Genomic DNA, 57671 nt, shown 5'->3' with positions numbered 1-57671 from the left:
CGGGGATACGATTTATATTTTGTATATCAAAATTGATTCTAATGTCTACTCTAGAGACAAAATTATTTTCAAGCAAACAAATAATGTTGTTAATTATTTTTTGGAAAGTCCCCCTTTTTGTTTTTTTTCTAAACCTTCTTGAGTCATGAACTTTTTCTGGACCATCAATGGTAATTTGGACTTTATCAAGATTGTAAGCGTTTAGAAATTTACCCATTTCAAAATTTAAAAATTCACCATTTGTTAAAATACCGACCTCAAGAGTTATGAAATTTTTGTCAGAAATATCTTTAAATTTCGGTAGGATATATTTGATAATCTTTTTATTTAATAATGGTTCTCCCCCATAAAGAACCACTCTTAATTTACTACATATGTTTTGATCAAGATATTTAGAGGTCCATCTAACAATATCGTCAGCTTCTTTTATGGACATGTAATCTTTTTTCTTTTCTCTTCCTTCAAAGCAATAAGGGCAGTCTAATTGGCAATCTGTTGTTGTAGCGAGATAGATAGCAAACACCGTATCTTTCTTTCGATAATTCAAGAATAATTTTTTATATTTTTGCTTTTCGTTTATCGCATAATCTACCAATAAGCCCTTTTCTAAAAGTTTTTTGACAATTAAATCTTGCCTTGTTGGATCCTTAAGATTGAAGAGATGCTCATAATTAATTAATAGCAATGAACTATCTAGTTCGTTTTTTAATTTTTTACTGATTCTTACTACAGAAGCAGTAAGAGTATTTTTTATAATTAAGTAAGCGCCATCATCGATGAAGAAATTAAACATTGACCATTTAATCATGATAACAACCTCAAAAAATAAAAATTGAAGAATTTTAGTACCCGCAACCGTCTTTTCCAACGTTGCCGGTCCTTGTTCCGCAATCTGTTCCTTCGTCGAGGATCTGAAGATCATCATTAGGGATAGAATATTCTGTCATGATACCTCCTTTTCTTTAGTTCTGAATTCAATACGCTCTTTATGGATTTTTGTATTTTGAGCTTGAGACTTCTCAAAATTACTAATTTTTAAAGAACTCATTGAGGATTATTCCCCTCGTCCATTTTTACTATATAATATAATGGATTGTACGTCAATATTTTAAAAATAAGGGAGAAAGTGGTCTTTTTAAATAAAATAGATGAAATTTGTTATAAAAAAAAGACCTTTTGGGTCATTTTAATGGAGTATCATTATGATTACCCCGTTTTTTTAGAGATGAATCATTGTTCGATAGCCATGTTGATAAAATGCTTGTAATCGTTGTTCTTGTTTGCCATCCTTGGCTAATTAGTGCAATGTTAATCATAACCTTTCCTCCAGTAAGACTTTTTTAAAAGATTATTAACTGGTAGTATTATGGTGTTTTAGGGTGATTGTGTCAACATTGACAAATATATATAAATAGTACATAATAATATTGTTCTTTGGCGGAGCCAAAGGATATTACGTTTACGTAATTTGAACCCTTTACATTAAAATATTCAGATTTACAGGAGTGAAAGAAATGTTACTTAAGTACCATACTGAAAAAGAAAGTATCGTTTTTCTGTCGACCACCATTGCTCTGCTCGCGACCCTGATTGGTCCGATCGTTGTTATGGGTTTAAGCATAATAAGCGTCATAATCTCACTGATTGTTACGCTCATTGTGTTCTATTTTTTAAGTATCTTTGTGATGGCACCCAACAATGTTAATTTTACTTTTATAGAGGAAGGAACAGCAAAGCGAATTTATCGAGGAGGAACATTTGTTTCTGCAATATTGGTTTTCTTAGACCATGTTCTTGATAGTAGATTTAAAGTTCGCAATGCAACCGATTGTGAAGACGGTCCAGGATTTTTTCCTAGATATTTCGGAATTCATTTTATCGGTCTATGGCCTTTATACAGAATCCCCTTCCGTAAATTTACATGGACAAGTACGAATGAGGAGGGAGAAGATCTTACAAGAACAGAAGAAATGGACTACATCTTGGTTCGTCCAGATATTTATTCTTCTACTCTTAAAAAAGCAGAAGATAAAGACAATATGCCAATTGCCTGGGGCTTCTCAGTGGTTTTAGAAATCGTAGACATTGCGGCTGCAACTAAGGTTCAAAATCCATTCCAAATTGTGTTTGCAAGAATATGGAGCTATTTAAGGGACGAAACAAGAAGGCAGTCTTACGATGAACTTGTTGCTACGTCTGGGTGTTTTTCAGATAATTCATCAGGTGGCACGAAAATAAAATCAGCTCTCAGTGAAAAAATGATGAGAGACTGGGAAGAAGGAGGAATGCTCGATGATTTAATAAAAACTTGTGGCATTAAATTGAGCAAACTCAATATTAAAAATATGGATCCTGATGAAAATTACAGAAAACTGACCACAAAGAAGATCACTGCAGAAAAAGAAAAAGTTGTGACCGAAATTGGGGCTCGTGCTAGTGCATACAAACTAGCACAAGAAATTACTGGAACTGCAGTGGAAATGACAGCTTCTCAACGAGGAGTAAATACTGGAGAATTAAGAGAAATCAAAGAAAAACAACCAGAAGTTTTCCAGGAAAAATATGGCAAAGATTATGAAAATAATCTTGCTATCGTGGTGACACTCAGGAAAGCTGAGTTGGGACGATATTTCCAGTTTGAAACAAACGCTACTGGGGAGCTTGGTTCACTAGCTTCCATAATAGCTGTAGGTAAAATGATGGCTGACCAAGCAGCTCCTAATAAAAGCAGTGGTTCATCATCAAAAAAAGCGCAGCCGGATAGTGAAAGTAAGAGAAAAAAAGAATTACTTAAAAAGGCGGGAGTCGTTGTCGAAGAAGATGACGATGACTAGCCTTATTTTTTTACTTTAACAATTCATAACCAATACTTTTGGTTGTTTTTTTTGGTTCTATTTTTTGACCGTCCTCTCCTTCTTCTTCATTTTCAATAATTTTTACAGCGATTACTTCGTTCATTATGTCTTCGTTTCCCAATATATCTTCGGATATTTTTTCCGAAATTTCCGGAGATATCACTAATTCTTTTTGTAGCGTCAATGATAAATTATCTTTGTCTATTTTTTTATTTATCAAACCGTCTATTATTTTTTTAATTTTGGCAAAAGGAGTATTTAGGGGGATATCATTAATTATAGAGTTTTTTAATTCGTCGCTGTAAAGAAATTTAATAAAAACTCTCTCTGAATAATCATTCACTCCAGATAATTTGTTTTTTAAAATTTCATCATTTTCTATGATGTCTTTTTCTAATTCATATTTATCTACTAACTCCTCTACAAATGGTAAAATGTTTAACATTTTATACAATTTTTTTATTAAGAAGTGCTTGTATATTTTCTACATTTTTATCATATTCTGCTTTTGCCTCAGCCATCTCTTTCGGAGTAAAAGTTTTTCCAGCAACCTTATTTTGAGATTTTAAAACTAAATCACTCATTTTTTTTGCAAACTCTGCGTTGCCACTTCCCCAAATCATTTCTTTCATTGCTTGTCTTTGTTTTTCAGAGCCTTGATCTGCAATATAATCTATCTGTTTTACATTAAGATTTTTAAATATATCATAATTACCAAGAGCTTTAGCACTAATATCTTTTTGTGCAGTTTTTGCGCTCATTCCTTCGATCTTATTTGTTATATTAATTTTGTTGTCTGTGTTATTAACAAAATTGCTATAGCCATCTTTCAGTATATCGGTTTTTCCTGCAAGTTTAATAGCAGCCATATCTTTAGTTTTTTGACTTCCAAGAGTTTCAATGTCTTTAATGATGGCCTTTAATTCATCGGGTGTTTTTGCACCATCTATATATTCTCCAACATCTTTATTAAGTTCGGTTCTTTTTAATCCTTCTCTAGTTTTAAAGTCATAAGCTCCAGGATGTTTTTTAAGATAATCTTGAGCAGCCTCTTTATCATCTTTAGCGCTTGGAGCCCCAAATGATAATTTATCAAGAGTTCTTCTGCCTTCTTCTCTGTTTTCGAAAGACAAAGGAGTTTTTCCTGTAAGTATTGCTCCTCCAGTACCAGCGATTCCTTCTTTTGCTAGAGTTAGAGATCTTTCAGCAGTATCTTTTACTCCTCCCATTAATCTTCCTGCAATTTTTCCTCCACTCATTGCCCAAGCGCCAGTAGCAATACCTCCGACAAATGAACCAACTTGTCCTCCCGTAGATATAGTGACAAAAAATCCTGCAATAAGAAACAAAAGAGGAATGAAGTATATGAGAAGTCCTCCAATAACATCAGTAATAATATTTCCTGAACTTGTTGGAGCTGGAGTTTTTTGAGCCGTAGTTATCATCATATTTGATAGATATATGAATAATCCAGCAGGTATTCCTATTGTACACCACTGAACAAAGCTTTGTATCCAATCATCCCAATAAAGAATGCTTGGAAAAATATTTCTAATATATTTTGATTGTGGGAAAACTTTTGTTGCAAATGCTATTGGCGAAGCTATCACAAGTATCCACAAGATTACATATCTAGCGGCGAATAAAATAGCATAGAGAACATAAATAAAAAAAGAAATAAGAGAAAATATTAAAAAAATTATTCCTGCAAAAATTAAAGTCATACTTTGACTAGGAATTTTTTTTCTTATATCATCGAAAGACGATAGTACTGAATTAGAAAACGCTGGATTTATTCCACCAGTTATAAATGATTTTGTTACAATATTACAACCATCTATCAAGAATCCACAAAGAACAGGAGTGAAATTTATTAAAAGAGCAATGATTATAAAATTAACTAATGTTTTTTTTGCTTTATTTTCTTCTCTTCCTATTATTATATTAATGGCAATAATAACTAATCCTATTATTAATGCTGCATTGGCAATATTTCTTACTATTCCCCATCCTTCTGCTACGACTGGATTATAAGTAGGGCTTTTTGTGTTAAAATCTGTTATGCCCATTCCTGTAAAATTTCCATCTATAACGTAACCCAATAATGATTGTCCAAGCGTTAGCAGTGCGGTAGATCCAGTATATAAAAGTGTGTATCCAAATTTTGCTATTCCCGAAAATACAAAATCAACCGGATTGTTTATATCTCCTCCTTCTTTTGTTTCTGGTAGAAGATTAACATACTGAAGTCCGGTCAATAAAATTCCAGCAGGGATTGAAGTTGGTCCCATAAACCAAAGATTAGCAATGTTCTCAAATGGGTCGGCCGCTAATATATTTCCTAACGGTAAAATAATTATTAAAAAAATAAATAAAGAACAAGCTATTATTTTTATTTTTTTAAATTTAAACATAATATTAATTTTATTATATATAACTTATGTTTAACTGTAAATACTTTTGAATTAAAAAATGGGCGAATAATTTTTAAAATTAGCCTCCCATTGGTTTCGAATCCTTAGGTAATTTTGGGTGCATGTTTTTTGCTATAGAATAAGCTCCATAACAAGCCCCAACGATTCCTATGGCAGTGGATCCTATTGGAGCAACAAATGGATTCTTTTTTTCTGAGTGATCGTCGAACTCACTTATTCGGTTCAAGTAGTAGTTCATGCCATCTGCTGTGCTTATGTCCCTGTTTCCATTGTCTGAGGAAGACTGTGCAGAGTAGGTTTTCATTAATCCATTCCAGCCAACAATCGTAATTGCGATGCAGATTACGATAAGAATAAATGCGTATATAGTCTTCATTTTTAATTCCTCCAAATATGTATATAATTGTGATGAACTTTGTAGACTCTCCGAGACTACCAAGGTTCTATATATATTATAATGTCTATATGTAATATTGTCAAGCTTGTACGCTTTTAAACGATAAAGTATAATTAAAATGTATGTTTAATATTAAATTTACTCCTGAAACATTTTTCATGCTTCCTTTCGCATTAATGCTTGATTTGATAGGAATCATTTTAATTTTTTTTGGATTAGATGACTTTGGAATAACAGATATAATAGGCATCGCATTTATAAACACATGGCTATTATTGAGAGGGAAAAAAGCTTTACATAAGCAAGGGAAAAAAGGAGCAATAAATGGCATTAAGAATGCCTTTACTGGAAAAACAAGTAAATTTTTTACTGCGTCAATTTTAGAGCTAATTCCCTACTTAGGATGTCTTCCTTTTTGGACATTGTCAGTGTTATATAATTTAGAAGAAGAATAAAATGGAATTTTCAGGATACATAATCTATCTTTTTAATTTTTCTCTAGGCGCAGTAGCCGTTTTAGCTTTTATCGTTATTATTGCCGCTGGAATAAAAATAGTTCAGTCGCGTGGCAATCCTTCTGAAATACAAAGCGCTAAACAAAGAATTATTAATAGTCTTATTGGTTTAACTGTTATTTTAACTTCTTATATTCTTTTAACAACAATTAATCCGGGAATAATAAATGTTGAAAATATTTCTTTAGGTAAAACAGGTATAACAATTCCTATAATTACTCCTACGCCAGAAACAGACAAGCCCAAGAATTATAGTTTTGAAGAAATTCCAATTGGAACATTAACCGAAGCAATTTTAGCTGGCACATCATCAGTAGTAAACTTAGTCCCCTGCTATGAATATGAGCACAAGGCTCTTGATGATAGTGGTAATCTTATTATTGGTAATACAATTGATAGAAATAAAGATGGAAAGATAGATAAAGAAGATGCTCTTTTAGATAAAGACATGTTTTACTGCATTAAACTTTTAGATGATGCTATTAAACAAAAAGTGGAAGTCCATTTAAACACATTAATCGCAGACTTAAATTCTTTACTTAAAGGTAACTGCAGCTGTAAAAGAGCTTATTATGATTTCCTTCCTCCATATACTGTTCCTGGAGAAGTATTTTGGAGTACTGGGGATTGTCCTTCTCCTTCTGGCACATCTTATTGCGAATGTTGTGGAGCTGCTGGACAAGGATGTACAAAAGATCCAAAGAATCCATATAAACTTATAGCCACAGTAAACGGCAGAGAAATTAGGCAGTATGATCATGATACTTGTGGCAATAGACTAGCAATAGAGTGCAAAAGTCAGGAAATTAAAGAATTAATGGGTGGCAGCAAACCAGATGAGATTTGTTACGATGGATCAATCGAGGGTGGACCATTTATAAAAAACAGACAGCCATTTAATCTTTTAACAATTAATGAAGGAATTAAGAGATTAAATTCTTTTAAGGAATACTATGATAAAGAGATTAAAGCATTAGAAGAGGCTGAATTAAAGATGAAAGAACCATATGGTGAAAGAATAACGCTAGCTGAGGTATATAATTATGTACAAACAATGGAAAATGTTTCTGTAACGAAAGAAGCGTTTAAACCTGATCCCAAAGTTGATACTGATATTTCTAGATATTGTAGAGAATCTAATTGTGTAAAATCAGCAACCGATAAAGATGGAAAAAAGGTTTGCCCTGAAAAAGATATAAAGTATGAACTAAACGCAAAAGAAAGAGTTTGTGAGATGGAATCAACCTATAAAGACAAAGCATGCACAAAAGCTACAGGAGCTTCAGAGGCCTTACAATGTAAAGAATATTATTCATACAATGGAGATGGAGCAACTTTCTATTACAGTCCTGAATATAATGCAGACATGAAAGATAAAAATGCGATAACAGACGCTACTGATTATACATGCAATATTGAAACTAAAGACGTAGCCAATGAAATGTATGGAGGATTGATTCGTATCGGAGAAACAGTCGATTATTCTGAAGCTTGGGGGAAAGAAGTATCAAAAAGGATAGAAAAGATAAAAGAAGAAGTTCAAGGAATGTATAATACGGGTATGTCGGTAGCTAGTCTTCCTAATGATTGTAATAGCAGTAATTGTACTAACAGTAGCCCGAATTTAATAAATGTTTGCGAGCATCCTAGTTGTTTTTGTAAAGGAGACTGTTGCCCTCCTACGGTAAGCATCGATGGTTGTAAATATTGCGAGCCGAAAGAAACTACTTGCAAAATTAAAGAACAGGAAGAAATGGATAGAACTGGTAATTCAACTATTTGTTCAAAAAAATCAATAAAGAAATACGGAGGATGTTCTACATGTTGTACCTTAATATGTCCCGCAGTGCTTGTGCCTCAAGATGATTATTGGACTTGTCCTTATCGAAGTTTTTGTATGCTTATGAAAGATTTATATCAAACCAGGGTTGTTGAGAGATCTTGTTTTGAAGAGACAGATAGTACCACTGAAGAATCTTCAAGAGCATTAAAAAGAAGCAAAGTAGGATATGTCCAAAAAATGGAAGAAAGAGAAGCAATGTTGTTTGAATTAGCTCAGGTTGGAGAAATAAAGGATTTAGACGAGAATGGTAAACCGAAGGAGTATGAAAGTGTCGCCACATCAGATCTTATTGGAACTGTTTGTCCTGATTATATGGTTTTTGATCTTAGTAATTTTACTTGTGATGCAACATTAAGTAAGGATCTAAAGTTAAAAAAGAGGTTTGATTTATTTGATATGTTAAAAGACTCAAGGGAAAGATTAACTGGTTGCGTAAAGGGATACAGTCGTCCATACAAAGAAGCTTCCAGTACTGTTAGGGTTATGAGTTGTTACGAAGCATCAAATACTAGTCTGACTATCCTTCCCCTATTCCCTCCCTACTATGAAAAGAAAGAAGGAGATCTTCCATATATTAATTGTTATCCCTATAATAGTGATAACTTGACTGCCAAAGAAAAAGAAAAATGTTTTTATAATATTAATCGTGTGGGAGACGAAACCGACCCAGGGTGTTTAACAATTACTAAAAATTACATGGACAACTATTATTGTTGTCAATAATATTAATACGTATGAAGATTAAAACAATAACAGCAACAGCAGTAATATTTTTATCTTTTTTTGCTATTCCTGTTTTTGCGGCAACGCAATATGGTAACATTACTATTGATGAAAATACTACCGCAGCCCAATTCATTATTTATTTATTTAATTTTGGCATAGCCCTTGGTGCTCTTGCAGCGGTAATTATGATGGTTATGGCTGGGATAGAATGGGTAACCTCAAGTGGAAATCCCAGCAAGATAGAGTCAGCTAAAGGTAAGATTGTTAATACTCTTTTTGGGATTGCCGTTCTTGTTGGTTGTTATTTGATTCTTAAGACGATAAACGATAATTTAACTACCGTTAAAATAGATGATTTATATTGCGATCATGGTATTATTGCAAAAGTTTTAACGTCTGAAGGAAAGGAAAAACAAAAATGTATTGATACTAATCTAACAGATATTGAAAAAAGTGTTGGTGGAAAAGTTCAGAGCGTAACATGGAAGTTTCCTAAAGATTACTTATTTAAAGTGTACACTTATCCAGAAGTTGATTATAAGGGAACACCAACGGAAATTAATTGCTCTCAAGGAACTTGTAATGGAAATATAGCTGGAGCAAAATCAATTTATTTTGTATTAAATAGAGCGGGTATTTATTTATACGATGGCACCAGTTTTAAGCCAGGCGTGAAGAGTTTTCCTCTATTTACATCAACTAGTATTCCTGATCTATCTAAAACATCAATGGAATTTGATAATTATACAAAATCAATAGAAAGAAATATTTTAATGAAAGAGGACGATAGTGGTATTGAAACTATGTATTATGCAGTTGTTTTTCAAGATCCAAACTATGAAGGAAGGTGTGCTTTTATTGGAATGGATGTTCCAGATATGAGCATGAGTATTAATGATGGTAAAAGTTATTCTGACACAATTGGAAATGACACTGTTTCTTCAATAATAGTTGCTGCGGTTAATCCTGATGAAAACGTTATTTCCAAATCGAGAGGAGAAGTCATTCTATACACTAAAGATAATTGTGGAAAATCAGATGCTACAGCGTCAGCAACAGAAATTAAAGCTTGCCATATACCAGTAGATAATGGAGATGTTCAGGGTTTGCAAAATATAAACGATTTATCTGATCAATATGATTGTAAGATAAAACTTGGCAAAGGCAATAGCGCTGGTCCTGATACTATTATGTCTTTTGAAATCACTGGAGATATTGGAATTGTTTTAAGCACCTCAGAAGTTGGACAAGGTAGTTCAGGGACGCTATTAACATCAGGAACACGTTGTAAATATTTTGATCCAACATATTTAAAAGGGTCAAATTGTTTTTCTAAGTTAGAAGGTACAAATATATATACAACCGGAGGAATAAATCCTAAATCTATTATAATTATACCTAAAAGTTAGAATGAAAAAAATAAAAATTACAATTTTATTCCTCTTTTTTGGAATGTTAATCTCCTTCCCTGTTTTTGCGGCAACACAATATCCAACGATTGCCGGAATTGATATTAATGAAAATACTACCGCAGCTCAATTTGTTGTTTACTTTTTTAATTTAGCTATTGCTGCGGGAGCCTTTATTGCTGGAGCAGTTTTATGTATGGCTGGAATTGAATATGTCTCTGCTCGCGGAGAACCAGCAAAATTAGAAAGTGCTAGGAATAAAATAAAAAATACTTTTTTAGGGTTAACAATATTGCTTGCCTCTTTTATGATTTTAAATATCATTAATCCTCAATTAACAAGCATTAAAATTGATCAATTAGAAAAGACCCCTGAAACGAAAGTAGTTATTCCTGAAGCATCAGGAGTCTATCTTTACGACTCTCCTGACTATGTTTCAAGTGAAAATGAAAAACCAGTAAGAGTTACGGAAACAATGGCTAGTTTTAGCAATATTAATTTTAACAATAAAGCGGAATCGATCAGATTTAATAATCCTTCTGGATTTCAATTCGGAGCAGTTCTCTTCGCTGCTTTAAAAAACAGTGACAAGGGTTCAGGTGCAGACCTAAGGGGAGATTGTTCATATACACTTAGTGATATTCCTGATTTGAGTATTGCCAATGATAAGGAAAATAGTCCTCCTATTGGTAAAGATAATCTTGCTTCAATTCTTATCTTTAAAACTAATGGAGACGCAGGTGATATCACAATTTACAATACTATTGATTGTAAATATAGACCAGATAATTACAGTGTTCAGTGCAAAGAAAATAATAAGTGCATTATTAAAGGTGGAAGCGGATTTAAGAATCTTTCAGAAGCTTGTCCGGATTTTGTAGGAGAAATTACGTCAATTCAGTCTGGAGCTAATGTTGGAATATTGCTTAAAGCAGCGGCAGCAAATGGATCTGGAAGATGTCAGTTTATTAAAAAAACCAATGCTGGTTGCATTAATGTCCCACAATATAGTTACGTTTATAAAATGAACGACAAAGAATGTAGTCCTACAGTTACTCCTAAATCTTTTGTAATTTTTTCTTTAGTAAAGTAAATAAAGAATCCCATTGAGGCAAAGAAAGTACTTCTGCCCTTTCCCCTGGCTTCAGGTTATTATCTGCTAGCCATTTTTTTATTATCTCTTTATCTATCTTTAATTGATTATGCAAATTACCAATCAATTGTTTTCGGGGATGAGAAAATCCCGCTTTAATTAATTTAAAGAATTCATCATTTTTATCAATTCCTTTAGGAGTGATACGGATAAAAACACTATCTATCTTAGGAGAAGGATAGAAACAACCTCTAGGGACAGTAAATAGTATTTTAGGGTTAGCATAATATTGAACAGCAATAGATAAGATAGACATGTCTCCTGGCTTAGCACAAATACGCTCCCCTACTTCCTTTTGAATCATCAAAAAGATGTCTTTAGGTGGATTTTTGATTTCTAATAAATTTCTAATTAAAACAGAAGTTAAGTAGTAAGGAATATTGGCAACAATTTTGTAATTTTTAATTTTAACGTTTAATTTGTCGTTAATAAACAATCTAAGGATATCTTCATTAATAATCTTTACGTTTTTAATATTTTCTTCCTTAATTGTTTGATTTAAAGCTATAACCATTTCCTGGTCTTTTTCTATACAAAAAACAGTTTTGGCAATTTTAGCCATTTCGAGGGTTATGGCACCTAGTCCAGGACCTATTTCTAGAACAATATCATTAGGAGAAAGATTAATAGAAGCCATAATCTTCCTAATTTGGTTTTTGTCTTTTAATAAGTTTTGGCCTAGTCCTTTTTTGAGTCTTACGGTGTTCATTAATTAATATATTATTACCTATCTAGTTATTTAACAGATTTGAATAAAATAAATCTATATTGAGCCTGTTTTAAGTAAATCATAATAAGGTAAAAATTTTACATTTGTATTTCCTATTTTTTTATTAGCCCTAAGTGACAAATTAACTATCCATGCTTCTTTAGGGTCATATTTTTCAATAAAACTTATTAATGATTTTTCAATGTCCGGATTTTTAATATCTGAATATTTTACTTCTATTGGAATAATTTCATTACCTTTGTTTATGATAAAGTCAACTTCAGAACCTGACAGTGTTCTCCAAAAATTTATTGTTGCTGCCGTCCCCTCAGTTTTTTCTCTCAAAACATTAAAGATGAAGTTTTGGAAAATTAAGCCAAATTTTTCAGGACTATCTATCTTCCCCATCATATCTATTGAGAAATTCCTTAATCCAAGATCTAGGAAATAAACTAAAGGAGATTTAGTGATTTCTTTTTGTTTATTTAGGAAATAAGGAAAAGATAACTCGACGAGGAAAGTTTTTTCAGCATACCATAAATATTTTTTAAGAGGTTCAAAAGTTAGTCCTACTTGCTTTCCTAGCGTTGAATAATTTAATATTTGTCCAGTTTGACTTGAAAGTATTTTAGTCATTAAAGAAAAAGCTTCTGGCCTATCAATATTTAAAAGGCTCAATAAGTCTTTTTCTATGCAGCTATGGAAAATATCGTCCATTATTTTGTTTTTTTCAGAACGTTCTTTTTCTAGTATAATCTTGGGGTATCCTCCAAAATTAAGATATTCCTCTAAAAACATTTTTGATTTTTTAGGCTCGACATCAAAATATTCGTCAATTCTATCTTCGTATTTGTAGTTAGTTTTGAAATTTATCAATTCTTTTAAATTTATTGGGCGCAAGAGAAACATTCTTTTTCTTCCAGCCAATGATTCGGTTATTTTTTCCTTTAACTCTAAACTTCCCGAACCAGAAACAATAAATTTATATGATAAATTTCTATCATAAATGCCTTTAAGAAATAATCCAGCATTTTCTTTTCTTTGAATTTCATCGATAAAAACGTATCCTTTGTTCCCTATTTCGAATTCTATTTTTTTTATTAAATTTTCCTGCGAATCGAATAGTTTTTTATCTGAATCGTAGTCAAGGTTGAAAAAGACAGTTTTTTCACCTTTTTCCTCTAAATGCTTTATTAATTCCTCCATTATGGTTGTTTTTCCAACTTGACGAGGACCAACAATTAAAGTAATTTCCTTTTTAGAAAGATGATTTTTTATTTCCTCGAATAGACTTCTTTTAATATTCATATGTGTAATTATATGGTTATTATTGAATTATACATCAGATAAATCTTCAAGTCAAGTTTAATAATTATCAGATAAATCTTCAAGTCAAATTGAGAGAGTATTTGTGGAAAACTTCATTGACATATGGGTGGATAGGTCTAAAATATATAACATATAGGTAGAATTATGAATTGTTAACTTTGTAGGATTTTTAATAGAAACCCTGCAGCTCTGATTATTTCTATTCAAAAAAACATTAAGAAAGTTATAGGCAAAATAGGTAAAAAAAGGTTATTTCTAGCCTTTTTTGTGCTTTTTTGCGTATGGGGCAATATATTCCTTAACCAGGATGCAAATACCTCTAAGACGAGCATTTCTAAGCTTCAGAATAACTTTTTAACCCTTGAATCAGCCTTTCAACCTATTACTAATAACTTAATTTTTGAACAAGGGAAAATTCTATCTGCCTTGCCCTCTCCCCTGTTTGTTTCATCAGAGACTTTAGGGTCTTTGTTTGATGAAGAGACGACTAGCAAAGATATTATTAAACATGTAGTAGAAAAAGGAGAAACTCTTTCTTCTATTGCTGAAGAATATAGTATTTCAACAGAAACCATTCTCTTGGCTAACGAATTGGATAGTACCAAAATCCAACCTGGCCAAGAGCTTTTAATTTTACCAGTCAACGGTATTATTCATATGGTAGAGAAAGGAGAAACGATAGATAGAATTGCTAAGACATATGGTGTCCAAAAAGATGATATCATTAGCTACAATGATTTATCTTCTTCTGGAGATGTATATATTGGAGATGTTTTAATTATTCCTAATGGAAAAATGCCAAAACAAACTACTCCGACAACAAATACGACAACTCAGAACTATGCCCAGGTTGTTTTACCTAATTCATATTTTATCGTTCCGACCATTGGAACGGTTACACAAGGAGCTCACTATTCATATAGTTCAAATGGAAAAGCATCATATACAGCTATTGATATTTCTAATGCTATTGGAACCCCAATTGTAGCTGCTGCTGGAGGACAAATACAAATCGCTAAGAATAAATGGCCTTATGGAAACTATATTACAATTCTTCATCCTAATGGAGTTGTGACTTTATATGCTCATTTAAGTTTCTTTGCTAGAGGAATAGAGTCAGGAGTTACTGTTTCTCAAGGTCAAGTTATTGGATATATGGGAAATACTGGTAATGTCGTTAGGGGCATTGGCGGAACAGGATCTCATTTGCATTTTGAAACTAGAGGATCGTCTAACCCACTATTAGCTGTATACGGAAGAGGTAGTAAAATTTCTTACTAAATTAATTAATCCGAATAATAATTCGGTTTTTTGATATAAGAAAAGAAGGGCTATTCCCCTTCTTTTTTACATTCATTACATTTACATTTGCAAGTATTACAGGTTTTAGCTTCAGGTAAAGCAATTAATCGCTCTTCTGGTATTTCGCATTCACAATCTGGGCATCCACAGTTCTCACATTTGCCGTATGTCCCCTGTTCTATTCTTTCTAGAGCTGCATTAACATCTTTTAAGCTTTCTTCTAGAGAGTGTTCAACTGGTAAAAGATTTTCATATTCCTCTACTTCATCAACCTTATCTTCAGGAGTGTCGGTTAATTGAGGATAAGCTGTTTGCCAGTTATCCTTACTTGTTTTACTGGCAAAAGTTCTTAATTGTTCCTCTAAATCTTTCTTCTTTCCTTCTAGGTCGTTCTTTCTTTGAGCTATAAATTCTGGTGTCATATTATATTTAATATTTTAATAATGGCTAAAACTATCAAGAGAAATATTATTACTATTATCGCTCGTACTAATAGCTTAGAATTCCTGGTTTGTTTTTTGGCCATGCTTGTTATTTTATCTTTTCTTCAATACTTAGTAGTTCGTCCTTGATTTGTTTAATCTGGGAAGAAATTTCCTGATATTTTTCTTTGATGATTTTTCTATTTTCTTCAAAGTCTCTTACCTTATCTTCTATTTCCCAACGATCTTTTTCAAGACTTCTTCTTTTCTCTTCAGCAGTTTTTCTTCTCATTTCAATATCTCTCAATATTATTTCATCAGTTGTTTCATTTTGTCTTCTTTCTAGGATTTTAATTTCATCTTCAATTGCTTTTTCTTTTAATCCAATATCTGACAATCCCTTGTCTGATTTATCTCTTTGTTTAGTATTTTCAAACATTTCTTTCTTTATATCTTCAACAGATTTGTTTAACGGTTCTAGTCTTTCTTCTAAATCTTTCTTTGTTTGTCCAAGAATAATTCTATTTTTATCTCTTTTTAAGACTTCTAACTGTAGAAGGGTGTCTTTTTCTTTAGCCATTACTTTCTCAGCATTCAAATCACACTCTCTTATCTGCAACTTTAATGATTTTATCTCGTCTTCTTTATTGTATTTTTCTTGTTCAATATTATTTCTTTCGTCTTCTACCTTCCACCTTTCTTTTTCAATGACTCTTTTTTCTTCAGGTGTATTAGCAATAGCTTCTTTTTCTTCTAAATCTTTCTTTATTTCATCTATCCTGGTTTTCTTTTCAAGAACTAATTCTAATTTCTTTTTGATGTTGCCTATTTCATCTTCAATCTCTTTTTTTCTTTCTTCAAATGGAGCTTTTTCTTTATTAACATCCTTTAAAGCTTCTTCAAGTATAAGGGTTTCTTCAGATATTTTAGCTAGTCTTTCTTCGTCTTCATTAATAATGTTTATCTCTTCTTTTTTTTCTTTTGCTTCTTCTAGTCCTAGTTCTTCGGCACTTGGTATTCTTTCAGCTTCTTCTAGTCCCAGTTCTCTTGCGCTAGGAATTTTTTCTGACATATTTAATTCAAGCTCTTTGATGTCAGGAGTTGGTTCTTCAACTGGCAAAGTTACAGGAATTTCTTCTTGTGGTTTTTCTATTTCGGGTTCTGGCTCTGAAACAGGTTCGGGCTCAGGAATTTGTGGTTCAGGTTCAGGAGGATTCATAAAGGTAACAGGTACCTCTTCGGGTTTTTCTGTATTTTCTTCGGGATAAATTTCTTCTTGTAAAACTTTTTGTTTTATATTATCCTCACTTTTATTTGTTGAAAGGGCTAATTCGTAAGCAAGATCTTCTGCTTTTTTAGTTTCTTCCTCTACAGAAAGAGGACCTTTTTCGGGCGTTGTTTCTGCGTTTTCTGGTTCTAGTAAATTAGGCTCTGAAGGAATTGCTTCTTCTTTTTCTGCAATAAAGCTTTGGTTTATTTCTTCAATTTCATTACCTTTAGGATAAACAGGTATTCCCTCAGCTTCTTTAATGTCCTTTAGCATTGTCCTAATTTTTTCTTTGTCTAAAAAAATTGCCTGCATGTAGGATTTACTGATTTAAAATTAAAAGGCGAACTAACTTTTATAAAATTATTTCCTCGCCTCTTTTAATGATAGATTAATTCTACCCTGTTCGTCAATAGAGATAACTTTTACAGGAACGATGTCTCCAATCTTAACGATATCAGTTACCTTATTTACTCTTTCTTTGGCTAGTTGAGAAATATGAATCATGCCTTCTTGTCCAGGAAGAATTTCAGCGAAGGCGCCGAATTCAAGAATTCTTTTTATTTTTCCTTGATATATATCCCCCACTATAACTTCTTTAGTTAAATTTTTAATCCATTCAATAGCTTTTTGTGCTGAAGCTTCATTTTCTGCTGTGACGAAAACTTCACCGGTTTCTTCAATATCAATTAAAACTCCACATTCATCAATAATTTCATTAATGATTTTTCCTCCAGTTCCAATAACCTCTCCAATTTGGTCTGGTCTAATTTTAATAGTATATATTCTTGGAGCATTAGGAGATAGTTCCTTTCTTGGTTCAGGAATCGTTTCCAACATTTTGGCTAAAATTTGCATTCTGGCCTTTTTAGATTGTTCCAAGGCATTTTTCATTATTTTCACGGTTATTCCCCTAACTTTAATATCCATTTGTAAAGCAGTGATTCCGTTTTTAGTTCCTGTAGCCTTAAAGTCCATGTCTCCATAATGATCTTCTTCTCCTTGAACATCAGTTAAAACAAGATAATTCTTGTCTTCAGTGCTTTTTTGATCGTTCATTTCCATCATTAATCCCATTGCAATTCCTGAAACAGGATTTTTAATTGGAACTCCGCCATCCATTAAAGCTAAACAAGCAGCGCAAGTTGAAGCCATTGATGAAGAACCGTTAGAACACAAAACCTCAGAAACAACTCTGATTGTATAAGGGAAATTTTCAGCATCAGGAATCATTGAACGCAAAGCTTTTTCTCCAAGCATTCCGTGTCCAATTTCTCTTCTTCCTGGTCCCCTTAATGGTCCAGTCTCTCCAACGCATGATGGTGGGAAGTTATAGTGATGCATAAATCTTTTTTTGCCGTTTAATTCCATCTCTTCAAATATCTTTTGATCGCCAGGACCACCCAAGGTTAAGAATGATAGAACTTTTGTTTCTCCACGGCAGAATAATCCAGTTCCATGAACTCTAGGAATGACATTAACGTCGCAGCTTAATTCTCTGATTTGGTCAGAATTTCTTCCGTCAAAACGAATTCCTTTTTCAATTATTTTTTCGTGAACAAGTCTTTCGGTTTCTTTTTCGAAGAAAGAAAATCCACAACGAGTTTTTTCCGCGTCTTCATGTTTTTTCAACAATTCTCCCAATTCTTCTCTAATAATATGAAGATCGTCAATTGAATCTTTTTTTAAGATGTTTTCAATTCTATTTCCTAAAAGTTCTTTAACTTCTTTTTCTATCTCTTCGTCTCTTCCCTTCTCTTCTAGTTTTATTTTTTCTTTTCCTATTTTTTTAGCAATTTCTTCTTCAAAATTAAGAATGTCTTCATGATATTTTTTAGCTAATTCAACAGCTTTCAGAATATCTTCCTCGGGAACTTCTTTCATTCCAGCTTCAATCATATTAATCAAAATTTCTTTTTTTGATTCTGATTTTAAACCTGATAATAATAAATCCATATTGCCAGATTCTCTTTCGGCAAAGGTTGGGAAAGCAACCATTTTACCATCTCTCATCCCTATTCTTACGGGAGCAACTGGTCCATCCCAAGGAATATCTGAAGCCGAAAGTACTATTGAAGCAGCGATTAGTCCTAAGCTGGCCAAATCGCTTTCTTTATCCCAAGAAAGACAAGTAATAATAATTTGTACTTCTCTTTTGAAGTCTGCTGGAAATAATGGTCTTACTGCCCTATCAATTAATCTTGAAGTTAAGATGGATTGTTCACTTGGTCTTCCCTCTCTTTTCATAAACCTTGAACCAAATATTTTTCCTATTGCGTAGAATCTTTCTTCATAAGCTACAGTTAAAGGAAAAAAATCGATTCCCTCGATTTCTTTTTTGCTCATTACGGCAGTGGCCATAAGACAGGTTTCTCCAAATTTTATAAAAACAGAACTATTTGTTCTCTCTGCTAGATTTTTAAATTCTACCTCTAAAAATTTATCGTCAATTTTAAGTTTAAAAGATTCATTCTTCATATTTTAACACCTAGGCTTTTAATCCAATCTTTTTGGTTAATTCCCTGTATGAATCTTCACTTGTTCTTTCGAGGAATTTCAAAAGCTTTCTTCTCTTGGCAACCATTTTTAATAAGCCTCTTTTTGAACTGACATCTTTTTTGTGCTTTTTCAAATGTTCAAGAAGTCTTTGAATTTCTTCTGAAATTAAAGCAACCTGAACTTCAGCAGAGCCAGTGTCGGTTTCATTTATCTTATTGTCACTAACGATTTTTGTTTTTTCTTCTGTTGTTAACATATTTTTATCTTTACTATATATTTTTCTGTGCCCCGTAGAGGGCTCGAACCCCTGACCTTGAAGTTAAGAGCTTCCTGCTCTACCAACTGAGCTAACGGGGCAAACTACTTTTTATCAAAAAATTGAAATACATCACTCCCTGCTTTTGCACCCAATGCAGTTATAAAGCCCGTAACGATTGCCCAAGCACCATAAACAACTATCAATCCAAGAACTATCCAGATTAAAGTTTTTTTAGCTTGTTCAAGCTTTGCTGGATCTCCTGAAGAAGTCATTAGGTTGATTGCCGCAATAACGATTGTAATTACGGCAATAGGAGGAACAATATCAAAGATAACGAAACTAATAACAGTATTTATCATTGCCATAAGATCGCCAAAAGTGCAAGCAGCTTGTCCGTCATTTCCACAACTAACTAATGCTGCTGAAACTGGTGTAAAATTCAAAAACAAAAAAAACAATATTGAAGCAAAGAATGGTCTTTTTAGCTTTGTTTTAAACATGTTCATCGGCTTTGTTATGTGTCTGGAGTATATCCTGTTTTTTAAAAAAAATCAAGGCGGTCTGTGCCCCCGGCAAGATTCGAACTCGCACCACTGGTTCCGAAGACCAGCACTCTATCCGTTGAGCTACGGGGGCTTAGTTTTTCTTTTTAATTTTTAGCCTAATTGGAGGAACTGTGTCTTGATCAAAGATTAGTCGATTTTCTAGCAATTCTTTGTAATTTGGATTATTTTGTAGTTCTTTTATTGGACTTAATCTTTTAATTAAGACTGGAATTAGAGAAATAAACATTAACAATCCAGCCATTTCATACTCCCTAAAGGTGACACAGAAGATAATGGCGGTTAAGAAGGATAAAAGGGTTCCCACCGAGGCTGTCCAGATTATAGTAAAGATTATGCAAGGAATCAAGGCAATAATTAAAACTAAAGGAGAAATAGCGAAGAGAGCTCCAATTAAAGCTGCTAATCCTCTTCCGCCTTTAAAACCAAGAAAGCAAGACCAGTTATGACCGATAACTGCTAATACTCCGCAGAAAACTTGGAATAATAAGGAAAGACCAAAATATTGGGCAAGATAAACAGCTAGAAATCCTTTTAAAACATCAAAAACAAAAGTAAAAATTCCTTGCCATAAGCCAACATTTTTAAAAACATTAGAGCCAGAATTCTTTTTCCATCCTATTTCTAATAGATTTTTTTTAGTTGTAAATTTAGTAATTAGGTACCCAAAAGGAATAGAACCCAATACATAAGCAACAATTAAAATTATAATTTCTTTAAACATTTTTCTTTTTAATTTGTTCTATGACCCTATCCTTATGAGAAATAATAATAAGAATTGTTCCGAACAACACTGGATAGAGTAATGTTGGCGCAGCTATAGAAATCCACCAGACTGCATATATCTCTCCTATCAATCTCCCGACTATTTGATCAGAAATAGATTTTTTAATAAATTTATTATCAATTTTTCCTCCTAAGAAAATTTCAAAAAGCATCATAAAGCAAAGAACAGTGATTAACCAACCAATGAATATCTTCCAATTTAGGAATAATAATACTCCTAGTAATGATGCTGCTCCTCTACCTCCTTTAAAATTAAGAATTATTGGATAGTTATGTCCTAAAATAGAGAAGAATGTTCCTAATGTTATTGCTAGAGTTAGATTTTCAGGAAGGAAGTGCATTGCTAATATAACAGCTAAGACTGATTTGCTAGCATCTAATAAAAATACAATCAGGAAAGAAATTAATCCAATCAATTTCCCCTTTTCATGAGAAACAATTCTTAAGGTGTTCAAGGCTCCAGTATTTTTAGAGCCAAAAGTCCTCATATCTTTATTGAGGAACAATTTAACATAAATTAAAGCAAAAGGAATAGAACCTAAAAGATAAGCAATTAAAGAAATTAAAATGTAATTAATGTTTATCATACTTTGATGTTAATTTTCTATTGAGCAGCACATTACTGTTCCTGGACCAACATGGCAACCAATAACCATGCTTGTTAAGCTTATAAATTCAATATTAATTTGTGGGTATTTATCCTCAATCAAGGTTCTTAATTTTTGAGCTGTTTCAAGGTTGTCAGCATGAGAAATAGCTACTTGGCAAGTTTTATTTTCGGAAAAAGGTTTTTTAGTAACATCTTCAAATTGTCTAAATAAAGCATCAGCCGTATCATTGGCTTTCATTTTTAAATTAGCTGGTTTAATTACTCCGTCTTTCATAGATAAAATAGGTCTCATTCCTATTTTTTGCATTTGAGATAGAATAACAGACATGGCGTGATTTATTCTTCCTCCTGCTTCAAGCCATCTCGGACTTTCAAGCATTGCGAAAAGAAATATTTTAGGAACCATTGTTTCTAATTCTTTAATTATTTCTTCTCCTGATTTTTCTTGTTCTGCCATTTTTGCAGCTTTTATCGCTAAAAGACTTTCACTTAAGTCAGCATTAAGAGAATTGAGAATGAAGATCTTCTTTTGAGTCTCTTCGTCGAACATTTTTTTAGCCTGCACGGCTGAATTATATGTTCCAGAAATTTCTGAACTAATGGTAATAGCAATCACACTTTCAGCATCTTTTAGTCCTTCTTCAAAAGCTTTTTTAAATATTCCCATAGATGGCTGAGATGTTTTAGGGGTTGTTTTTATCCCCTGCTTTTCAGCCTCTCTCATTTTTTCAAAAATATTGTCTCCATTTAATCTTTCTCCATCTGGCCATTCCATAACAAAAGGAACAACAATTAAACCAAATTTTTTAACATCTTCGTCTCTTAATGATGCGCTATCGCCGATAATGATTGATGCTTTTTTCATAATTTTAAGCTTAATGTTTCTAATAGCTTTGTTTATTGATCCCAAGAAAGAACCAATGTCCCTGGACCTACATGTCCTCCAACAGGAAAACAAAGTAGATTAATAAAAGAAATTTCTGTATTTTTTAAACCTAAAACCATAGTTTTAAGTTTTTCTACTTCTTCCATATTATCAGCATGAGTTATGGCTATTTTAATTTTTTTCCCTGCTTCGCGGGCATTTCTGGTGGTCTTCTCAAATACTTCAAAAAGAGCAACAGACAACTCCTTTACATTCCTTTTTATTGTTACAATATTTAATTTCCCATTTTTAAAATTAAAAATAGGTTTAATATCTATTTTTTCTGCTTGATTTATAATAATGTTTCCAATAGTAGGAAATCTTCCTGAAGCTTCAAGCCATCTAGAGTTTTTATACATTGCTACCATATTAACATTAGGTATTTCTTTTGTAAGATTAGAAATAATATCAGGAATATCCATTTTTTCTTTAGCCAAAGAAATTGCTTTGAGCACAATTAATCCTTCACATCCAGTTCCTCTTAAAGAATCAAAAATATGAATCTTATCTTGCAGTTCCTTTTCTAGGAATTTTTTGGCTTGCATGGCTGAGTTGTACGCTCCTGATATTTTTGAAGAAAACGTGATACACAAAATTTCTTCAAATTTTTCAAGTTTTTCTTTAAAAACAGAAAGAAAATCATTAATTGAGGGCTGAGATGTTTTGACTAATAGGTTTTTAATACCTCTTCTTTCCCCTTCTCTTATCTTTTGGTAAATATTGCCTGGTATTTCTGATAGTTCTTGAGGGTCTAGCTTATACCTTACGACGCCAATATTATTTTCATTAACTATTTCTTCTGGAAGATCACAAACCTCATCAGTCACGAAGCCTATTTTTTCTTTTTCAGTATCCATTACTTGTTTAAGCTAAGAGTGCTTATTCTTTGAGAATATTCGTCAGCTGATATTTTTCCACTGGCTAACAAATTATTTAATCCAGCGTAGTATAGTTCTTTAATTTGAGACGTTGGAATGGGTCCGTTAAACAGCCAAGCATTATCTATTGATCCATTGAAAAGATTTGCTGCTGAATTATTAGACATATCACAACCTATTGATATGGGAGCGTATCCTGATCCTCCGTTTGCATTTAGACTAGCTACAGCTCCGTCGGCAGTTTTTGTTACAGCAACAGAAGTTCCATCAATGTATAAAGTTAGTGCTCCACCGCCAACAGTCCAAGAAAAACCAACTAAATGCCAAGTATTATCAAATGCTACATCATTAGTAGAGTAATAATTTTTGGTAGTAGCTTGAGTAGTAGTATCTGCTAATATTACGCGCAATAAATTACCATTAGTTGCTATTTTCCATGCTTCTTTATATGAAGCATTTGAGTCCCAATTAGCAAAAACAGTGTTTCCTGCTTGAGAAGCTCCTTTAACCCAAACCATTGCGGTCATACCATTGGTAAGAATAGAATATTGTCCTGCCGTGTTTGCAGTTAGTATGTAGTCACCTCCATCAAAACTATAGCAAGTATTTTGTGCGCAATCTGTTGTGTTTGATGTCGCCCCGGTTACTGTTCCTGTGATATGATTCCAAGTATCATCACCAGTAGCATCAAGAGACCAATTTCCTTTAACGTTTGACATTAAAGCGCTTCTTAAAGAATTGCTATAAACTTGAGATTTAGCGATTCTTGCCTTAGCAGTAGATCCATTCATTGCAAGCACAATCATTCCGGAAAGAATTCCGATGATTGCAATTACGACCAATAACTCAATTAACGTAAAAGCTTTTCTTTTGATCATATAATTTTTATTATTATATTATTTATTATATATATTATTTCACAATCCAGCCGATAAGTAAACTCTCTGGACAAGCATTAATACTCGTAACTGGATCGGTAACATTAATAAATGATATATCAGTCTTTTTAATAGTCTTCATTTTAGTTTTTAATTCTTCGGCTTGAGGAGAATTATCTCCATGAGTAATAACCATTCTTATTCTCTTCCCTTCTCGTATGTCTTTTCTGGATTCTTTTTCTATTTTACTAAATAATGCAGCAGCAAAATTTTTAGTTCTTAATGTTTCCATAGGAATAATTTTCCCATTTTTCATTTCTCCTAAAGCATATCGAACCTCTTGTTTTTTACTAAACCAGAAAGGCTTTGCTTTTTCTTTATTCCACCAGTCTGATTTTTCGATTATGCAATAAAGCTTAACGTTCTCTATGGTCTTTTCGATTTTTTTTAAGATTTCTTTTATTTTTCTTTGTTCAGCCACCATTTCTATAGCTTCAAGAACAACAATTGATTGTCCAGCACTGATGTTTTTTGAATCAATTACGAAAATATGCTCTCTTTCGTTGAGATTTAACATGTTTCTACCCTTTATAGCTGCTTCATAATTATCTGAAAGTTTGGAAGAAGAAACAATACACAAAACATCATCAAATTTTTGCAGTTGGGTTTTGTATGATTCCATGAAGAATTCAGGAGTGATTGGTTCTATTTTAGGTTGAGAAACTATTCCTTGCTTTTTAGCTTCTTTTATTCTTTGGCAGATATTATCTCCAGGGATACTCTCTCCTTCTGGCCAAGTAATTCTTAGGGGTATAACCTCTATTCCATAATGATTAACGATTTTTGAACTTAATCCTGATCTTTCATCAACAATAATTCCGATAGAAACGTTTTCAACGGACTTTTCTCCAGTTACTTCTTTAGCCATATCTTCAATCCTTAGATTTTCAATAACTCCCAAGCTTTTTATAAGATTTCTAACTTCATATGGATCGTCAGTATGTATGTGAATTTTAGTTCTTTCCCCTATTTGAATAACATCAAGGCAGTTTCCTAAGTGATGCAGTTTTTCTTTAATTTGTTTTTCGGTATAGTCGCCATCATCAAGCAAAGCTACTACTTCATATCGATTTGATAGTATTTGAACAAATCTTCTTGTTCCTACATTTTCTTTTTCAAATGACTTAATAGTAAATGGTTCTGCTTGCTCTTGTAATGTATCTAAGTATGTTTCAAGAATCATTAAAAAACCTAATCCTCCAGCGTCAACTACTCCAGCTTTTTTAAGTAGCTCCATCTTATTAGGAGTATCCAGTAAAGCTTCATTAGCTTTAATTAAGGCGTAATGGAAGATTTTAACAATATCATTTTCCTTGTTAGATTTTTCTTTTACTTCTAAGGCGAAAGCCTTAATAACATCAAGCATTGTTCCCTCTTTAGGGTTTTGAATAGAATCTTTAGCTCTTTCGTATCCTTTTTCTAAAGCTTCTCCTAGTATTATTCCATTAACTGTTGCTTCCTTAGCAATATATGGAAAGAATCCGGCTAAAAAACCAGTATAGATTATTCCCGTATTACCTTGTGCAGCAGTTAAGGCACCATCTAAAACTTTAGCTGATAGTTCTTCAATACTATTGAAGTCTATATTTTCGATACAGTTTTTAATCCCCCTTAATGTGGCGGCTAAATTATTTCCTGTATCTTGATCTGGTACAGGGAAAACATTGATTTTATTGATTTGTTCCTTGTCTCTTTCTATTCTTTCACAAGAAAACAAGATCATCTTCTTTAATTCGTTTTGTGATATTTCTTGCATAATAAAAAAGAATATACTATATAGTAAATTCTTATTTTACTCGATCTTCTATGTCTTCTAATATTCTTTTAGCCATGTCTTTGCCTCCAATTCCAAAAGCTAAGCCTAGAGAAACAACTATTAAGGCAATGGCTCCAATGAAGATGGCTAGAATAAGTGTTTGGACTATCTGTAATTGATACAAAATGGCTAGGATAGCTAAAATCCAAGCTCCTGACGAAATAATATCTCCTAAAAAATTAGAATAGGTTATTTTTTCCTTTTCTAGGCTTCCAACAACTATTTTTTTGCTAAAATCAGCAACAAATACAGTAGATACGAAGATAATCATTGAAATGAATATATTAGGATAATATTCTACTATTCCACTTATTAATTTTTCTGCAGTCTCTAGATTTAAAACTTCCAAAGAAATAATTAAAAACAGTAAGAAGAAATATATCTCAATTATGATTCCAAAAAACTTAGAAAAATTCATTCTTGTGTCGTATCTGTCAAAAAATCCTTCCCAACCTAAAGATTTAAGAATTTGATTCAATCTTAATTTATCGAAAAATTTAATAGAGAAGATTTTGATTCTGCTAGAAATAATCCAACCGAAAATGATGATAATTAATGCCCAAGTAAAGTCTGGTAAACGAGATAATATTTCCTGATAAAATAGAAAAAATGCTTCTTGCATAATTTTTATATACATTATTTAGATAAATTAATTCTATCTTACCATTTAGCTTTATGCAACCCTAAGTTATACCCAATTCTATTAGAAACAATATGTACGAATAATGTCAATAGGAAAAGAGTTAGCCAAAATAATAAAGGAAGTTTTATAATTGGCTGAAGAAAGAGAAAAGCCCCAAAAACATAATTGGTTTGATCGAAAGGTATGAAAGCAGTGCCTGGTCTTAATTTTAATCTCCTCTTGACAAAAGCAAAAAATATGTCACCAAATACTATTCCTATTGACAATAATAGTCCCAATAACCAACTATTTATTAAATGAATATTAAGTCCAATGTTATTATAGATGGATAAATCGTAATAATCATTGATATATACGAGTAATTGAGTTAAAAAAGTACAGGTTATTATTTCGCAAACTAAACCTCTCCATGTTTTGTGACTTCCCAATACTGGCACTCCTTTTATCTCTAATCCCCCATCAATGGGCTTGTTTAAACGATTTAAAATATTAAAAGTATTAGCCAAAGGTGGTATGGCATTAGCAATATACGCTGGAATAAAGAAATATATGCAAGATAGTATATATAGGAAGTTCATCATTTTAATTATATATCAAAAGTTAGTTCCAATCAATCAACCTTTAATGATTCTTTTCTCAGTACCTTCTTTCAATCTCTTAATATTTTCTCTGTGAGCCCAAAATAATATTGGTATATATAGCAATCCAAGAGAAAAATAAGCAATGGAATGAGTAAAAAACCAGAACAATAAAGGAACAAACCAGATAACAATTAAATTAGTTAAACTCATGATTTTTATCAATCTTAAAGCGATAATCCACAATAAAAGGAATATTAATGAATATTTCCATCCTATTATTACGATCATTGAAGCAAAAACACTCGATACAGCTTTTCCTCCCTTAAATTTAAGCCAAAACGGAAAAAGATGTCCAAGCATAGGGGCAATAATTGCCAAACAAACGTACCAATCGTTAGTTAGATATTGTTTTGCAATAATTGCAGGTAAGATAACCTTTAAAACGTCTAATAATCCAACAATGATTGCATATTTAAATCCCAAGACCCTTGAAACATTAGTTGCTCCGATATTACCACTTCCCTGTTTTTGAATGTCAATATTCTTTAATTTAGTAATGATATATCCAAAAGGAATAGAACCGAAAAAATAACCTAAGACGATAAAGACTATCAATAGTATGTTTTGATCCATATATTATTATTAAGCTAATTATAGTCGGGATGCCGGGATTTGAACCCGGATTACAGACTCCCGAAGCCTGCATAATGCCATTATATGACATCCCGATGTGTGTTTCACGTGAAACATTTGTGAGATTTTATTCTGGACATTCTGGACATGATTCTGGACAAACTGTGGACATTCTGGACAAATTGGGGACAATTCTGGACATGATTCTGGACAAACTGTGGACCTGATAAGAATCGGACTTATATTACTACCGTGTGAGGGTAGTGTTCTGCCACTGAACTACAGGTCCCAAGATGTTTCACGTGAAACATTTGAACTTAGAAAGAAGTAAATCTTGTGGACCTGATGAGAATTGAACTCATATCTCTGCAATGCGAATGCAGTATTCTACCGTTGGACTACAGGCCCATACAATGTTTCACGTGAAACATTTGGGATAAGTGTTTCACGTGAAACACTATGCAACCCAGTATTTTTCTTTTGTTTCTTGATCTTCCTTTGTAATCACCTTTTTCTTTTCTTCTTTAGCCTCTTTAGCAAGATTGCTTAGTTCTTCATCATTTAATTTGCCCAAATCCTTTAATCGCTTCTTTAAATATGCTTTTGTGTTATTTTTAGGCTCCTTTAATACATCTTCCAATAATATATCTAATATCATTCCTACTGTAGGTGATGGTTTAATTTTTAGCGTATCCATTACTTCTTGGCCATTAATTTTAAGCATTTTGACAGAAACAGGGTCTTTAGACACTTTTTCTATCATATATTTAAGATGTCTTAACTTATATGGTTCAGCCTTGGGGCAACCAGAACCGATTCGGTCAGCCATTCTTAATTGTAATAGTTCTTCAACGCTCTCTAGGCCAACGTTTTTGATTAATCTTCTGACGGAAGCTTCACCAACTTCATCTACGTTATAGTAAAAGAGGTGATATCTAACTAAATTAGTTATTTTAATGATATCTTTTTTGGAGAATCTTAAACGATCAAGTACTTTTTCAGTTATTTGAGCGCCAATTATTTCATGGTTGTAAAAGGTTGAATTAATTCCTTCACCTCTTTTGGCTCTTGGTTTTCCGATATCGTGCAACAAGGAAGCCATGCGAACATGAAAATTAAAGCCTTTTTTAGCCGAATAATTCAAGCATTCAAGGTTGTGTTTATAGCAATCATAAACATGATGTTTATTTTGACCAACCTCAAAGCCTTCCTCAAGTTCCGGTATTATATAGGTTAATAATCTCTTATTTCTCAATGATTCAATTCCTTGTGCAGCATTTTCGTTATTAATTATTTTAACCAACTCGTCTCTTATCCTTTCTTTGGATATTTTTTGTAATAATGGAGCATTATCTTTAATAGCTTGTTTAGTTTTTTCTTCTATAGTCCATCCTTCGCCTAATGTAGTCTTTAATCTAACTGCTCTCATCATTCTTAAAGCATCTTCAGAAAACCTCTCTTTTGCGGTACCTACAGCACGAATGATTCGATTTTTTAAGTCTTTTTGACCATCGAACAAGTCAATGATTTCAATTTCTGACCTATTTTTGATAGTCATAGCAATAGCATTTACCGTAAAATCTCTTCTTTTCAGATCTTCTTCTATAGTTTTTGACCAGGTAACTTTATCGGGATGCCTATTATCGCTATAAATAGCTTCTTTTCTATAGGTAGTTATTTCAATAATCTCAAAATTATCCTTTTTTTGAAGAAAAGCGACTCCAACCGTACCAAAGTCATTTTCATAGAAGGTTTTGATTTTCAAATCATTGAAAACTTTTTGAATTTCTTCGGGAGTAGCATTAGTGGTGAGATCCCAGTCAGCAGGGGATTTATCTCTTAAAAAATCTCTAGTACAGCCTCCGACAATATAGGCCTCAAAGCCTTGCTTGTGCAGGTTGTCTAGGCAAAAGAAAACTTTTTCAGGAATTATACTTAAATCCTTTTTCATGAGTATATAATATCTTAATTTATTTAACTTGACAACTGCATTTCTTTTGCTAGAATGTAATTAAGAAAAGGTAGTTTTTTGATTGATCGGATTGTTCCGATCTTTTTAATAAATAATTAAGAAAAAAATAATAAACAAAAAAGAATATGGATTTTCAATCATTTTTATCAGCCATATCCCAGATTGCAGATGAGAAGGGCTTGTCACAAGAAAGAGTTTTAGAAACAGTTGAACATGCTTTAGCTTCAGCCTATAAAAAAGAATACGGCAAAAAAGGTCAAGTTATTAAAGCCAAGATTAATTCTAAAGGAGGAAAGATTGAGTTTTGGAGAGTCAGGAATGTTGTTGACGAAACAATGGTATATATTCCTGAAAAAATTGAAGTTGAAGGTGAAGAACCAACTGAACAAGAAGAAATATCAGTTAAAATTAAAGATAGTTATCGACCAACCGAAGCGGAATTAAATACTGAAGAATCAGAAAAAGAAGGTGAAGAACCAGAGAGAAGAGTAAGGTATAATGCCGAGAAGCACATTTTAATAGAAGAAGCTAAAGATATAGATTCAAAATTAAAAGCTGGAGATGAATTAGTTATTCCCTTAGAAACAAAAGAAGATTTTGGAAGAATTGCTGCTCAAACTGCTAAACAGGTTGTTTTGCAGAAGATAAGAGAGGCAGAAAAAGAAGTCGTTTTAGCTGAATACAAATCAAAAGAAGGGGAGATTGTTTCAGGAATTGCTCAAAGAATTGAAGGAATCAATGTCTACTTTGATATTGGTAAATCATTAGGAGTATTACCCAAAGAAGAACAAATCAGAGGTGAATTTTACAAGGAAGGACAAAGATTAAAGCTATATGTTCTACGTGTCGATACTACCCCTAAAGGACCGATTATTTTATTATCTAGAAGTTATCCAAAACTAATTTCTAAGTTATTTGAATTAGAAGTTCCTGAAATATCAGGTGGTCAAATTGAGATTAAATCAATTGCTAGAGAGCCCGGTTCAAGAACTAAGATTGCAGTACTATCTAATGCGGATGGAGTTGATCCGATTGGAGCCATGGTCGGACAAAGGGGAGTAAGAGTGGCAGCGGTAATGTCTGAATTAGGCGGGGAAAAGATTGATATCATTGAATACGACGAAGAACCAACGAAGTTTATCGCCAATGCTTTATCTCCTGCAAAAATCATTAATGTTATTGCTGAAACTAAAAACGTTGCTACCGTTGTTGTACCTAAAGATCAATTATCTTTAGCTATTGGAAAAGATGGACAAAATGTTAGATTAGCTGCCAAATTAACGGGCTGGAAAATCGACGTTAAAAGTGAAGATCAAATTAACGAAAAGAACGAAGAGGAAGAAGAATTAGATATTGACGAAGAAGAATCAACAGCTGAATAATTTTTTTTAAAAAAATGAAATACGAAATTAAAGAAATATCAACAATAAAGAGAATGATTGAGGTTGAAGTAACTTCCGAAGAGTTTGAAAATTACTATACTCAAGCCCTATCAGAAATATCAAAAGGAGTTGAACTTCCTGGTTTTAGAAAAGGAAAAGTTCCTGAAAAAATAGTTGAAGAAAAGGTAAGTCAAGAAGGTGTTCTTAGCGAAGCCTCTGAAGCAGCGGTTAGAGACAATTGGATTAAGATAGTCAAAGAATCAAAAGTAGAAGCAGTGTCGCAACCGAAAGTAGAAATTGTTAAAGTTGCCAGAGGAAACCCCTTTGTTTTTACTGCTGAATTTGAAATACTTCCAGAAATAAAATTGCCTGATTTAAAAAGTATTAAGGTAGAAAAAAAAGAAATAAAAATTGAAGAGAAAGAAATTGAAGATACTCTTAATTGGCTTAGACAATCAAGAGCTAAGACAACTAAGAAAGATGGAGCAGCTGAAAACAATGACTTGGTTGAATTTTCTTTTTCTTGTTTAAATATTGAAAATGATCCTGAGAAAAAAGATAGAATTGTGATTGGAAAAGGTCATTATATCTCTGGAATGGAAGAAGCTTTATTAGGAATGAAAGAAGGAGAACACAAAGATTTTGAAACAGAAAATCCTCAAGATAAAAAAGAAAAATTAGAGATATGCGTTAAGGTTGATTCGGTAAATAAAATGGAGTTACCAGAAATCAATGACGAATGGGTTAAAACTCTAGGTAAATTTACAGATGTTAATTCTTTAAAAGAAGATATTAGAAAAGGAATAATCGAAGAGAAAGAAATTGCCCAAAAACAACAAAGAAGGGAAGAGGCAGTTAAAAAGATTTTAGAAAAAACAAAGTTTGAAGTTCCTCAAGTATTAGTCGAAAGAGAAGTCGGATTTATGATGGACAATATTAAATCAAGAGTTAATTCTGAATTGCAAATCAGCTTAGAAGAATATTTAAAACAAATAAAGAAAACTGAAGAAGAATTAAAAAAAGATTTTGAAAAAATAGCTGAAGAAAGAGTAAAAGGATTCTTGGTCTTGCATCAAATAAGCAAAGATGAGAAAATGGAGATAGGAGAGGAGGAGATAAATCAGAAAATAGAAGAGCTACTTAGTCAATACCCAGACAAAGAAATGGCCAGGAAGAATATGAACATGGAACAAGCAAAAATGTATATAGAAGATGAATTAAAAAGAGAAAGAATATTTAAATTATTTGACTGTTAAAAATATGTTAATACCAACAGTTATAGAAAAAACACAAGCCGGAGAAAGAGCCTATGATATCTATTCAAGACTTTTAAAAGAAAGAATCATTTTTTTGGCTGGAGTAATTGATGATCACGTAGCTAATATTATTGTAGCTCAGCTTTTACACTTGGCATCAAAAGATCCAGACAAAGATATTCAATTATATATTAATAGTCCTGGAGGCTCAGTAACAGCTGGTTTAGCGATTTACGATACAATACAATATATTAAACCAGATGTTTCTACGGTTTCTATTGGAATGTCAGCTTCAATGGGAGCTTTAATTCTTGCTGCTGGAGCAAAAGGAAAGAGATATGCTTTACCTAATTCAGAAATTCTTCTTCATCAAGTAATGGGAGGAGCAAAAGGACAAGCCTCAGAAATAGAAATTACCGCTAAACAGATTTTAAGAATAAAGGAGCAGATGAATAAAATACTAGCGAAACATACAGGGCAATCTTTATCAAAAATTGCTCAAGATACTGATCGAGATTTCTACCTTTCGGCCGAAGAAGCGAAAGCATATGGAGTAGTTGATGAAGTCATCGTTCCCAAGAAATAAAATTTATTGACATTTTGTTTTGATATTGAGATAATAGGAACATAAGATAATATCGAAACACTCGGCATGTCCTCAATAATTAAAACCAAAAAATTTATTGCATTTATTTCAATCATTTTGTTTTCAATTATTGGGGCATTTTTGTTTTTACATAAATCAGAAATTTTTTCTGATCTTATTCCTGTTTCAGCGGCGGGAGAAAGTTGGTTATCTGGTTATGGATATAGAAAAACAGTGACCGTAAATAGTGCTTCAGCACTAAGTAATTATCAGATTAAATTAACTGTTCCATATGTTACTTCAAAAATGAATACTGATTTTAGTGATTTAAGATTTACATCGTCAGATGGAGCAACCGAGCTTTCTTATTGGATCGAATCGTATACTGCCTCAACTCCAGCAATAGTTTGGGTGAAAGTTCCTTCTATTAGTAGTGGCGATAATACAATATATATATATTACGGAAAAAATTCTGCAACTACCGCTTCTAATGGAGACGATACCTTTGATTTTTTTGATGATTTTAATAACGAATTTATAAATAGATCTAAATGGATAAATACTAGTTATGGTTATATAAATACTTGTCCTTCTCTGGTCTATGGATCTTCAGTAACTTGCACAGCATCAAATATAGGATCAGATGTTATTTATAAATTTACTATACCTGGAACAACTGGTAGTAATACCTCTGAAACAAGTTATTGGGCTTTTCCTTATGGTGTGACTGCCGTTAATTATCTTGTTGTCGGTGGTGGAGGAGGTGGTGGGGATGATCGTGGTGGTGGAGGAGGAGCTGGAGGAGTATTATCTGGCACTGATAATTTACCAGCATCAGGCTCTGCTGTTACGATAACTGTCGGCCGTGGTGGTTGGTCAGACGCTAATGGAGGAGGTTCAACATTTAATGATGTTTCGGTTACGGGTGGTGGTGGAGGTGGTTATTTTGGGGTTGATGGCAACAATGGTGGATCTGGTGGTGGTTCAGGGACAGGGTGGGGGACTAGTTCATACGTACATTATGGTGGAACTGGAATTGCTGGGCAAGGATATGCTGGAGGTAATTCATATTATGGTATATTGGCTCGTCGAAATACTGGAGGAGGAGGAGGAGCTGGAGGAGCTGGCATAGGCTTATCATCAAGGCCTGATGGTGGAGCCGGAATTACTAGTTCTATTACAGGTTCTAGTGTTACTTATGCTGGAGGCGGTGGAGGAGGGGATCAAGAATCAAGTTATTCTTATTATGGAGCTGGACTTGGTGGTTCAAGTGTGGGTGGAGCGGGGGGTGGTCATCTCACTACAAATAAGAATGGAGGAAATGGGGTAGTGAACACTGGTTCTGGTGGCGGTGGAGCTGGCAATGATGGATCTAGTGCGGGCGCACCTGGTAACGGTAGTTCTGGAATAGTTATTACAAAATTTACTCAGCCATTACTAACTTGGAGAGGATCAATGGCCCTTTTAAGTGGAGAATTAAAATCAACAACTACCTTAGATAAATTAGCATCTGTAGGAACCTTTAATAGTGGGGTTGTTTTAGAAACTAAATCTCGTTATGCTTCTCTTCCAACTAATGGTTATCAGGTTGCAGGATTTTATCTTTCATCATCTAACGGTATCGGGTATCTTAATCATCCTTCTGGTGAATGGTATCGTAATGATGCTAATTGGGTGAGTATGGCAGCGCCGCCACCAGCATCAACTAACTTACGAACAAAGATTTCAGTAAAGAGTGATTCGGCAGTAGATATTTCTGTGACTAATTATGATACAGGCGCATCTTATCAAAGCGTGTCTGATATTAATAATACAGTTTTAAATGAGCCAATTGTTTTAGGATCAAGATATGATGATCTATATGGTGGCTTATATGAGTCTGGTCAATCTTACGAGGCTTATTGGGATTGGGTTTTTGTTCGTAAATATTCATCAGTTGAACCAACATCATCACTTGGAACCGAAGAAAATTATGTGTCTGCAACATCTAGTGGTAGCGCATTGAGTTGTTTTATTACCAGTGGTACTTGTAGCGGAACAACAGTTTTTAATATGGAAAATTATCTTGGGGGTCATGCTGAATTATATAGCGGAAGTAATTATCGCTATAAGGTTTGTTGTACGGGAATATCATCAAATTCATGCTCATCAAATTATGCAGTCGTTTTAAGATTATCTGATACGGCCAACGCTCATGTGGAACAAAATGATAAAAGCAATAGTGCGTACGACTCAAATAAGGCCTGTATTTCTAAGACGGGTTCAATAAGTTGCAGTTATGCAAGTAGTTGTGCTTCTCTTGGTTCAAATTATGCTTGCTTGGCTTCAATTTCTGAGAACGCTGGTTCTGGAGATGCTGGTACAAATGCTCATGTTGGAGTTTGTGGTGTATATACAACCCAGGTTTGTTGTACCTCAGGTATCCCTGCTAGTTCTTGCACTGTAGGAATATTATCGACTCCATCAATAACTGCGGCGGGAAATGTTCAATTATGTTCCGATGCTGATATCACAAATTCTGCAGATCCTTGTTATTCAATATGTTGGAAAGGAACAGGAAGCCCTGATTTAACTAGTTCTGATTGGAAGTGTAGTACTTGTAAAGATTCAAGCAATAATGTAGTTTCTTGTTATTCTGGAGGAAACACATATAGTTGGACTTTATCGGGCGGTCATTCATCTTCTTCAGACTATACGGTGGATAGCCTAACTATTCCTAATCCAGTTTTTAATTTTAATGTTGCTGATAATACAAGAAAAGCAACCTTAAGTATTAATAGTAATCTTTGTGCTGGCACAACTTTATCAATATTGCCAAGATGGAGAGAGATATCACCATTTCAATAAATAATAAAAAATATGTCAAAAAACAATATCATCTTTTTAATTTTTTGTATAATAATTCTTTTAATTTCTGGTTGCTTTTTTTATCTAAGCCGAACGAACAATTCATATTACGCAGTTTATTTAAAAACTGGTGATTTGTATTTTGGACACTTTTCAATATTTCCATCATTAATTTTAACGGATGTTTATTATATTCAGAAGAATACAACAGATAACACATTAGGACTAGAAAAATTTACTAATTCTATTTTTGATCCAGAGAATAAAATTAATATCAGTAGAGATAATATTGTCTGGACTACCAAACTAAGAGAAGATTCCCAGGTTGTAAAGGCGATAAAACAGGGAGTTACTACGACGACCGATCAAACACAAATAAAAACAACGGAAAGTAAATAATTAATATAAAAATATGAAAAAACAAAAATATTTTATTATTTTTCTTCTTTTATTGCTAGGATTAGGTTTCTCAATTTTTCAATATTTAGAAACTTTTAAAGCCGAAATTGTTTCTGCTGTAGCAGTTGGTACTCCCAATCCAGGTCATACTTGGAGCTCTATGGAATGTAATTCTAGTTCTTTATGCGTCGACGCGTCGAATAACAGATTAGGAATAGGAACAGCAAATCCATCTGCACCACTTCAAATAGGTGAGGGAACAGCAAATGGAACGATACTTTATCGAGGATTAATATTAAGTGGAGGGTGGTCGAGTAGTGTTACGAGGCAACAAAATCTTATTACTTTTAAAGCGACAGATAGTGTTAATTCTAATCCATTTTCAGATACAAGTGGAGAATCTTTTAAGAATTTTCATTTAGGCATAGTGTCTGATGCAGATTATTATCAAGGTGATAGATTTTCTATAATTCAAGCAGGGAGTGAGCGTCTTACAGTGAGTGCTAATACTGGTTATGTCGGTATTGGATCAGCTTTTGGATCAGGATCGCTTGCTCCAGGAAATTCTTTACATATTGCTAATGGTGCTAATAGTCAACTTAGACTTTCAGAAATAACAGGAGCATTTTATACTGATATTGGTCGTGATCCAACGGACGGTTATCTTAGATTTGATAACGATCAACAGGGTTATAAGTTTTTAAATCAAGGTGCTGAGGCATTTCGGATCACAAGTACTGGTGTCGGTATAGGAGGAATAACACCTTCATATCAACTACAGCTTTCAACTAATTCGGCAGCTAAACCCACTTCTAGTAGCTGGACTATTGCTTCTGACGAAAGAATAAAGAAAGATATTAGAAGTTTTACTGATGGACTTTCTGTAATAGAAGAAATTAATCCCGTATGGTATAAATATAATGGTAAGGCTGGTTTTACTGCTGACGGAAAAGAATATATCGGTGTTGTTGCTCAGGACATGCAGAAGGTATATCCGTATACTATTAATACATTTAAGGCAAAATTAAATGAAACTGATACTACTGAAACAGAACTTTTGAATTTTGATGCTCATGCTGTAACCTTTCTTCTAATAAATTCTGTAAAAGAACTAAAAGCTGAGAATGATGCGTTAAAGCAACTGGTTTGTCTTGATCATCCTACAGCAGAAATCTGTAAATAACGCGAGAAATCAAACAACTCTTGCTTCTGCAAGGGTTTTTTGTTATACTAATAATGTAAGAATATTAACGTTAACTTTGAATTTTTGGTAATTATTTAATAATCTCAAGAATGAATTTTAGTAGAAAATTTTAAAACTGAAAATTGATTATTTATTGTGCGCCAAATTTTCATATATGAAAATATGGAAACATTATTGATTGTGGCAGCGATTGTTTCGTTGTTTGTGGGTGGCATTATTGGTTATTACATTCGTCAGTCAATCGCTAGAAAAAGAGCAGGAACTATTGAAGCAGAATTGCAGAAAAAGATTACTCAGACTAGACAAACCGCTGAAGAGATAATGAGCAAGGCTAAAGCAAAGGCAGAAGAAATAGAGAATAAATCATATGCCGATATAGAAGAGAGACAGAAGGTAGTTATAAAAGCAGAAAATAGACTTTTTAAAAAAGAAGAAGAAATAGAAGCAAAAGACAAACAAACCGTAGAAAAAGAAAAGGAAGCTGTTGAAAAACTAGAGAAAGCAAAACAGGTAAGAGACGAACTAGATCAATTAAGAATTGAATCTATTAAAAAACTAGAAAAAATAGCAGGGCTGAATAAAGAACAGGCTAAAGTTGAGTTATTAGAAAAAACAGAAAAAGAATACGAAGTAGACGTATTAGAGAGAATAAGAAAACTTGAATTAAGAGGAATTGAGCAATACGAAAAAAAAGCAAAAGAAATTATTGCAACTGCCGTTCAGTCCTATGCTCTTCCTCAAACACAGGAAATCACTACTTCTTCGGTTGTTCTTCCCTCTGAAGAAATTAAAGGAAGAATTATTGGAAAAGAAGGAAGAAATATTAGAGCTTTTGAAAAAGCAGCCGGAGTTGAATTAATTGTTGATGAAACTCCTGGATTAGTAATTATTTCTAGTTTTAATCCAGTCAGAAGGGAAGTAGCGAAGATTGCTTTAGAAAAATTATTAAGAGACGGCAGAATACAACCAGCGAGAGTTGAAACTGAGATTGAAAAAGCTACAGAAGAAGTAAATAAGAAGATAAGAGAAGCAGGAGAAGCAGCGGTATATGAAACTGGAGTATTAGATCTTCCTGAAAAATTAATTCAGGTATTAGGAAGACTACAATACAGAACCAGTTATGGTCAAAACGTATTAAATCATTCAATCGAAGTAGCTCATTTAGCTGCCGCATTGGCTTCAGAAATAGGAATAAACGTGGCTCTTTGCAAAAAAGCTGGTTTATTGCATGATATAGGAAAAGCCCTTGACTATAAGATAGAAGGGTCTCATACTGATATTGGAGCTAAGATATTAGAGAAGTTTAACATAGACCCAGCAATTATTTCTGCGATGAAATCGCATCATGAAGAATATCCGTACGAAAGTTCAGAGGCAGTTATTGTTCAGACTGCTGATCAGATATCAGGAGCTAGACCAGGAGCTAGAAAAGATACTTTAGAGAATTATTTAAAGAGATTGGAAGACCTAGAAGACATTGCTAATTCGTTTAACGGGGTTGAAAAATCATATGCTATTCAAGGAGGAAGAGAATTAAGAGTATTTGTTAAGCCAAAAGAAGTAGATGATTTAACAGCTCATAAGCTAGCAAGAGAAGTAGCTCAAAAGATTCAACAGGAATTAAAATATCCTGGAGAAATTAAGGTTATGGTAATAAGAGAATCGAGAGTAACCGAATATGCGAAATAATAAAAGGTCGATAACATCATATATAAGAATTAAATATATACACTAAAATGACAAAAGACGATATCGTAGAAGCAATTGTTAAAAAAACAGCCATGGCAAAGAAAGATGCTGCTGAGGCTTTAAATACAATCATTGAAGAAATAACAAAAACTCTATCAAAAGGTGGAGATGTAACTTTGACAGGATTTGGAACATTCAAAGTAGGCGCAAGAGCTGCCAGAGAAGGAAGAAATCCTAAAACAGGAGAAAAAATCAAGATCCCTGCAATGAAGACTCCAAAATTCAAAGCTGGAAAAGGATTGAAAGACGCTGTTAGATAAAATTAAAAACAAAAGCCGCTCGTAAGAGCGGTTTTGTGTTAGACCAATAGTTAGACTAATTTTTGACTAATTTAAGATAGGATTTATATTGATATTATATATATAAATTGATATTATTAATACAATGCATAGAAAAGAAAAATCTTATATTAAGGCAATATCCTTAAGAAAGAAAGGCTTTTCTTATAATGAAATTTTAGATATCGTACCTGTCGGTCATGGAACAATATCGAGATGGTGTTGCGATATAGAATTGACAGAAAAACAAAAAAATAGGATAAAGGATAAGCAAAGAAATGTGCCCCTTATTAAAAATTTAATAGAAACATCTATTAAAAATAAAGAACAAGATAGACTTTGGGCGAATAAAATATTTAGTAAAGTAAATATAGATAAAAATGCTTTATTAGTTTCAGGAGCAATGCTTTATTGGGCAGAAGGATATAATAGTGGAACTAATCAGAGTGCAATTTTTACAAATACCAATCCTGAGATGGTAAAAATAATGATGAGATTTTTTAGGGAAATACTTTTAGTTGATAATAGTAAAATGAAGGTAATGGTAAGGATAGGCGAGAAGGGTGACGTAAAAAGAGCTGAAAATTACTGGTCGAAAATTACTGGCCTATCAATGGATAGATTCCAAAAACCAGAAATTTTAAAATTAAAAGAAAACAGCAAGAGTCTGGAAAGGTGTCCAAATGGTATTTGTAGGCTTTCTGTTTATGATGTTACAGTTAGAAGAAAAATATATAATCTTATTAGTTTGATGATAGAAAAAATGAGTCCCCATAGCTCAGTTGGATAGAGCGTTGCACTCCTAAGGCAAAGGCCGCAGGTTCAACTCCTGCTGGGGACACAGATTTAATAGGGGCCCATAGCGCATTTGGTAGCGCGCGCCCATGGCATGGGCGAGGCGGCGGGTTCGAATCCCGCTGGGTCCACAAATAATCATCACTAATTCATGGCGATGTTTTATTTTATATTTTTTTATGATAGAATTAATCTATGAAAAAATCTCCAATCGTAGAAATAGCGAAGAAGATTTGTCCAGCGGTAATAACAATTATCGCTTCTCGTGATTTACCACAAATCGATGAATTTTACTTCCTTCCTTACAAAGGAGAGAAGGTTGCTTTTCCTAAAAATGTAAATAGTGAAAAACAAATGACTAAAATTGGAGGGGGAAGTGGATTTATTGTTTCTAAAGATGGGTACGTTTTAACTTGTAATCACGTAGTTGAAGAAATGGATGCAGACTATACAGTTATTCTTGATCCAGACAAAAGATATAAGGCAAAAGTTCTATCAAGAGATCCTTTGACTGATACAGCTATTTTAAAAATTGAAGATGGAGTAGCTTTTCCTTTTTTAAAAATGGGAGATTCTGATAATGTTGAGCTAGGAGAAGCAGTAATCGCAGTTGGAAATCCTTTAGGAGAATTTGAAGATACCCTATCAGCGGGAATTGTTTCTGGATTAAGTAGAAAAATTACAGCATATAATGGAGCGAATACTACATCAAAAGTTACTAGTTTAAGAGGATTGATTCAAACCGATGCTGCTATTAATCCTGGTAATTCAGGAGGACCACTAGTAAATATGAATGGGGAAGTGATAGCGATAAATACAGCCATGATAATGGGAGCAGAGAATATCGGATTTGCTTTACCAATTAATTACATCAAAGAAGATTTAAAGGAAATTAAAAAAGAAGGAAGAATTAAGAGGCCGTATTTAGGAGTAAAGTATATTATTCTAAACGACCATATATCCAAGGCAAACAAATTAGAATGTTGTTACGGAGCATTAATAGTAAGAGAAATGTTTGGTGAACCAGCTGTGGCTAAAAATTCTAGCGCTGATCAAGCTGGATTAAAAGAGTACGATATTATTTTAGAAATTAATGGTAAGAAGATAACTCAAGATAATTCGATTAATGATGTCCTAGCAGAATGTGCAGTAGGAGAAAATATACATCTATTAGTTTTAAGGAATAGAGAAGAGATTAAATTAGAAACGATTCTTAAAGAAAGAAAATAATGAATAAAATAACAATTACATCTTTAATATCTTTTGTTGGTTTGTTTTTTGCTCAAGCTGCTTTGGCTGTTTGCCCAGTTTGTGTTATCGGAGTTTCTGCTGGATTAGGATTAGCAAGATGGTTAAAAATAGATGATACTATTACCGGTTTATGGATTGGAGGATTAACAGTGGGTTTAATCATGTGGACTATTGAGTGGCTTAACAAAAAGAATATTAGATTTAAAAGCAGAGATATTTTAATAATTTTATCTTATTACGCAATGGTTATCTGGCCCCTTCATTCAATTGAAGTTATCGGAAATGAATATCATACATTATGGGGAATGGATAAGTTAATTTTAACTATATTTATCGGTAGTGCCGCTTTCTTCGGATTTGAAAAATGGTATAGAGTAATGAGAGAGAAAAGAGGAAAATCTCTTTTCCGTTACCAGAAAATTGTTTGGGCTTGGTTACCTTTAGTAATTCTTTCAATAATTTTTTTCTTCATAACAAGATAATTGTATCAACATTAAACTAACTGCATGTTTAAGCAGAGATTAGGATTAATATTTTTACTAATTTTTATAGCCATTATAATTGGCTCATTTTATTATATTTTTGAAGTTAAGTATGCCGAAAAAATTTATCCCAATATTTACATCGGAGGATTAAATATGGAAGGAAAAACAATATTAGAATCAAAAAGCTTAATAGATGAAAAATTGAATATTGTCGATCAAGAAGGTATTTCTTTTTATTATGACGATAATAAGGTGACTGTCTATCCTATTAATTCTTCTTCCGATGCAGCTGTTGTGGATGTTTTAGTTGATTTTAAAGTTGATGAAACTATTAATAAGGCGATGTTGTTTGGGCGAAGCGGTAATTTTGTGAATGATTCTAAAGATAGACTAGATCTAATTTTAGGCAATAATCACTACGTTAAATTAATAGTTAATTTTGATAATGATAAAATTATTAACGATTTAAAACAAGGTTTTTCTATTCTTAATCCCCAAAATGCTGTTTATTATTTTGATTCTGAAAATAATTTATTGATCAAACAAGGAAGAGCAGGTAAAGTAATCTATTATGAAGAGTCAATGAATACTTTAAGGAATAATTTAGGTGAACTTGATTTTTCTAATATTATTTTAGAGGGCAATGATGCTAATCCTGAGATATCAGAAGCCGATTGTCTGGCAATGAAAGACAAAGTAGAGAGTAATTTAGCTTTAGCTCCGATTAAATTAAAATATAATAAAGATGAATGGATTATTGATAAAGCATCTTTATTAGAAATGGTAGTTTTGTCAAAAAAAGAATCAAATTTGTTTATTGATTTAGATAAAAATAAAATTAAAAAATACATAGAAGAAAACGTAGCAACAGAAATAAATCAAGATTATGTTTTGCCAAAATTTACCCTAAACGACGGGAAAGTTGAAAATTTTATACCAGGCAAAGAGGGAAGAGAGTTAGATATTGATTTAACAGTAAATTTATTAGCTGGTTTATTAACTAATCCTTTCGAGGAATTGAATCTTTCTGTTAAAATAATACCTTATTCTAATGAAAATGAAGGAGTTAATGATATTTTAGGAATTAAAGAAATTATTGGTAAATATTCTTTAGGATTTGATGGTTCAACAAATGCAAGAACTTCAAATATTAAAAATGGGGCCAAATCTCTTAATGGATTATTGCTAAAACCAGGTGAAGAATTTTCTATGCTCGAAGCTCTTGGTTCCATAGATGAGGAGCATGGATACGTTAAGGAGGCGGTTATAAAAGGCAATGCCATTTCTTATGAATTTGGAGGGGGGCTTTGTCATACAAGTACTACTCTTTTTAGGGCGACCCTTGATGCAGGGCTACCAATAACTATGCGTCAAAATCATTCTTATAATATGCCTTATTATCAACCAGCAGGAATTGATGCTACAATTTATAGTCCTTCCCCGGATTTTAAATTTATCAATGATACAGGAAATTACATTTTGATACAGGCGGAAGTAAAAAATAAAGAATTAACTATTGAATTGTGGGGAATAAAAGATGGAAGAACTGTAAATAGAACAGAACCAGTTATTTATAATATAGTCAAACCTAATCCTAATAAGATCATTAAGACTTATAGTTTAGCTAGTGGTCAAGTAAAATGTACCTATGCTGCTTACGATGGAGCTGATGCATATTTTGACTATGAAGTTACTTATCCCGATGGAACAGTAAAAAAAGAACGTTTTAATTCTCACTATATTCCACGTCAAGGAGTTTGTCTTGTTGGGATATAATAATTGGTTGGTTATGTGATGCATTCATAATTTTAAATTGGAAGGGAATAGGAGTAGAGTTACTTGATTTTAATCAGAAGATTGACAGGGTATTGACTTTAAATTTAGATGGGTTATATTGAATACATACACGCCCCAGCCAGCCGAAAGGTCCGTTGGGGTTTTTATTAAATATACCCCAATTATACATGAAAAACATTTTACTTATAGATGGAGAAAATTTTAAAGGTAAAATAAAAAGTGTTTTTCAATCTGAAGTAAATAATAGTTTAGTCTGGCATGAGTACGACTTTGAGGGTCTTTTTAATAAGGTTCTTGAAGGAATAGACGTTAATGAGGTATGGTTTTATTTCGCTCGTATTAAAAAGCATTCTAAAAGTTCGGGAAAATCCAAGCAATTAATCGAAGAGCAGAGACTGCTTAAGACCCACCTAGAGGGTTGTGGTTTTAAAGTGATAATGGCTGGTAGTGTTAGGGGAAATATTAATAAAGCTGGTATATTAGTTTTTAAGGAAAAAGGTGTAGACGTAAGAATTGGAGTAGATATGGTTATTTTGGCTTGTGATAAAAAAGCTGATTTAATAATTTTAGGTAGTTCTGATTCTGATTTGCAGCCAGCTATTAAAGAGGTTTCTACTAGAGGAATAAATTGTATTTATCTTGGATTTGAAATGCAACCAAATAAAGGAATGACATATACAACCACAAGAACTATTCTTATTAGAAATTCGGAAGTTATAGCATTTAAGAATAAAAAAAATATTTTACCAATATAACGTAAAATATTTAATTTTATCTTAAATAACCTCCCGGTTTGTTTTGCGCCAATTTTCCCTTAATGGGTGACTAACGGGACTTGAAACACATTAAGATTTACTATGTTATAAAAATATCAATAAAAGTTGAGGAATGTTTTTGACTCTGAAACAGAAAGATGATATAAAAAGGAAGTAGCACGGGGCATAGTGAAACGGCCATCACGAGTCCTTTGGGAGGATTTATTCTGAGTTCGAATCTCAGTGCCCCGAAAGGGTTTCTCGCGAGTGTAGCTCAATGGTAGAGCGACAGCCTTCCAAGCTGTACATGAGGGTTCGATTCCCTTCACTCGCTCCATATTATATCTCCTGAAAATAATGGACAATAAAAAAATAAAAGTGGCCGTAGTTGGCGGGGGAGTGATGGGATTATATATTTCTTGGAAATTATCAGAAATGGGACACGAAGTCTCTCTTTTCGACAGGAAAAAAGAAGACGTTCTTGGTAAGAAATGTTGTTCATCTTTGGTTTCAGAAAGAATTAAGCAGTTTATCCCTATTACAGGAAAGTGTATAGAGAATAAAATATTTTTTTGTATCATTAATTTTCCTAAAGGAAAAGTTAAACTTAATTTTAATCCTAAGCATTTGGCTCTTAATAGGGAAATGTTGATAAGTATTCTTTTAGATTTAAACAAGAAAGCTGGGACGAGGATTATCCTAGGACAAGAGATTAAAAAGGTGCCGCAAGGATTTGATAGGATTATCGGATGTGACGGCGCCTTTTCTGCTATTAGAAGAAGTTTAAATTTACCTGATCCTAAAATTAAAAATGGAATTCAGGCTTATTCTTTAATAAAGAACAATTCAAATATTACTGAAACATTTGCGTCGTCAGATATTTTTGGTTTTTGTTGGAAGATTCCTAAGGGAGAGAAGATTGAATATGGAGCACTAGGCAATCAATCGGAGGTTAAAAAGAAAGCAGATAAGATATTGGAAATAAGGGGAATTGAGAAAGATTCTTTTTCTGCCGCTGCTATTCCTTGTCCTAAATTTTCATTATTCAATGCAGGATTAATTTTTCCAAAAGAAAAAAACGTTACTCTTTGCGGAGATGCGATGGGATTAACTAAGCCATGGAGTGGGGGAGGAATAATTTGGGGTCTTTACGCTGCTGATATTTTAATTAAAACTTTTCCTGATTTTAAGAAATATAAAAAGGAAACAGTTAGATTTTTTAAATTCAAAATATTAAAAGGTCAGATATCTAATTATTTAGTCCAGACAATAGGAAAAAGATTTTCTAATATTCTCCCAAAAGAGATGGTATATGATAATGATTTTCCTTCTTTTAAATTGCTTTTAAGGGGGAAAAGTGATAGTCTTTAAACATATTTAGGAGAGATGCCTGAGCGGCTTAAGGGGATGGTTTCGAAAACCATTGTGGGGTAATTCTCACCGTGAGTTCGAATCTCACTCTCTCCGCTTTAAGGACTAAAAATATGGCAGAAAATAATAAACAACCTGATGTAATTTCAAGACCGCCAGTGGTGGTTGTTTTGGGGCATATTGATCACGGCAAAACCTCCTTATTGATGGCAATTAGAGAATTCAATGTTTTAGAAAAAGAATCAGGTGGAATTACTCAGCACGTTGGCGCTTATCAAATAGAACACAATCAAAAGAAGATAACCTTTATTGATACTCCTGGTCATGAATCTTTTTCAGCGATAAGAGGTAGAGGATCTAAATTGGCAGATATTGCTGTTTTAGTTATTGATGCTGGCGAGGGAGTTAAAAAACAAACTAAAGAAGCTATTGCTCTTATCAAAAATGCTAAATTAACAACTATAGTGGCTTTGAATAAAATGGACAAACCAGGAGCTAATCCAGAGATGGTTAAACAACAATTATCCAAAGAAGATATTCTTGTTGAATCGTGGGGGGGGCAAGTTCCGACGGTTGAAATATCAGCTAAGACGGGACAGGGTATAACAGATTTATTAGATATGATTCAATTAGTTGCCGAAGTAGAAGATTTAAAAGCAGAAACAGGAGTTTTAGCCGAAGGAACGATTGTCGAAGCATATCTTGATCCAAAGAAGGGACCAACAACTACTGTTTTAGTAGAAAATGGGACATTAGGGCGAGGAGATTTTATTGGAACTGATTCTGTTGTGGGCAAAATTAAGAATTTAGGAGATTTTTTACAAAAAGAAATAAAAGAAGCTGATCCATCTGATCCAGTGGTAATTATTGGGTTTGAAAATGTCCCCGCGGTAGGAGAAAAGTTTCGCGCATATTCCTCTTATGAAGAAGCTAAGGCTAATTTAAAGCAAAGAGAAATAAAGAGAGATGCTTTTGAATTTGACCCTAGTAAAAAATATTTAAATTTAGTAATTAAGGGAGATGCACAGGGTTCTCTTGAGGGAATAGAAGAAGTTTTGAAAATTTTACCACAAGATAATATTTGTATCCGTGTAATCAGAAGTGAGGTGGGGGATATTACAGAGCAGGATGTTAAAATGGCAAAAACCAGTGAAGCAGTAATTATTGCTTTTAGAGTAAAAAAAGACAAAGTGGCAGAAATTAGTGCTGAAAATAATAAAGTTAAAGTTTACGATTTTTCTATTATTTATGAGTTAGCTCAGAAAGTAAGAGAATTAATGGAAAGAAAACTGACTAAAGAAAAAGAAAGAATTGACTTAGGAGAGATTGAAGTTTTGGCTATTTTTAGAACAGAGAAAAATAGGCAGATAGTGGGAGGTAATGTTATTGAAGGAGAGGTGCAAAAAGGAGCATTATTAGAAATATTTAGAGAAGAAGAAAAGATTGGTCATGGAAGAATAATTGAATTACAGTCAAACAAAAAAGACTTCGATGTTGTTAAGAAAGGAAAAGAGTGTGGAATACTTTATCAGGGTAGCGAAAGAATAAAAGAAGGAGATACTTTGGTTGTTTTTAAGGAAGAGTATAAGCAAGAAGAACTATAATATGTTTAGAATAGAAAAAGTTAATAGCTTGATACAGCAAGAGTTGGGAGATATTATTTTAAAAGAAATAGATATTTTTCCGGGGACGCTTTTAACTATTACAAGGGTTGAATGTTCAGGTAGTCTTTTCCAATGTAAGGTTTATATCTCTGTTATCCCTGAAGAAAATTTTGATAATGTTTTGTCTTTATTAAATAGGCATATCTATGAATTGCAACAGATATTAAATAAGAAATTGAAAATGAGACCGGTTCCCAAGATAGAATTTTTGAAAGAAACAAAAACAAAGGAAGCGGGAAGAATAGAAGAGCTATTAGCGAAGATAAGAAAGGAGGATATTGAAAAAAACGAATAATCTTGGTATTCTCTTTATATGGCTAGGGCGTGGTGGCCAAGCAGTAAGGCGAGAGTCTGCAAAACTCTTATACGCGGGTGCAATTCCCGCCCACGCCTCAGATCTTTCAAAATAAGTAAAGGCAAGAGAGTAATTGACTTGTGAGTATGCCTAATGGTATGATTGTTTTAATGGATAGAAAAACCTGGACAAAAATTCAATTAAAAGAAGCTATTAAAAGCTCATATAGTTATAGGCAAGTTTTAAATAAATTAAACTTGAAAGCAGCTGGAGGAAATTATGCGCAATTAAAGAAATATATCAAAGAATATGATTTTGACATCTCTCATTTTAAAGGAAAGGGATGGAATAGGGGATTACAATTTTTATTTACACCAAAGATACCTCTAGACAAAATTTTAATTAAAGATAATAATTTCCAGAGTTATAAACTTAAGAATAGGTTAATTAAAGAAGGATTGAAAAAACCACAATGTGAGGAATGTGGTTGGTCGCAAAAAAGTTTTGATGGTCGATTGCCATTAGAACTACATCATATAGATGGTGATTCTCATAATAACAGTTTAAGTAATTTACAAATACTTTGTCCCAACTGTCATAGCTTAAAACCAAACTATCGTGGTCGCAAGAAATAAACATGCCTCGGTGATGAAATTGGCAAACATACAGCACTTAAAATGCTGCGGGTAAACACCCTTGTGGGTTCAAGTCCCACCCGAGGCACATAAAAAACACACTGGTCTAACCAGTGTGTTTTTATATCTCCAATACTTCAATGTATGTTTCCTTAACTCCGAATTCTTGAGCCTGTTCAAGAGTAGGGAACCATATATCTAATTGGTAGTCGCTTTTTCTAGAATGCATTCTATCTTCTACTGTGAATACTTTATTTCCATAAAGTTCAGGTATTCTTAATTCTGTTCCGAATGGTAGCATGTTATTTGCCACTATACCATCCCTTACTGTTGAACCATTAGCGGTAATGAAGGGGGTATCATCGGTTTGCCATGTCGTAGAAGAATAGGCAGTAATGATAACTTTTATCTTCTTATGCTTTGATTGGTCAGCATCCTCGTCTCTGTCTTCTTTGTTGGAAAATACCGCTAAAGTATTGTTTTCCAAAGAATAACTCTTTTCTGATATGGAACCTTGAGCCAAGTTAGTATTATCCGATTTGGCGTCAATAGTTAATATCAGTGCCGAGAAAGAGAAAATGATAACCGCAAAAAGTATAATTGTGAAGTTTTGCTTATTAAGCATATATAAAATCCTGCTCAGCAGGAATGAACATATTTTAACTCATAGGGCTGTTTTAGTCAATGGTTTTGTCCACATGCCATTTTAGTCAATATTTGACTTGGATAGGGATTATAATGTAAAATCCATGTGGACGGAGGTCCTAAATGGCAAAAACAAAAGCGATGATTTTAAATGTCATGGGACAGTTAGAAGACCTTTTACAAGAAGGAGGAAAAATCTTTCTTCAAATAAAGCCAAAGAAAAAGAGGGGAAAGGAAGAATCTGTAGTATTGCCAGTGGTAATTATCGAGCTTGATCCTGAGTCAGATCATGTTATAGTTGATTCCCTCGAAAAATCAAAGAAAAGAATGTCGATTAGTACCAACACAGAAATAGTTGCAATGGTGTCTAAATTCACTACTCGTTGTTTCTAATTTTTTTCTTTTTCTATTCGCGCTACTCGTATTCCGAGGCGCTTTTTCTTTGACTTGATAATATTAAACCTTTATGATATAAGGAGATATATGCAAAACGAAACATTACAAAAACTAACCGATAACGTCCAAATTCCCAGAAATGGAGAAATTATAGACGGTAAAATTCTCGCTATCGAGAATTTAGCTATGTATTTAGATATTGGTCCGAGAAAAACAGGCATTATCTACGGTGCAGAATACCAAAACGCAAAAAACGTTTTAAAAAACATTAAAATAGGAGATACTATCTCAGTTAAAGTTGTTGAGCCTGAAAATGAAGAAGGCTTTGTTGAATTATCTTTAAGAGAAGCTGAGAAAGAATTAGCTTGGCAAACAATTAAAGGAAAGAAAGATTTAAATCAAGAATTTGCAGTTAGGATTAGTAAGGTAAATAAAGGAGGCCTTATCACCGAAGTTGCTGGTATTCCTGCTTTCTTGCCGACCTCTCAATTATCTCCCGATAACTATCCCAGAGTTCCAGAAGGTGATAAATCAAAGATTTTAAGAAAACTGCAATCTTTTATTGGTCAAGATATTAAAGTTAAGATTTTGGATTTTGATGAAAAAGCCGGACAAATCATATTAACCGAAGAATCAAAAGAAAGTGAAACACTACAGAAAGCGATTAAATCGTTAAAGGTAGGTGATATCGTCGAAGGAAAGGTTTCAGGAATTGTTAATTTTGGAGCTTTTATTAAATTTACCCTTCCTGATGCAGGCCCAGAAGATTCAGACCTAGAAGGGCTAGTTCATATTTCTGAATTAGATTGGCAATTAATTGAAGACCCAGCTCAAGTAGTTGAAGTAGGGCAAGACGTTAAAGCTCAGGTTATTGATATTTCACAAGGCAGAGTTTCTTTATCTATAAAGAATTTAAAGAAAGATCCTTGGCAGAATTTAAATTACAAGACAAACGATGTTGTTAAGGGTTTGGTTGTTAGATTTAATCCTTTTGGAGCCTTTATCCAACTTATTGATAATAATTCAAAAGAATCTGATACTAAGATACAAGGATTAATACATATTTCTGAATTTGGTTCTGAAATAAAAATGAAAGAAAAGCTTGAATTAAATAAGGAATACGAATTCCAGATATTAAGCTTCCAGCCTCAAAGACATTGGATGTCTTTAAGAATAAAATAAAAAATATGAAGAAGAGTCCTATCAAAGGTCTCCTTAAAAATCTCTTTTTAGTTGTTCTGGTTTTTTTAATACTCGGAATTGCTTTTAGTTTTTTTAATAATCCCAAGGAAACAGTTAATAATATTTCAATTACTCAATTAGTTTCTGATGTTAATAATGGAAAAGTAAAGGAAATTAAAATATTAAATAACGATATTTCTATAGAGTATTTAGATGGAACCAAAGCCATAAGCAAGAAAGAAACAGGGGATACTTTAGGTCAAGCTTTGATTAATTACGGTGCTTCTCAAGATAAAATAAAGAATGTTTCCTTTGTTTTTAATGAGCCCAATACTTCATGGGATTGGGTTGGCACATTTTTAATAATGGTAGTATTTCCGTTGGCTTTATTCGCTATTTTTTTCTTTATGGTTTTTAAGAACGCCAAAACTGGAGCTGCACAAAGTTTTGACTTTACGAAAGCTAAGGCAACTTTATTTGGAGCCGAAGGACATCCTAAGGATAAAATAACATTTAAGGATGTTGCGGGACTAAAAGAAGAGAAACAAGAGTTAGAAGAAATAGTAGACTTTTTAAAAAATTCTCAAAAATATCTAAAAATGGGAGCAAGAATTCCGAAGGGAGTTTTATTGGTTGGTCCGGCAGGATGCGGAAAAACATTATTGGCAAGAGCGGTTGCAGGGGAGAGTAATGTTCCTTTCTTTTCTGTGGCGGGTTCTTCTTTTGTTGAAATGTTCGTTGGAGTCGGTTCAGGCAGGGTAAGAAGTTTATTCGCAGCTGCCAAAAAACAGCAGCCTTGTCTAGTTTTTATAGATGAATTAGATAGTATCGGCAAAACAAGAGGTCCAGCTATAACTGGGGGACATGAAGAAAGAGAACAGACATTGAATCAGTTGTTAACCGAGATGGATGGATTTGAAAAGAACGATAAAATTATTATTCTTGCGGCTACAAATAGGCCAGATGTTTTAGATCCAGCTTTATTAAGACCAGGCAGATTTGATCGAAAAGTTGTTATTAGCTTACCCGATATTAAAGAAAGAGAAGATATTTTATCTATTCACTCAAGAGGCAAACCTTTGGCTGATAATGTTAAATTGCGAGAAGTAGCTGAAAGAACTCCAGGATTTTCTGGCGCTGATTTAGAAAATGTTTTTAATGAAGCAGCTATTTTAGCCGCTAAGAATGAGCAAAAACAAGTGATGCAAAATGATTTATTAATATCAATTGAAAAAGTTTTGCTTGGGCCCGAAAGAAGAAGTCATGTTATGACTGATAAAGAAAAAGAAATTACTGCTTATCACGAAGCCGGACATGCTTTGATTGGGAATAAAGTTCATGATACCGAACCAATTAGAAAGATATCAATCATTGGTAGGGGAATGGCTGCCGGATATACTTTGAAAGTTTCTAAAGAAGAAAGAATGCTCAGAACTAGAAAAGAATTCGAAGCCGAAATTGCCGTATTATTAGGAGGGTATTGTTCTGAAAAGATGATTTTTGGTGATATGACTACGGGAGCATCGGATGATTTAAACAAAGCTTCTATTATCGCTAGAAATATTGTTAAAAAATATGGAATGTCTAAATTAGGACCAATTGTTTTTGGCGACAGAGAAAGCCAGATGTTCTTAGATGGGGAAACAGAAAGTAGGAATTATTCTGATGAAGTTGCATTGCAGATAGATAAAGAGGTTGAAAGAATCATAACTGAAGCCGAAAAAGAAGCTGAAAAAATATTACAAGAAAATAAAAATGTGTTAGAAAAGATAGCAAAGAGATTAATTGAGAAAGAAACAATAGAGAGAGAGGAATTTGAAGAATTGATAGGGAAATAAAAATCCCTGCGCGTGTAGCTCAGTTGGTTAGTAGCATTCGACTTATAATCGAAAGGTCGATGGTTCGAGTCCATCCACGCGCACTATGGAACGATTTGAGTCACAATTTGAATCATTTGATCAAGTAAAAGAATCTTTACCTAATCTTCCTTTTGAATATGAAATTACAAACAATAAAGATGCTTTATATAACAAAGAAATACGTCAAATTAAAGGAGGGGAAGTAGATGGAATGTTTTTTGAGGATGGAAAGATAAGAACAGACGAGGAAATTAAAGAAAGCGTAAAGATGGTTCATGAAAATAGCGAATGGTTTTATAGTGATTATTGGCGTGGAAAAGGAATGCCAGCCGAGCAAATTGAATTTTCTATAAGTACAAAAAATAAACCCATAGTTTTTTATAATTTTAGTAACGAAAAAGAATTTTCTAGTGAACACATGGAAAAGACTGAAAAAGCATTCAGGGAAATATTAAATAGATTTCCAGATGCTTTAAATAATATAGAATGGATATTACTAGAAGATAATCAAAAACAAAGCTTGTCTGGAAATGAAAACTATCCATTAAATGGTTTTGCTAAAAAAAATTGGCAAGCGATTGAGATTATGCCACGAGGAGTTGATATTAATAATGATCATCGAGTAGGAGAAATATCTAATTTTGAAGGAACTCTTACCCACGAAATAGGACATTTTATTCAAGATAAGTTTTTAGAAAAATGGAAAGAAGCAGGTTTTAAGTGGATTGATTTTAATAAAGAAGAGTGGGAGAAAAGATATGTTAACAACGGAGAATGTCAAATATCTCAATATATTAATAAAAAGACAGGAGAAATAGCGCCAGGAACTCAGTATCCACTTAAACCAGAAGAATGCATTGATGACTATGCAAAAAAGAACATGGAAGAAGATATTTGCGACAGTATAGTGGCCTATATCTATAATCCAAGTAAATTAAAGGAAATTTCATCTAAAAAATTCGAAATTATTCAATTTTTAGACGATAGTGTTAAAAACAAGAAAAAGAATATAGAAATTTCTTCTAAAAATTGAATGGAAAAGAAGTAGAATTACCAGAAATTAAAAAAGAGGTAATTGAGATATATGTGCTAAAAGAGGGAGAAGAGATAGACAATTAAAGACTTTTCTGTTAATTTGTTTTTGTTGACGAAAAGTCTTAAATCGCCTAATATATAAAAGAGCTCTTTAAACCTAATGGGGCGTATAGCTCAGTTGGTTAGAGCGTTACGTTGACATCGTAAAGGCCTCCTGTTCGAGTCAGGATACGCCCACCAAGCTAATTAAGATAAAGTAAATATATGGCAGAAGAAACAAAAAAAGAAGAAAATATTGCAGAAGTTGAGACTGAAACGGTTGAAACGGAAGCTGTAGAAGAAATAAAAGAACCCTTAGAAGAAAAGGGTATTATTGAGGCTAATTTGAAAGGTGATTTACCTGATATTAAAGCCGGAGATATGATCAAGGTCTATCAAAAAATTAAAGAAGTTAAAGATGGAAAAACTAAAGAAAGAATTCAAGCTTTTGAAGGACAAGTTTTAGCCAGAAAGCATGGAAAAGGAATTTCGGCTACAATTACCGTTAGAAAAGTTATTGATGGGGTAGGAGTAGAGAAGATTTTTCCAATTCATTCTCCTTTAATTGAAAAGATAGAAATTGAAAGAAGTGGAAAGACAAGAAAATCAAAACTTTACTACTTAAGAACTGCAAAAGGGAGGAAAGCAAAATTAAAAACTAAGGAAAGGAAAGAAATTACAGAATAGGGGCGAGTGATGAAATTGGCAGACATCTATGCTTGAGGTGCATAGGGGATTATTCCCGTGCGGGTTCAAGTCCCGCCCCGCCCACATAGATGGATAACGGGCGATTAGCTCAATTGGTAGAGCACTTCGTTTACACCGAAGGGGTTAGAGGTTCGAGTCCTCTATCGCCCACCGATATGCCGAGGTAGCCAAGTCGGTCACGGCGAATGTCTGAAAAACATTAGATTCCGGTTCGATTCCGGACCTCGGCACCGTAGTTTTAAAATTAGAACCAGTATGATATAATATATTCATAATCATCACAGGTTCAATTATGAGAAACGATCATCATTTAGCCTTAGAGTTGAGAAAAAAAGGTAAAAGCTATAAGGAAATTAGCAAAGAATTAGATATCTCTAAAGGTACCTTGAATGCTTGGTTTAAAGATTTAATATGGTCAAAAAAGATTAAAGAAAGATTAACAGAAAAAGCGATAAGAGTTTCTAGAAAAAGAATAAAAAGAATAATTGAGTCTAATAGAAAAAGATGGGATAATAGAAGAGAAAGCTTTAGAAAAGAGGCAGAAAAAGAATTTGTAAAAATAAAATTAAAACCTTTATTTATTGCTGGGGTAATGCTTTATTGGGGAGAAGGTGATCAAAATTTAAAATATCCAGTTAGATTGACGAACGTAAATCATAGAATGATAGTTTTATTCAAGAAGTTTTTATTGGAAATTTGTAGAGTTAAAAGAGAAGATATCTATTTGTCTTTATTTATATACCCTGATATTGTAGAAGAGAAATGTAAGAAATTTTGGAGTGATAAGGTAGGATTATGGCAGTTTGATAAGGTGCAAGTTATATATGGAAAACACCCAACTAAAAGACTGGAAAATGGAATTTGTTCAATTAGAGTTAAAAAGAGTTCAGGACTGAAAGAAAAAATATTAGTTTGGATAAATTTATCAAGCGAAGATTTAAAAAATAACAAAGTGCGGGTGTAGTACAATGGTAGTACGTATGCTTGCCAAGCATAATACGGCGGTTCAATTCCGCTCACCCGCTCCAATTAGATAATATATTTTAAACAAATTATGAAAATAACTTGGTACGGAGATTCTTGTTTCGAAATAGCGAGTGTTTCTAAAGACAAAGACAATGTTTTAACTATTGTCGACCCCAAAGAAGGGAAAAAGTCTGCCAAGGCTGATATTATACTCGAAACCCATTCTTACGAGAATGGATTTGAAACGGACGAGCAGTTCGTTATTTCTTCATGTGGAGAATATGAAAGAAAAGGAGTTTTTGTTCAAGGAATTCAGTCTCTTCAGGTAGATAAAAAACAAAGAAATATTATTTATATAATTGAAGCGGAAGATATTAGAATTGCTCATTTAGGATATTTTGGAGAAAGTGATTTTTCTGAAGAACAAATTGAGGAAATGGGAACAGTAGATATCTTAATTGTTCCAGTTGATGGAGACAAGACAATCAGTTATGCAGAGGCAGCTAAGATTGTTGCTAGAATTGAGCCTGCAATTGTAATTCCAATGTGCTATGATAGTAAAAAGACAGAAAAGGGTTTAAAACCATTTTTGAAAGCGATGGGGGAGAAAGAGATTGAACCCCAAGAAAAATTAAGCATCCAAAAGAAAAATATATCAATTGAAGAAAAAGCTGAAATAGTAATATTAGAGGAAAAGTAAAATGGCAAAAAAAGAAGAAAAAGATATCAATATAATACTGGGAAGCGTTGAAGAAAGAGAAATTTCTCAAAAGATGAAGGATAGCTATATCGACTATGCAATGTCGGTTATAGTTTCAAGAGCCTTGCCTGATGTTAGAGATGGATTGAAACCAGTACAAAGAAGAATTCTTTACGCCATGTATGATATGGGCTCAAGGTCTGATGCTAAGTTCAGGAAATCAGCTGCTGTCACGGGAGAAGTTATGGGAAAATATCATCCCCATGGAGATAGTTCTATCTATGGAGCTATAGCGAGAATGGCTCAAGATTTTTCACTTCGATACCCCTTAATTAAAGGTCAAGGAAACTTTGGTTCAATTGAAGGAGATCCGCCCGCTGCGCAAAGGTATACTGAATGTAAGTTATCTAAAATAGGAGAAGAATTATTGCAAGATATTGATAGGGAAACAGTTAATTGGAATGATAACTATGACACTACTAGAAAAGAACCAGCCGTTTTGCCTTGTCCTTTGCCTAATTTACTATTAAACGGTTCAACTGGTATTGCGGTTGGTATGGCGACTAACATTCCTCCTCATAATTTGAGGGAAGTTTGTGGAGCTTTAATACACTTAATCGATAATCCTAAAGCAGAAACTGAAGATTTGTTCCAATTTGTTAAGGGGCCTGATTTTCCAACTGCGGGAATAATTTATAATAAGAAAGATATTTTATCTGCTTATTCTCAAGGAAAAGGTTCGTTTTTGGCTCGTGGAAAAATTGATGTTGTTGAAAAAGAAAAAGGACATCAATTAGTTGTTTCGGAAATTCCTTATCAAGTAGATAAATCGGTTTTAATTGTTCAAATGGCTAATTTGGTTCACGAAAAAAGAATGGAAGGAGTGAAAGACCTTAGAGATGAATCCGATAAAGATGGAATGAGAATTGTGCTTGATTTGCAAAAAGGAGTTGCTCCAAAGAAGATACTAAATATTTTATATAAATACACCGATCTTCAAAAAATGTATCATTTGAACATGCTAGCCCTGGTTAATGGAATAGAACCAAGAGTTTTGAGCTTGAAAGATGTATTGGAATTGTATTTAAATCACAAACAGGAAGTAGTAGTTAAAAGAACTCAATTTGATCTTAAAAAAGCGAAAGAAAGAGCGCATATCTTAGAAGGTATTTCAAAAGCCTTGGATCATGTTGATGCTGTAATTAAAACGATAAGAAAATCAAAAGATAAAGAGGATGCTAAACATAATTTAGTCAAAGAGTTTAAATTGACGATAATTCAAGCTGAAGCTGTTGTTGAAATTAGATTACATCAATTAGCTAAGCTAGAAAAACAAAAGATTGAAGACGAACTAGTAGAAATATTAAAACAAATAAAAATATTAACAAAGATTTTGGATAGCAAGGCTGAACAGAAGAGAGTGATGAAAGAAGAGATTGAAAAAGAGATGGAACTATATGGAGATGAAAGAAAAACCGTAATTATGGCTCATAGTCCCGAAACAATCTCTGAAGAAGATTTAGTTCCGCTAGAAGATACGATTGTTACCTTGACTGCTGGAGGATATATTAAAAGAATTAATCCTTCTGAGTATAAGAAACAGAATAGGGGAGGACAAGGAATATTAGGAATGAAAACCATGGAAGATGACGCAGTTTGCCACTTTTTCTCGGCTAAAACCCATGATTCGTTATTCTTCTTTACTGATTCAGGAAAAGTCTTTCAAACGAAGGTATACGAGGTTCCAGAGGGTCAGAGAGCGAATAGGGGTAGAGGTTTAATGAATTTCCTTGAGATCTCGACATCTGATAAGGTTCTTTCGGTTTTACCTTTGGATAAAAAAGACAAAGAAGAAAAGATTAAGTACTTAATCATGGTTACTAAGAATGGAGTGATTAAAAAAACTCCCTTGAAAGATTTTGAAAAT

Annotated in this window: 53 protein-coding genes and 13 tRNA genes (2 of these 66 cut by a window edge); 40 read left to right on the top strand and 26 right to left on the bottom strand. The window is 33.1% G+C overall.

Annotated features, from left to right (window positions below; genetic code table 11):
• Nucleotides 1-868, bottom strand: partial view of an SPASM domain-containing protein gene (locus tag PLD14_00955; protein HPR79768.1) — the 5' portion only. 524 nt of this gene lie to the left of the window's left edge; the window shows 868 of its 1392 coding nt (coding positions 1-868); the start codon lies at nucleotides 866-868; its stop codon lies off the left edge, out of view.
• 646 nt (nucleotides 869-1514) lie between these two features.
• Here PLD14_00955 and PLD14_00950 point away from each other — a divergent pair.
• A complete protein-coding gene (locus PLD14_00950) occupies nucleotides 1515-2834 on the top strand; it encodes a hypothetical protein (protein ID HPR79767.1) in 1320 nt (439 codons plus the stop codon).
• 10 nt (nucleotides 2835-2844) lie between these two features.
• Here the strand turns inward: PLD14_00950 and PLD14_00945 are convergent, their stop codons facing one another.
• The 3 genes from PLD14_00945 to PLD14_00935 all read right to left on the bottom strand — a co-directional run bounded on the left by PLD14_00945 (nucleotide 2845) and on the right by PLD14_00935 (nucleotide 5681).
• Complete coding sequence (locus tag PLD14_00945) at nucleotides 2845-3300, bottom strand: hypothetical protein (protein ID HPR79766.1); 456 nt, start codon at nucleotides 3298-3300, stop codon at nucleotides 2845-2847.
• 1 nt (nucleotide 3301) lies between these two features.
• On the bottom strand, nucleotides 3302-5269 hold the full coding sequence (locus PLD14_00940; protein ID HPR79765.1) for a hypothetical protein: 1968 nt from the start codon (nucleotides 5267-5269) through the stop codon (nucleotides 3302-3304).
• A 79-nt stretch (nucleotides 5270-5348) separates the two neighbouring features.
• The gene (locus PLD14_00935) at nucleotides 5349-5681 is read right to left on the bottom strand and encodes a hypothetical protein (protein ID HPR79764.1); all 333 of its coding nucleotides are present in this window, start codon (nucleotides 5679-5681) and stop codon (nucleotides 5349-5351) included.
• Nucleotides 5682-5809: 128 nt separating this feature from the next.
• Here PLD14_00935 and PLD14_00930 point away from each other — a divergent pair, with 128 nt between their 5' ends.
• Genes PLD14_00930 through PLD14_00915 form a run of 4 tightly spaced genes read left to right on the top strand, consistent with a single transcriptional unit; the run spans nucleotide 5810 to nucleotide 11273 of the window.
• A complete protein-coding gene (locus PLD14_00930; GenBank protein ID HPR79763.1) occupies nucleotides 5810-6142 on the top strand; it encodes a hypothetical protein in 333 nt (110 codons plus the stop codon).
• A 1-nt stretch (nucleotide 6143) separates the two neighbouring features.
• Nucleotides 6144-8768 (top strand): pilin, encoded by a 2625-nt coding sequence (locus PLD14_00925; GenBank protein HPR79762.1) that lies wholly within the window; start codon nucleotides 6144-6146, stop codon nucleotides 8766-8768.
• 11 nt (nucleotides 8769-8779) lie between these two features.
• On the top strand, nucleotides 8780-10180 hold the full coding sequence (locus PLD14_00920) for a pilin (protein ID HPR79761.1): 1401 nt from the start codon (nucleotides 8780-8782) through the stop codon (nucleotides 10178-10180).
• Nucleotide 10181: 1 nt separating this feature from the next.
• A complete protein-coding gene (locus tag PLD14_00915) occupies nucleotides 10182-11273 on the top strand; it encodes a hypothetical protein (GenBank protein HPR79760.1) in 1092 nt (363 codons plus the stop codon).
• On the opposite strand, the gene rsmA is transcribed toward PLD14_00915, so the two are convergent.
• On the bottom strand, nucleotides 11239-12042 hold the full coding sequence (gene rsmA / locus PLD14_00910; GenBank protein ID HPR79759.1) for a 16S rRNA (adenine(1518)-N(6)/adenine(1519)-N(6))-dimethyltransferase RsmA: 804 nt from the start codon (nucleotides 12040-12042) through the stop codon (nucleotides 11239-11241). The genes PLD14_00915 and rsmA overlap by 35 nt on opposite strands.
• Before the next feature lie 54 nt (nucleotides 12043-12096).
• A complete protein-coding gene (locus PLD14_00905; protein ID HPR79758.1) occupies nucleotides 12097-13350 on the bottom strand; it encodes an ATP-binding protein in 1254 nt (417 codons plus the stop codon).
• A gap of 489 nt (nucleotides 13351-13839) precedes the next feature.
• Between PLD14_00905 and PLD14_00900 the strand changes: the two genes are divergently transcribed.
• Nucleotides 13840-14652, top strand: coding sequence for a M23 family metallopeptidase (locus tag PLD14_00900; GenBank protein ID HPR79757.1), 813 nt, complete (start codon nucleotides 13840-13842; stop codon nucleotides 14650-14652).
• A gap of 50 nt (nucleotides 14653-14702) precedes the next feature.
• Here PLD14_00900 and PLD14_00895 read toward each other — a convergent pair whose 3' ends face one another.
• The 19 genes from PLD14_00895 to PLD14_00805 form a co-directional block, all read right to left on the bottom strand.
• Complete coding sequence (locus PLD14_00895) at nucleotides 14703-15095, bottom strand: TraR/DksA C4-type zinc finger protein (GenBank protein ID HPR79756.1); 393 nt, start codon at nucleotides 15093-15095, stop codon at nucleotides 14703-14705.
• 109 nt (nucleotides 15096-15204) lie between these two features.
• Complete coding sequence (locus PLD14_00890; protein HPR79755.1) at nucleotides 15205-16677, bottom strand: hypothetical protein; 1473 nt, start codon at nucleotides 16675-16677, stop codon at nucleotides 15205-15207.
• 48 nt (nucleotides 16678-16725) lie between these two features.
• Entirely contained in the window at nucleotides 16726-18840 is a 2115-nt protein-coding gene (locus PLD14_00885; protein ID HPR79754.1) for a polyribonucleotide nucleotidyltransferase, read from the bottom strand.
• 10 nt (nucleotides 18841-18850) lie between these two features.
• Entirely contained in the window at nucleotides 18851-19117 is a 267-nt protein-coding gene (gene rpsO, locus PLD14_00880) for a 30S ribosomal protein S15 (protein HPR79753.1), read from the bottom strand.
• Nucleotides 19118-19145: 28 nt separating this feature from the next.
• Nucleotides 19146-19218, bottom strand: a tRNA-Lys gene (locus PLD14_00875).
• A gap of 3 nt (nucleotides 19219-19221) precedes the next feature.
• Nucleotides 19222-19620: a pilin gene (locus PLD14_00870; protein HPR79752.1), complete on the bottom strand. Its 399-nt coding sequence runs from the start codon at nucleotides 19618-19620 to the stop codon at nucleotides 19222-19224.
• Between the two features lie 64 nt (nucleotides 19621-19684).
• Nucleotides 19685-19756, bottom strand: a tRNA-Arg gene (locus PLD14_00865).
• The gene (locus PLD14_00860) at nucleotides 19757-20407 is read right to left on the bottom strand and encodes a glycerol-3-phosphate acyltransferase (protein ID HPR79751.1); all 651 of its coding nucleotides are present in this window, start codon (nucleotides 20405-20407) and stop codon (nucleotides 19757-19759) included.
• Complete coding sequence (locus PLD14_00855) at nucleotides 20400-21056, bottom strand: glycerol-3-phosphate acyltransferase (GenBank protein HPR79750.1); 657 nt, start codon at nucleotides 21054-21056, stop codon at nucleotides 20400-20402. The genes PLD14_00860 and PLD14_00855 overlap by 8 nt, the downstream gene beginning before the upstream one ends.
• A 9-nt stretch (nucleotides 21057-21065) precedes the next feature.
• Nucleotides 21066-21944 carry a DegV family protein gene (locus PLD14_00850; protein ID HPR79749.1) on the bottom strand — a complete coding sequence of 293 codons (879 nt, stop codon included), beginning with the start codon at nucleotides 21942-21944 and terminating at the stop codon, nucleotides 21066-21068.
• 32 nt (nucleotides 21945-21976) lie between these two features.
• Entirely contained in the window at nucleotides 21977-22861 is an 885-nt protein-coding gene (locus PLD14_00845; GenBank protein HPR79748.1) for a DegV family protein, read from the bottom strand.
• Nucleotides 22861-23760, bottom strand: a complete 900-nt coding sequence (locus tag PLD14_00840; GenBank protein ID HPR79747.1) for a prepilin-type N-terminal cleavage/methylation domain-containing protein — start codon at nucleotides 23758-23760, stop codon at nucleotides 22861-22863. The genes PLD14_00845 and PLD14_00840 overlap by 1 nt, the downstream gene beginning before the upstream one ends.
• A 34-nt stretch (nucleotides 23761-23794) precedes the next feature.
• A complete protein-coding gene (locus tag PLD14_00835) occupies nucleotides 23795-25576 on the bottom strand; it encodes a DegV family protein (GenBank protein HPR79746.1) in 1782 nt (593 codons plus the stop codon).
• 31 nt (nucleotides 25577-25607) lie between these two features.
• Nucleotides 25608-26258 carry a hypothetical protein gene (locus PLD14_00830; GenBank protein ID HPR79745.1) on the bottom strand — a complete coding sequence of 217 codons (651 nt, stop codon included), beginning with the start codon at nucleotides 26256-26258 and terminating at the stop codon, nucleotides 25608-25610.
• Between the two features lie 38 nt (nucleotides 26259-26296).
• Nucleotides 26297-26857: a CDP-archaeol synthase gene (locus PLD14_00825; protein HPR79744.1), complete on the bottom strand. Its 561-nt coding sequence runs from the start codon at nucleotides 26855-26857 to the stop codon at nucleotides 26297-26299.
• A 36-nt stretch (nucleotides 26858-26893) separates the two neighbouring features.
• Nucleotides 26894-27493: a glycerol-3-phosphate 1-O-acyltransferase PlsY gene (plsY, locus tag PLD14_00820; GenBank protein HPR79743.1), complete on the bottom strand. Its 600-nt coding sequence runs from the start codon at nucleotides 27491-27493 to the stop codon at nucleotides 26894-26896.
• A gap of 24 nt (nucleotides 27494-27517) precedes the next feature.
• A tRNA-Pro gene (locus PLD14_00815) sits at nucleotides 27518-27588 on the bottom strand.
• A gap of 242 nt (nucleotides 27589-27830) precedes the next feature.
• A tRNA-Ala gene (locus tag PLD14_00810) sits at nucleotides 27831-27901 on the bottom strand.
• A 49-nt stretch (nucleotides 27902-27950) separates the two neighbouring features.
• Nucleotides 27951-29444 carry an HD domain-containing protein gene (locus tag PLD14_00805; protein ID HPR79742.1) on the bottom strand — a complete coding sequence of 498 codons (1494 nt, stop codon included), beginning with the start codon at nucleotides 29442-29444 and terminating at the stop codon, nucleotides 27951-27953.
• 146 nt (nucleotides 29445-29590) lie between these two features.
• On the opposite strand from PLD14_00805, the gene nusA reads away from it, so the two are divergent.
• From nusA to PLD14_00695, 22 genes are all read left to right on the top strand, one after another.
• Nucleotides 29591-30847, top strand: a complete 1257-nt coding sequence (gene nusA / locus PLD14_00800; protein HPR79741.1) for a transcription termination factor NusA — start codon at nucleotides 29591-29593, stop codon at nucleotides 30845-30847.
• Between the two features lie 14 nt (nucleotides 30848-30861).
• A complete protein-coding gene (tig, locus tag PLD14_00795) occupies nucleotides 30862-32103 on the top strand; it encodes a trigger factor (GenBank protein ID HPR79740.1) in 1242 nt (413 codons plus the stop codon).
• A 4-nt stretch (nucleotides 32104-32107) separates the two neighbouring features.
• The gene (gene clpP, locus PLD14_00790) at nucleotides 32108-32689 is read left to right on the top strand and encodes an ATP-dependent Clp endopeptidase proteolytic subunit ClpP (GenBank protein ID HPR79739.1); all 582 of its coding nucleotides are present in this window, start codon (nucleotides 32108-32110) and stop codon (nucleotides 32687-32689) included.
• A 66-nt stretch (nucleotides 32690-32755) separates the two neighbouring features.
• A complete protein-coding gene (locus tag PLD14_00785) occupies nucleotides 32756-35536 on the top strand; it encodes a DUF2341 domain-containing protein (GenBank protein HPR79738.1) in 2781 nt (926 codons plus the stop codon).
• Nucleotides 35537-35548: 12 nt separating this feature from the next.
• Nucleotides 35549-35935: a hypothetical protein gene (locus PLD14_00780; GenBank protein ID HPR79737.1), complete on the top strand. Its 387-nt coding sequence runs from the start codon at nucleotides 35549-35551 to the stop codon at nucleotides 35933-35935.
• A 13-nt stretch (nucleotides 35936-35948) separates the two neighbouring features.
• Nucleotides 35949-37118, top strand: coding sequence for a tail fiber domain-containing protein (locus tag PLD14_00775; protein HPR79736.1), 1170 nt, complete (start codon nucleotides 35949-35951; stop codon nucleotides 37116-37118).
• A gap of 183 nt (nucleotides 37119-37301) precedes the next feature.
• The gene (gene rny, locus PLD14_00770; protein HPR79735.1) at nucleotides 37302-38828 is read left to right on the top strand and encodes a ribonuclease Y; all 1527 of its coding nucleotides are present in this window, start codon (nucleotides 37302-37304) and stop codon (nucleotides 38826-38828) included.
• 47 nt (nucleotides 38829-38875) lie between these two features.
• The gene (locus PLD14_00765; GenBank protein HPR79734.1) at nucleotides 38876-39148 is read left to right on the top strand and encodes an HU family DNA-binding protein; all 273 of its coding nucleotides are present in this window, start codon (nucleotides 38876-38878) and stop codon (nucleotides 39146-39148) included.
• Nucleotides 39149-39272: 124 nt separating this feature from the next.
• The gene (locus tag PLD14_00760; protein HPR79733.1) at nucleotides 39273-39956 is read left to right on the top strand and encodes a hypothetical protein; all 684 of its coding nucleotides are present in this window, start codon (nucleotides 39273-39275) and stop codon (nucleotides 39954-39956) included.
• Nucleotides 39934-40007, top strand: a tRNA-Arg gene (locus tag PLD14_00755). Before PLD14_00760 ends, PLD14_00755 begins: the two co-directional genes overlap by 23 nt.
• Before the next feature lie 12 nt (nucleotides 40008-40019).
• A tRNA-Ala gene (locus PLD14_00750) sits at nucleotides 40020-40092 on the top strand.
• 64 nt (nucleotides 40093-40156) lie between these two features.
• The gene (locus tag PLD14_00745; protein HPR79732.1) at nucleotides 40157-41191 is read left to right on the top strand and encodes a trypsin-like peptidase domain-containing protein; all 1035 of its coding nucleotides are present in this window, start codon (nucleotides 40157-40159) and stop codon (nucleotides 41189-41191) included.
• Nucleotides 41191-41694 (top strand): hypothetical protein, encoded by a 504-nt coding sequence (locus tag PLD14_00740; protein HPR79731.1) that lies wholly within the window; start codon nucleotides 41191-41193, stop codon nucleotides 41692-41694. Before PLD14_00745 ends, PLD14_00740 begins: the two co-directional genes overlap by 1 nt.
• A 24-nt stretch (nucleotides 41695-41718) precedes the next feature.
• On the top strand, nucleotides 41719-43473 hold the full coding sequence (locus PLD14_00735) for a VanW family protein (GenBank protein HPR79730.1): 1755 nt from the start codon (nucleotides 41719-41721) through the stop codon (nucleotides 43471-43473).
• A 188-nt stretch (nucleotides 43474-43661) separates the two neighbouring features.
• Nucleotides 43662-44249 (top strand): NYN domain-containing protein, encoded by a 588-nt coding sequence (locus PLD14_00730; protein HPR79729.1) that lies wholly within the window; start codon nucleotides 43662-43664, stop codon nucleotides 44247-44249.
• 263 nt (nucleotides 44250-44512) lie between these two features.
• Nucleotides 44513-44586: transfer RNA gene (locus tag PLD14_00725), tRNA-Gly, on the top strand.
• A 20-nt stretch (nucleotides 44587-44606) separates the two neighbouring features.
• Nucleotides 44607-45620 carry a hypothetical protein gene (locus PLD14_00720; protein HPR79728.1) on the top strand — a complete coding sequence of 338 codons (1014 nt, stop codon included), beginning with the start codon at nucleotides 44607-44609 and terminating at the stop codon, nucleotides 45618-45620.
• Between the two features lie 113 nt (nucleotides 45621-45733).
• A complete protein-coding gene (gene infB / locus PLD14_00715; GenBank protein HPR79727.1) occupies nucleotides 45734-47224 on the top strand; it encodes a translation initiation factor IF-2 in 1491 nt (496 codons plus the stop codon).
• A gap of 1 nt (nucleotide 47225) precedes the next feature.
• Nucleotides 47226-47579: a 30S ribosome-binding factor RbfA gene (rbfA, locus tag PLD14_00710; GenBank protein ID HPR79726.1), complete on the top strand. Its 354-nt coding sequence runs from the start codon at nucleotides 47226-47228 to the stop codon at nucleotides 47577-47579.
• Nucleotides 47580-47605: 26 nt separating this feature from the next.
• Nucleotides 47606-47677 (top strand) — tRNA-Cys (locus tag PLD14_00705).
• A 48-nt stretch (nucleotides 47678-47725) separates the two neighbouring features.
• Complete coding sequence (locus tag PLD14_00700; protein HPR79725.1) at nucleotides 47726-48214, top strand: HNH endonuclease signature motif containing protein; 489 nt, start codon at nucleotides 47726-47728, stop codon at nucleotides 48212-48214.
• A gap of 4 nt (nucleotides 48215-48218) precedes the next feature.
• Nucleotides 48219-48302, top strand: a tRNA-Leu gene (locus PLD14_00695).
• 33 nt (nucleotides 48303-48335) lie between these two features.
• On the opposite strand, the gene PLD14_00690 is transcribed toward PLD14_00695, so the two are convergent.
• Nucleotides 48336-48839 carry a hypothetical protein gene (locus PLD14_00690; GenBank protein HPR79724.1) on the bottom strand — a complete coding sequence of 168 codons (504 nt, stop codon included), beginning with the start codon at nucleotides 48837-48839 and terminating at the stop codon, nucleotides 48336-48338.
• 143 nt (nucleotides 48840-48982) lie between these two features.
• Here PLD14_00690 and PLD14_00685 point away from each other — a divergent pair, with 143 nt between their 5' ends.
• The 12 genes from PLD14_00685 to gyrA form a co-directional block, all read left to right on the top strand.
• Nucleotides 48983-49252, top strand: a complete 270-nt coding sequence (locus PLD14_00685; protein HPR79723.1) for a hypothetical protein — start codon at nucleotides 48983-48985, stop codon at nucleotides 49250-49252.
• Nucleotides 49253-49342: 90 nt separating this feature from the next.
• A complete protein-coding gene (locus PLD14_00680) occupies nucleotides 49343-50437 on the top strand; it encodes a S1 RNA-binding domain-containing protein (protein HPR79722.1) in 1095 nt (364 codons plus the stop codon).
• A gap of 5 nt (nucleotides 50438-50442) precedes the next feature.
• Nucleotides 50443-52275, top strand: a complete 1833-nt coding sequence (gene ftsH / locus PLD14_00675; GenBank protein ID HPR79721.1) for an ATP-dependent zinc metalloprotease FtsH — start codon at nucleotides 50443-50445, stop codon at nucleotides 52273-52275.
• 8 nt (nucleotides 52276-52283) lie between these two features.
• Nucleotides 52284-52358 (top strand) — tRNA-Ile (locus PLD14_00670).
• A gap of 2 nt (nucleotides 52359-52360) precedes the next feature.
• Complete coding sequence (locus PLD14_00665) at nucleotides 52361-53329, top strand: hypothetical protein (protein HPR79720.1); 969 nt, start codon at nucleotides 52361-52363, stop codon at nucleotides 53327-53329.
• 165 nt (nucleotides 53330-53494) lie between these two features.
• Nucleotides 53495-53571, top strand: a tRNA-Val gene (locus PLD14_00660).
• 102 nt (nucleotides 53572-53673) lie between these two features.
• Nucleotides 53674-54057, top strand: coding sequence for a 50S ribosomal protein L19 (rplS, locus tag PLD14_00655; protein ID HPR79719.1), 384 nt, complete (start codon nucleotides 53674-53676; stop codon nucleotides 54055-54057).
• A 178-nt stretch (nucleotides 54058-54235) separates the two neighbouring features.
• Nucleotides 54236-54308: transfer RNA gene (locus PLD14_00650), tRNA-Phe, on the top strand.
• A gap of 62 nt (nucleotides 54309-54370) precedes the next feature.
• Entirely contained in the window at nucleotides 54371-55042 is a 672-nt protein-coding gene (locus PLD14_00645; protein ID HPR79718.1) for a hypothetical protein, read from the top strand.
• A tRNA-Gly gene (locus PLD14_00640) sits at nucleotides 55033-55106 on the top strand. Before PLD14_00645 ends, PLD14_00640 begins: the two co-directional genes overlap by 10 nt.
• Nucleotides 55107-55132: 26 nt before the next feature.
• Nucleotides 55133-55744: an MBL fold metallo-hydrolase gene (locus PLD14_00635; protein HPR79717.1), complete on the top strand. Its 612-nt coding sequence runs from the start codon at nucleotides 55133-55135 to the stop codon at nucleotides 55742-55744.
• Between the two features lies 1 nt (nucleotide 55745).
• On the top strand, nucleotides 55746-57671 hold the 5' portion of the coding sequence (gyrA, locus tag PLD14_00630) for a DNA gyrase subunit A (protein ID HPR79716.1). Its footprint extends 561 nt past the window's final position; 1926 of the gene's 2487 nt are visible here — the first part of the coding sequence; it begins with the start codon at nucleotides 55746-55748; its stop codon lies off the right edge, out of view.

Source organism: Candidatus Pacearchaeota archaeon (assembly GCA_035404185.1).
GTDB lineage: Bacteria > Patescibacteriota > Minisyncoccia > Minisyncoccales > Minisyncoccaceae > UBA2211.
Note: the sequence above shows the minus strand (reverse complement) of the source record. Positions and strands in the feature narration are given on the sequence as shown.

Coding starts and splice junctions, on each gene's coding strand:
- PLD14_00700 (HPR79725.1), top strand. CDS start 47,726: ATGCCTAATGGTATGATTGTTTTAATGGATAGAAAAACCTGGACAAAA.
- PLD14_00920 (HPR79761.1), top strand. CDS start 8,780: ATGAAGATTAAAACAATAACAGCAACAGCAGTAATATTTTTATCTTTT.
- PLD14_00690 (HPR79724.1), bottom strand. CDS start 48,839: ATGCTTAATAAGCAAAACTTCACAATTATACTTTTTGCGGTTATCATT.
- PLD14_00765 (HPR79734.1), top strand. CDS start 38,876: ATGACAAAAGACGATATCGTAGAAGCAATTGTTAAAAAAACAGCCATG.
- PLD14_00780 (HPR79737.1), top strand. CDS start 35,549: ATGTCAAAAAACAATATCATCTTTTTAATTTTTTGTATAATAATTCTT.
- PLD14_00825 (HPR79744.1), bottom strand. CDS start 26,857: ATGAACTTCCTATATATACTATCTTGCATATATTTCTTTATTCCAGCG.
- nusA (HPR79741.1), top strand. CDS start 29,591: ATGGATTTTCAATCATTTTTATCAGCCATATCCCAGATTGCAGATGAG.
- PLD14_00680 (HPR79722.1), top strand. CDS start 49,343: ATGCAAAACGAAACATTACAAAAACTAACCGATAACGTCCAAATTCCC.
- PLD14_00685 (HPR79723.1), top strand. CDS start 48,983: ATGGCAAAAACAAAAGCGATGATTTTAAATGTCATGGGACAGTTAGAA.
- PLD14_00845 (HPR79748.1), bottom strand. CDS start 22,861: ATGGATACTGAAAAAGAAAAAATAGGCTTCGTGACTGATGAGGTTTGT.
- PLD14_00950 (HPR79767.1), top strand. CDS start 1,515: ATGTTACTTAAGTACCATACTGAAAAAGAAAGTATCGTTTTTCTGTCG.
- PLD14_00760 (HPR79733.1), top strand. CDS start 39,273: ATGCATAGAAAAGAAAAATCTTATATTAAGGCAATATCCTTAAGAAAG.
- rpsO (HPR79753.1), bottom strand. CDS start 19,117: ATGTTAACAACAGAAGAAAAAACAAAAATCGTTAGTGACAATAAGATA.
- rsmA (HPR79759.1), bottom strand. CDS start 12,042: ATGAACACCGTAAGACTCAAAAAAGGACTAGGCCAAAACTTATTAAAA.
- tig (HPR79740.1), top strand. CDS start 30,862: ATGAAATACGAAATTAAAGAAATATCAACAATAAAGAGAATGATTGAG.
- PLD14_00635 (HPR79717.1), top strand. CDS start 55,133: ATGAAAATAACTTGGTACGGAGATTCTTGTTTCGAAATAGCGAGTGTT.
- PLD14_00930 (HPR79763.1), top strand. CDS start 5,810: ATGTTTAATATTAAATTTACTCCTGAAACATTTTTCATGCTTCCTTTC.
- PLD14_00870 (HPR79752.1), bottom strand. CDS start 19,620: ATGTTTAAAACAAAGCTAAAAAGACCATTCTTTGCTTCAATATTGTTT.
- clpP (HPR79739.1), top strand. CDS start 32,108: ATGTTAATACCAACAGTTATAGAAAAAACACAAGCCGGAGAAAGAGCC.
- PLD14_00805 (HPR79742.1), bottom strand. CDS start 29,444: ATGAAAAAGGATTTAAGTATAATTCCTGAAAAAGTTTTCTTTTGCCTA.
- PLD14_00925 (HPR79762.1), top strand. CDS start 6,144: ATGGAATTTTCAGGATACATAATCTATCTTTTTAATTTTTCTCTAGGC.
- PLD14_00645 (HPR79718.1), top strand. CDS start 54,371: ATGAGAAACGATCATCATTTAGCCTTAGAGTTGAGAAAAAAAGGTAAA.
- PLD14_00735 (HPR79730.1), top strand. CDS start 41,719: ATGTTTAAGCAGAGATTAGGATTAATATTTTTACTAATTTTTATAGCC.
- rbfA (HPR79726.1), top strand. CDS start 47,226: ATGTTTAGAATAGAAAAAGTTAATAGCTTGATACAGCAAGAGTTGGGA.
- PLD14_00945 (HPR79766.1), bottom strand. CDS start 3,300: ATGTTAAACATTTTACCATTTGTAGAGGAGTTAGTAGATAAATATGAA.
- PLD14_00730 (HPR79729.1), top strand. CDS start 43,662: ATGAAAAACATTTTACTTATAGATGGAGAAAATTTTAAAGGTAAAATA.
- PLD14_00665 (HPR79720.1), top strand. CDS start 52,361: ATGGAACGATTTGAGTCACAATTTGAATCATTTGATCAAGTAAAAGAA.
- PLD14_00840 (HPR79747.1), bottom strand. CDS start 23,760: ATGATCAAAAGAAAAGCTTTTACGTTAATTGAGTTATTGGTCGTAATT.
- PLD14_00720 (HPR79728.1), top strand. CDS start 44,607: ATGGACAATAAAAAAATAAAAGTGGCCGTAGTTGGCGGGGGAGTGATG.
- PLD14_00885 (HPR79754.1), bottom strand. CDS start 18,840: ATGAAGAATGAATCTTTTAAACTTAAAATTGACGATAAATTTTTAGAG.
- PLD14_00775 (HPR79736.1), top strand. CDS start 35,949: ATGAAAAAACAAAAATATTTTATTATTTTTCTTCTTTTATTGCTAGGA.
- PLD14_00745 (HPR79732.1), top strand. CDS start 40,157: ATGAAAAAATCTCCAATCGTAGAAATAGCGAAGAAGATTTGTCCAGCG.
- PLD14_00835 (HPR79746.1), bottom strand. CDS start 25,576: ATGCAAGAAATATCACAAAACGAATTAAAGAAGATGATCTTGTTTTCT.
- PLD14_00860 (HPR79751.1), bottom strand. CDS start 20,407: ATGTTTAAAGAAATTATAATTTTAATTGTTGCTTATGTATTGGGTTCT.
- PLD14_00740 (HPR79731.1), top strand. CDS start 41,191: ATGAATAAAATAACAATTACATCTTTAATATCTTTTGTTGGTTTGTTT.
- PLD14_00905 (HPR79758.1), bottom strand. CDS start 13,350: ATGAATATTAAAAGAAGTCTATTCGAGGAAATAAAAAATCATCTTTCT.
- PLD14_00915 (HPR79760.1), top strand. CDS start 10,182: ATGAAAAAAATAAAAATTACAATTTTATTCCTCTTTTTTGGAATGTTA.
- PLD14_00785 (HPR79738.1), top strand. CDS start 32,756: ATGTCCTCAATAATTAAAACCAAAAAATTTATTGCATTTATTTCAATC.
- PLD14_00830 (HPR79745.1), bottom strand. CDS start 26,258: ATGCAAGAAGCATTTTTTCTATTTTATCAGGAAATATTATCTCGTTTA.
- ftsH (HPR79721.1), top strand. CDS start 50,443: ATGAAGAAGAGTCCTATCAAAGGTCTCCTTAAAAATCTCTTTTTAGTT.
- infB (HPR79727.1), top strand. CDS start 45,734: ATGGCAGAAAATAATAAACAACCTGATGTAATTTCAAGACCGCCAGTG.
- PLD14_00850 (HPR79749.1), bottom strand. CDS start 21,944: ATGAAAAAAGCATCAATCATTATCGGCGATAGCGCATCATTAAGAGAC.
- PLD14_00940 (HPR79765.1), bottom strand. CDS start 5,269: ATGTTTAAATTTAAAAAAATAAAAATAATAGCTTGTTCTTTATTTATT.
- plsY (HPR79743.1), bottom strand. CDS start 27,493: ATGGATCAAAACATACTATTGATAGTCTTTATCGTCTTAGGTTATTTT.
- PLD14_00855 (HPR79750.1), bottom strand. CDS start 21,056: ATGATAAACATTAATTACATTTTAATTTCTTTAATTGCTTATCTTTTA.
- PLD14_00895 (HPR79756.1), bottom strand. CDS start 15,095: ATGACACCAGAATTTATAGCTCAAAGAAAGAACGACCTAGAAGGAAAG.
- rny (HPR79735.1), top strand. CDS start 37,302: ATGGAAACATTATTGATTGTGGCAGCGATTGTTTCGTTGTTTGTGGGT.
- PLD14_00890 (HPR79755.1), bottom strand. CDS start 16,677: ATGCAGGCAATTTTTTTAGACAAAGAAAAAATTAGGACAATGCTAAAG.